Annotated in this window: 36 protein-coding genes and 1 tRNA gene (1 of these 37 cut by a window edge); 29 read left to right on the forward strand and 8 right to left on the reverse strand. The window is 70.4% G+C overall.

Translation table 11 applies throughout. The features are described from left to right. From mtrB to secA, 5 genes are all read left to right on the forward strand, one after another. Positions 1-394, forward strand: the 3' end of a protein-coding gene (gene mtrB / locus J7E22_RS11265) for an MtrAB system histidine kinase MtrB (protein WP_251008989.1). It extends 1253 nt beyond the left edge of the window; the window shows 394 of its 1647 coding nt (coding positions 1254-1647); the start codon falls outside the window, past its left edge; it ends in the stop codon at positions 392-394. Then, positions 391-2100, forward strand: coding sequence for a GerMN domain-containing protein (locus J7E22_RS11270; protein WP_214981818.1), 1710 nt, complete (start codon positions 391-393; stop codon positions 2098-2100). Before mtrB ends, J7E22_RS11270 begins: the two co-directional genes overlap by 4 nt. A 106-nt stretch (positions 2101-2206) precedes the next feature. Beyond that, positions 2207-2989, forward strand: a complete 783-nt coding sequence (locus J7E22_RS11275) for a ComF family protein (protein WP_214981819.1) — start codon at positions 2207-2209, stop codon at positions 2987-2989. Positions 2990-3172: 183 nt separating this feature from the next. Then, positions 3173-3889, forward strand: coding sequence for a ribosome hibernation-promoting factor, HPF/YfiA family (gene hpf, locus J7E22_RS11280; protein WP_214981820.1), 717 nt, complete (start codon positions 3173-3175; stop codon positions 3887-3889). A gap of 171 nt (positions 3890-4060) precedes the next feature. Beyond that, complete coding sequence (gene secA / locus J7E22_RS11285) at positions 4061-6847, forward strand: preprotein translocase subunit SecA (RefSeq protein WP_214981821.1); 2787 nt, start codon at positions 4061-4063, stop codon at positions 6845-6847. A gap of 126 nt (positions 6848-6973) precedes the next feature. On the opposite strand, the gene J7E22_RS11290 is transcribed toward secA, so the two are convergent. Continuing rightward, the gene (locus J7E22_RS11290; RefSeq protein WP_214981822.1) at positions 6974-7516 is read right to left on the reverse strand and encodes an Rv3235 family protein; all 543 of its coding nucleotides are present in this window, start codon (positions 7514-7516) and stop codon (positions 6974-6976) included. 118 nt (positions 7517-7634) lie between these two features. On the opposite strand from J7E22_RS11290, the gene J7E22_RS11295 reads away from it, so the two are divergent. Beyond that, the gene (locus J7E22_RS11295; protein WP_214981823.1) at positions 7635-9134 is read left to right on the forward strand and encodes a sensor histidine kinase; all 1500 of its coding nucleotides are present in this window, start codon (positions 7635-7637) and stop codon (positions 9132-9134) included. Positions 9135-9501: 367 nt separating this feature from the next. Here J7E22_RS11295 and J7E22_RS11300 read toward each other — a convergent pair whose 3' ends face one another. Next, entirely contained in the window at positions 9502-9750 is a 249-nt protein-coding gene (locus tag J7E22_RS11300; RefSeq protein WP_017888820.1) for a WhiB family transcriptional regulator, read from the reverse strand. Positions 9751-10005: 255 nt separating this feature from the next. On the opposite strand from J7E22_RS11300, the gene J7E22_RS11305 reads away from it, so the two are divergent. Then, positions 10006-10431, forward strand: a complete 426-nt coding sequence (locus tag J7E22_RS11305) for a hypothetical protein (protein WP_214981824.1) — start codon at positions 10006-10008, stop codon at positions 10429-10431. Between the two features lie 66 nt (positions 10432-10497). Here the strand turns inward: J7E22_RS11305 and bcp are convergent, their stop codons facing one another. Continuing rightward, positions 10498-10977, reverse strand: coding sequence for a thioredoxin-dependent thiol peroxidase (bcp, locus tag J7E22_RS11310; protein ID WP_214981825.1), 480 nt, complete (start codon positions 10975-10977; stop codon positions 10498-10500). Positions 10978-11080: 103 nt separating this feature from the next. Here bcp and J7E22_RS11315 point away from each other — a divergent pair. The 8 genes from J7E22_RS11315 to J7E22_RS11350 all read left to right on the forward strand — a co-directional run bounded on the left by J7E22_RS11315 (position 11081) and on the right by J7E22_RS11350 (position 17828). Beyond that, positions 11081-11156: transfer RNA gene (locus tag J7E22_RS11315), tRNA-Lys, on the forward strand. A 272-nt stretch (positions 11157-11428) separates the two neighbouring features. Continuing rightward, positions 11429-11698 (forward strand): hypothetical protein, encoded by a 270-nt coding sequence (locus J7E22_RS11320; protein WP_214981826.1) that lies wholly within the window; start codon positions 11429-11431, stop codon positions 11696-11698. Then, the gene (locus J7E22_RS11325; RefSeq protein ID WP_214981827.1) at positions 11695-13560 is read left to right on the forward strand and encodes an alpha/beta hydrolase; all 1866 of its coding nucleotides are present in this window, start codon (positions 11695-11697) and stop codon (positions 13558-13560) included. The genes J7E22_RS11320 and J7E22_RS11325 overlap by 4 nt, the downstream gene beginning before the upstream one ends. 92 nt (positions 13561-13652) lie before the next feature. After that, a complete protein-coding gene (locus J7E22_RS11330; RefSeq protein WP_214981828.1) occupies positions 13653-14120 on the forward strand; it encodes a hypothetical protein in 468 nt (155 codons plus the stop codon). Positions 14121-15546: 1426 nt separating this feature from the next. Further along, positions 15547-15987 carry a hypothetical protein gene (locus J7E22_RS11335; protein WP_214981829.1) on the forward strand — a complete coding sequence of 147 codons (441 nt, stop codon included), beginning with the start codon at positions 15547-15549 and terminating at the stop codon, positions 15985-15987. After that, entirely contained in the window at positions 15984-16445 is a 462-nt protein-coding gene (locus J7E22_RS11340; protein WP_214981830.1) for an ImmA/IrrE family metallo-endopeptidase, read from the forward strand. The genes J7E22_RS11335 and J7E22_RS11340 overlap by 4 nt, the downstream gene beginning before the upstream one ends. Beyond that, positions 16442-17368: a hypothetical protein gene (locus J7E22_RS11345; RefSeq protein ID WP_214981831.1), complete on the forward strand. Its 927-nt coding sequence runs from the start codon at positions 16442-16444 to the stop codon at positions 17366-17368. The genes J7E22_RS11340 and J7E22_RS11345 overlap by 4 nt, the downstream gene beginning before the upstream one ends. A 247-nt stretch (positions 17369-17615) precedes the next feature. Further along, a complete protein-coding gene (locus tag J7E22_RS11350; protein WP_214981832.1) occupies positions 17616-17828 on the forward strand; it encodes an SCO4848 family membrane protein in 213 nt (70 codons plus the stop codon). Positions 17829-18037: 209 nt separating this feature from the next. Here the strand turns inward: J7E22_RS11350 and J7E22_RS11355 are convergent, their stop codons facing one another. The 3 genes from J7E22_RS11355 to J7E22_RS11365 all read right to left on the reverse strand — a co-directional run bounded on the left by J7E22_RS11355 (position 18038) and on the right by J7E22_RS11365 (position 20408). After that, entirely contained in the window at positions 18038-18343 is a 306-nt protein-coding gene (locus J7E22_RS11355) for a hypothetical protein (protein WP_214981833.1), read from the reverse strand. Between the two features lie 99 nt (positions 18344-18442). Continuing rightward, positions 18443-19990 carry an amino acid permease gene (locus J7E22_RS11360; protein WP_214981834.1) on the reverse strand — a complete coding sequence of 516 codons (1548 nt, stop codon included), beginning with the start codon at positions 19988-19990 and terminating at the stop codon, positions 18443-18445. A 226-nt stretch (positions 19991-20216) separates the two neighbouring features. Then, the gene (locus J7E22_RS11365) at positions 20217-20408 is read right to left on the reverse strand and encodes a hypothetical protein (protein ID WP_214981835.1); all 192 of its coding nucleotides are present in this window, start codon (positions 20406-20408) and stop codon (positions 20217-20219) included. Positions 20409-20500: 92 nt separating this feature from the next. Here J7E22_RS11365 and J7E22_RS11370 point away from each other — a divergent pair, with 92 nt between their 5' ends. Further along, positions 20501-21652, forward strand: coding sequence for an SLC13 family permease (locus tag J7E22_RS11370; protein ID WP_214981836.1), 1152 nt, complete (start codon positions 20501-20503; stop codon positions 21650-21652). Between the two features lie 36 nt (positions 21653-21688). Here the strand turns inward: J7E22_RS11370 and J7E22_RS11375 are convergent, their stop codons facing one another. Then, entirely contained in the window at positions 21689-22660 is a 972-nt protein-coding gene (locus J7E22_RS11375) for a magnesium transporter CorA family protein (RefSeq protein WP_214981837.1), read from the reverse strand. A gap of 99 nt (positions 22661-22759) precedes the next feature. After that, positions 22760-25522 carry a hypothetical protein gene (locus tag J7E22_RS11380; RefSeq protein ID WP_214981838.1) on the reverse strand — a complete coding sequence of 921 codons (2763 nt, stop codon included), beginning with the start codon at positions 25520-25522 and terminating at the stop codon, positions 22760-22762. Between the two features lie 184 nt (positions 25523-25706). On the opposite strand from J7E22_RS11380, the gene otsA reads away from it, so the two are divergent. The 13 genes from otsA to J7E22_RS11445 all read left to right on the forward strand — a co-directional run bounded on the left by otsA (position 25707) and on the right by J7E22_RS11445 (position 40456). Further along, entirely contained in the window at positions 25707-27296 is a 1590-nt protein-coding gene (otsA, locus tag J7E22_RS11385; protein ID WP_214981839.1) for an alpha,alpha-trehalose-phosphate synthase (UDP-forming), read from the forward strand. Continuing rightward, positions 27289-28074 carry a trehalose-phosphatase gene (otsB, locus tag J7E22_RS11390; RefSeq protein WP_214981840.1) on the forward strand — a complete coding sequence of 262 codons (786 nt, stop codon included), beginning with the start codon at positions 27289-27291 and terminating at the stop codon, positions 28072-28074. Before otsA ends, otsB begins: the two co-directional genes overlap by 8 nt. Before the next feature lie 59 nt (positions 28075-28133). Beyond that, the gene (gene ilvD, locus J7E22_RS11395; RefSeq protein ID WP_214981841.1) at positions 28134-29828 is read left to right on the forward strand and encodes a dihydroxy-acid dehydratase; all 1695 of its coding nucleotides are present in this window, start codon (positions 28134-28136) and stop codon (positions 29826-29828) included. Between the two features lie 45 nt (positions 29829-29873). Beyond that, positions 29874-31697: an acetolactate synthase large subunit gene (locus J7E22_RS11400; RefSeq protein ID WP_214981842.1), complete on the forward strand. Its 1824-nt coding sequence runs from the start codon at positions 29874-29876 to the stop codon at positions 31695-31697. Next, complete coding sequence (gene ilvN / locus J7E22_RS11405) at positions 31694-32194, forward strand: acetolactate synthase small subunit (RefSeq protein WP_214981843.1); 501 nt, start codon at positions 31694-31696, stop codon at positions 32192-32194. Before J7E22_RS11400 ends, ilvN begins: the two co-directional genes overlap by 4 nt. 114 nt (positions 32195-32308) lie before the next feature. After that, positions 32309-33334: a ketol-acid reductoisomerase gene (gene ilvC, locus J7E22_RS11410; RefSeq protein ID WP_214981844.1), complete on the forward strand. Its 1026-nt coding sequence runs from the start codon at positions 32309-32311 to the stop codon at positions 33332-33334. 210 nt (positions 33335-33544) lie between these two features. Next, positions 33545-34735 (forward strand): mannitol-1-phosphate 5-dehydrogenase, encoded by a 1191-nt coding sequence (locus J7E22_RS11415; protein WP_214981845.1) that lies wholly within the window; start codon positions 33545-33547, stop codon positions 34733-34735. Between the two features lie 71 nt (positions 34736-34806). After that, positions 34807-35250 (forward strand): hypothetical protein, encoded by a 444-nt coding sequence (locus tag J7E22_RS11420; RefSeq protein WP_214981846.1) that lies wholly within the window; start codon positions 34807-34809, stop codon positions 35248-35250. Further along, entirely contained in the window at positions 35247-35636 is a 390-nt protein-coding gene (locus J7E22_RS11425) for a hypothetical protein (protein ID WP_214981847.1), read from the forward strand. The genes J7E22_RS11420 and J7E22_RS11425 overlap by 4 nt, the downstream gene beginning before the upstream one ends. A 219-nt stretch (positions 35637-35855) precedes the next feature. After that, positions 35856-37445, forward strand: a complete 1590-nt coding sequence (serA, locus tag J7E22_RS11430; RefSeq protein WP_214981848.1) for a phosphoglycerate dehydrogenase — start codon at positions 35856-35858, stop codon at positions 37443-37445. Between the two features lie 12 nt (positions 37446-37457). Continuing rightward, on the forward strand, positions 37458-38531 hold the full coding sequence (locus tag J7E22_RS11435) for a 3-isopropylmalate dehydrogenase (RefSeq protein ID WP_214981849.1): 1074 nt from the start codon (positions 37458-37460) through the stop codon (positions 38529-38531). Between the two features lie 14 nt (positions 38532-38545). Next, complete coding sequence (locus J7E22_RS11440) at positions 38546-39655, forward strand: branched-chain amino acid aminotransferase (RefSeq protein ID WP_214981850.1); 1110 nt, start codon at positions 38546-38548, stop codon at positions 39653-39655. 30 nt (positions 39656-39685) lie between these two features. Further along, complete coding sequence (locus J7E22_RS11445; protein WP_214981851.1) at positions 39686-40456, forward strand: fumarylacetoacetate hydrolase family protein; 771 nt, start codon at positions 39686-39688, stop codon at positions 40454-40456. The last annotated feature ends 179 nt before the right edge of the window (positions 40457-40635 follow it).

The following is a 40635-nucleotide window of genomic DNA, read 5'->3' on the forward strand; positions in this document are numbered from 1 at the left end:
GCGGAACCTCGTCGGCAACGCGATCGAGCACGGCGAGGCGAAGCCCGTCCAGGTCATCGTCGACAGCGACGCGCGCTCGGTCGCCATCGCGGTGCGGGACCACGGGGTGGGCATGCCGCCGGAGGACGCGGCCCGGGTGTTCGACCGCTTCTGGCGTGCCGACCCGAGCCGCAAGCGGACGATCGGCGGGACCGGCCTCGGGCTCGCGATCAGCCTCGGTGACGCGAACCTGCACGGCGGCCGGATCGACGTCTGGTCCCGCCCCGGCGAGGGCTCGACGTTCGTGCTCACGCTGCCGAGGACCGAGGGCGCGATGCCGGTCACCTCGGCGATCCCGCTGCCCGACCTCGACGAACCGTACGACGGCCCGCGCGCCGTCCGGGAGGACGCATGACCCACCCCGCGACCCCGTCGGTGCGACGCGGACGGCTCCGCCGTCTCGCCGCCGTGACGCTCGCCGCCCTGACCCTCGTCGCCGTGTCGGCCTGCGCCGCCATCCCGACCGGCGGCGACGTCCGGACCGGCCAGACCATCAAGGACGAGTCCGTCTCGGGCGTCGACTTCCGCCCGGAGGGGCCGACGAGCGGGTCGGACCAGACCACGATCCTCCGGGGGTTCATCGCGGCCGCCACGGGCGCGCAGGACAACTACGCCATCGCCCGGCAGTTCCTGGCCTCGGGGTTCTCGCAGAAGTGGAACCCGCGGCAGAGCACCACGATCCGTCAGGGCAGCGGGGCGGTGGCACGCGCCGGCGACCGCGAGCTCACCTACACGATGACGGCGAGCGCCACGGTCGACAGCAACGGTGAGTACACCCAGGCGATCCGGCCCACCCCGTCGACCCTCACGTTCCAGTTCACCCGGCAGGGCGGCGAGTGGCGCATCGCCTACGCCCCCGACGGCATCATCCTGACCCCGGTCAGCTTCGAGTCCGTGTTCCAACAGCACGCGCTCTACTTCTTCGACCCGACGTTCCGCTACTTCGTCCCCGACGAGCGGTGGTTCCTCGCACGCTCGTCGACGAGCACCCGCATCGTCAGCGCGCTGCTCGCCGGTCCGGCCGAGTGGTTGAAGGGCGCCGTGGTGTCGTCCTTCCCGGAGGGCACGCAGCTCTCGCTCAACGCGGTGACGATCGACAGCGGCACGGCCCAGGTCGACCTGTCGAGCGACGCGCTCCGGGCGAGCACCCAGGACAAGCTGCGGATGCGGGAGCAGCTCAGCAAGTCCCTCGCCTCGGTCGCGACGGTCTCGTCGGTCACGATGACCATCGAGGGGGCGAACTTCTCGGTGCCCGAGTCCACCGGCACCACCGCGCAGCTCGATCCGGACGTCGACCCTCGTCCGCTCGTGGAACAGCACGGTGTCGTGGGGCTGGCCGCGCCCGGGACCGGTGTCGTGCAGAAGCTCGGCAGCGGGTTGGGGGACACGATCGCGGCGCTGCGACCGACGTCGATCGCGCTGTCGGCGTCCGGCACGACGGCGGCGGTCGGCAACCGTGACGGCGCCATCGTCGTCCGCGGCCGCACGTCCCTGCGGGTGGACACGAACCGCGACCTGGTCCCACCGTCCATCGACGACCTCGGGTTCGTGTGGACCGCGAGGTCGTCGGACAGCCGACACGTCACCGCCTACGGGCTCGGCGGGGACCCGCACGTGGTCCTGACGACGCTCCCGCGGGGCAAGCTGGTGTCGTTCCAGGTCTCCCGCGACTCCACGCGGGCGCTGGCGCTGCTCGACACCGACGACGGGCCGAGCCTGTACGTGATGGCGATCAACCGTGGCTCCGACCGGACACCGGTGGCGCTCGGCCCGCCCGTGCACGTGCAGGCCGCAACGGGTGACGCCATCGGCGCCGCCTGGGTCAGCGACGTCGACATCGCCTCGGTCGCACAGGACGCGACCGGACCGAGCGTGGTCCAGACGACCGTCGGTGGGCAGACGAGCACGCTGCCCCGTCCGGAGGGTCGCGCGACCGCGATCGCCGGCGGCAGCGGGGGTGCGCTGCTGCTGCGGATGGCGGACGGGTCGGTCGTCCAGTCGACGGGCGGGGGCTGGGACGCCACCGGCGTCTCGGCGGTGGTCCTCGGCATCCTGCGGTAGCGCGCGCCGGGCCCCCGCTCCTCCACAGCGGCGTCGGACTGGAGGCCCGTCCACCGTTCCCGGGGACGGCCACCGTCCGCCGTCGGGTCGCCACGAGCATGGGGGGATGGACGAACCGACCTCCGCACCGGCGGCGATGGCCGCCGGTGCCACCCCGTCACCGTGGGCAGACGCGTTCCGTGCCGTCCTCGGCCTGTTCCTGCCCGTGCGCTGCCTCGGGTGCGAGCGCCCCGACCATGCGCTCTGCCCGGCGTGCCGGGCCGACCTCGACCGACGGCCGCGACGCGTCCGGCTCGTCGCCGGCGTCCGCCTGGACGCCGCGTGGGAGTACGAGGGCCTGGTGCGGACCCTGCTGCTCGAACTGAAGCTCCGGGGCCGCGTCGACGTCGCCCGGCCGCTCGGGGCGCGGTACGGGGCACTGGTGCGGGCGGCGCTCGCCGAGGCACCGCCCGGTACCGTGCTGCTGCGCGTCCCGCCGTCACGGCAGGGTGCTCGTCGGCGCGGGTTCGACCCGGTCGTGTTGCTGTTGGCGCGCGGGGGAGTCCGGGCCCGCGGCGGGCGGTGGTCGTCCCGGAGCCGGCGGTCCGGGCTGTCCGGGGCGGGACGGGAGCGTGTCGTCGCCCGGTTGCGACGGCGCCCGTCGGGCTGGCGGGGCCGGCGTGCCCTTGGTCGATCGGACCGTGGTGCCGGGCAGAAGGAGCGCACGGCGGTCGAACGCGTGGACGCCACCGTCGGGTCCCTGCTCGCCAGCGGGGTCGCCGGACGCGACGTCGTGGTGGTCGACGACGTCGTGACGACGGGGGTGACGATGGCCGAAGCGGTCCGCGCCGTCCGGCAGGCAGGCGGACGCGTCGTGCGCTGCGTCGCGGTCGCCAGCGTCGAGCGGTGACGCGTCGGTGACGCGCTGCTGGCCACCCCGTGAACGCCCGGTGTCCGCTGAGTGTCCGGTGGGCGTCCCGTCCGACTCGCGGGGACAGGGTGACGGCGGTGCCGCAGCGGGTCTAGCCTCGCGGCAAGGCGTTCGGGATCGCCGGACGGAGGCGACGCGCCGAAGCTGGATGGGAGCCGCCACATGGACGTGACGATCACAGGACGGAACGTCGGGGTCACCGACCGATTCCGGACCTACGTCGAGCAGAAGTCCGAGAAGATCGACGCGCTCGCCGACCGTGCCCTCGCATTCGAGGTGCGCGTGAGCCGCCACCACGAGAAGTCGGGCAGCAGTCAGGGCGAGGACCGCATCGAGCTGACGTTGATCGGCCCTGGCCCCCTCGTCCGCGCCGAGTCTGCGGCGTCGGACAAGTACGCCGCGTTCGACCTCGCGTTCGCGCGGCTGATGGAGCGGCTGCGGCGGGCCCGCGACCGCCGCAAGGTGCACCGCGGGCGGCACCGCCCCACCTCCGTCGCCGAGGCAGCGGGCACCGGCTTCGAGCAGCTCGGCGTGGTGCCGGCCGACGGCAAGCTCATCGAGGACGTCGCCACCGGCACGATCCCGGTGGCCGTCGCGTCGGAGGACGAGGACGACACCGAGGTGTACAGCCCGGTCGTCATCCGCCAGAAGGTGTTCGAGGCCTCCCCGATGACCGTGGACGACGCGCTGTACTACATGGAGCTCGTCGGACACGACTTCTACCTGTTCGTCGACGCCGAGTCGCACCGGCCGAGCGTCGTCTACCGCCGCAAGGGCTGGGACTACGGGGTGATCGGTCTCGACGGCGAGGCCGGAGCAGCCGTGGCGTCCGTCCACCAGGAGCAGGAACAGCAGGAACCGGCCTCCGCGATCGCCTGAGGCGATCGTCCGGTCCGGCCGGAACCGGTGTGCGCGGTCCGTTCGCGGGCCGCGCACTCCGCTGTGTCCACCAGTCGCGCTGCTCACAGCCCAGGGATCGAACGGGTTGCTAGCATTGCTGGCTGATCGCATCGCGCAGGTCGCGCGGCACGACCTCGTTAAGGAGCTCACGTGGCAAACGTGCTGGAGAAGGTCCTCCGCATCGGTGAAGGACGCACCCTCCGACGCTTGAAGGCGTACGCCTCGGCGATCAACGACCTCGAAGACGACTTCGCGAGCCTCACGGACGCCGAACTCCAGAACGAGACGACGGAACTCCGTGAGCGCTACGCGAACGGCGAGACCCTCGACGACCTCCTGCCCGAGGCCTTCGCGGCCGTGCGGGAAGCCGCGAAGCGCACGCTCGGCATGCGGCACTTCGACGTGCAGCTCATGGGCGGCGCGGCCCTCCACCTGGGCAACATCGCCGAGATGAAGACCGGTGAGGGCAAGACCCTCGTCGCGACGACGGCCGCGTACCTCAACGCGATCCCCTCCCGCGGTGTGCACGTGATCACCGTGAACGACTTCCTCGCGTCGTACCAGTCCGAGATCATGGGCCGCGTCTTCCGTGCCCTGGGCATGACGACCGGCTGCATCATCGCGAACCAGTCCCCGGCCGAGCGCCGTGAGCAGTACGCGGCCGACATCACGTACGGCACGAACAACGAGTTCGGGTTCGACTACCTGCGCGACAACATGGCGTGGCAGACCGCCGACATGGTGCAGCGGGGCCACTACTTCGCCATCGTGGACGAGGTCGACTCGATCCTCATCGACGAAGCCCGCACCCCGCTCATCATCTCCGGCCCCTCCTCGGGCGAAGCGAACCGGTGGTTCACCGAGTTCGCCTCGATCGCGAAGCGCCTCACCCCGGGTGAGGACTACGAGGTCGACGAGAAGAAGCGCACCGTCGGTGTCCTCGAGCCCGGCATCGAGAAGGTCGAGGACTACCTCGGCATCGACAACCTCTACGAGTCCGCGAACACCCCGCTGATCTCGTTCCTGAACAACTCCATCAAGGCCGTCTCGCTGTTCAAGAAGGACAAGGACTACGTCGTGATGAACGGCGAGGTCCTCATCGTCGACGAGCACACGGGCCGCATCCTGATGGGCCGCCGCTACAACGAGGGCATCCACCAGGCGATCGAGGCGAAGGAGGGTGTCGAGGTCAAGGCCGAGAACCAGACGCTCGCCACCGTGACGCTGCAGAACTACTTCCGCCTGTACCAGAAGCTCTCCGGCATGACCGGTACCGCCGAGACCGAAGCGGCCGAGTTCATGTCGACGTACAAGCTCGGCGTCGTCCCGATCCCGACGAACAAGCCGATGGTGCGCCTCGACCAGACCGACCTCGTCTACAAGAACGAGAAGTCGAAGTTCGAGCAGGTGGCCGAGGACATCGCCGCACGGCACGAGAAGGGCCAGCCGGTCCTGGTCGGCACCACGAGCGTCGAGAAGTCCGAGTACCTCTCCAAGCTCCTCGCGAAGAAGGGCGTCAAGCACGAGGTCCTCAATGCGAAGAACCACGCGCGTGAAGCCGCCATCGTCGCCCAGGCCGGTCGTCTCGGGGCCGTGACGGTCGCGACGAACATGGCCGGTCGAGGGACCGACATCATGCTCGGCGGCAACTCGGAGTTCCTCGCGGTGCAGGAGATGCACGCGAAGGGCCTCTCCCCGACGGAGACGCCGGACGAGTACGAGGCCGCATGGGACGAGGTCTTCACGCGTGTCAAGGCCGAGATCAAGGAAGAAGCCGACAAGGTCCGTGAAGCCGGCGGCCTCTACGTCCTCGGCACCGAGCGGCACGAGTCCCGCCGCATCGACAACCAGCTCCGCGGTCGTTCCGGCCGTCAGGGCGACCCGGGCGAGAGCCGGTTCTACCTGTCGCTGACCGACGACCTCATGCGACTGTTCAACTCCGGTGCTGCCGAGAGCCTCATGGGCCGCTCGAACGTGCCGGACGACCTGGCGATCGAGAACAAGCTCGTCGGGCGCGCGATCCGTTCCGCCCAGGCCCAGGTCGAAGGCCGCAACGCCGAGATCCGGAAGAACGTCCTCAAGTACGACGACGTCCTCAACCGCCAGCGCGAAGCGATCTACAGCGACCGCCGGCACATCCTCGAGGGCGATGACATCCACGAGCGCGCGCAGACGTTCCTGAAGAGCGTCATCGACGACGTGATCGACACGCACACCGGCGAAGGGTCCCCGGACGACTGGGACCTCGACGCCATGTGGACGGAGCTCGGGACGCTCTACCCGATCTCGATCTCCATCGACGAGGTCATCACCGAGGCCGGGTCCAAGGGCAAGGCCTCGCGCGACTTCCTGGCGCGGGAGATCCTGTCCGACGCGAAGCTCGCCTACGAGCAGCGTGAGGGGCTCCTGGGCGACGAAGCGATGCGCGAGCTCGAGCGCCGCGTGGTGCTCTCGGTGATCGACCGCCGCTGGCGCGACCACCTGTACGAGATGGACTACCTCAAGGACGGCATCGGCCTCCGCGCGATGGCGCAGCGTGACCCGCTCGTCGAGTACCAGCGCGAGGGCTACGCACTGTTCCAGAGCATGATGGGGCAGATCCGCGAAGAGTCCGTCGGCTACCTGTTCAACCTCGAGGTCCAGGTGCAGTCCGACGGGGAGAACGCCGTCATCGAGGCCAAGGGCCTCGACGAGGACGAGGTCTCCGGGCTCGAGTACTCGGCGCCGTCGATCGACGGCGAGGTCGAGGTCCGCGACGAACGCGGGCGCCTCGAGCAGGCCGCGACGGCTCGTGCGCAGCGCGCTCAGGCCGAGGCCGAGGCAGAGGCCGCTGCTGTTCCAGAGCAGGGGTCCTCGTTCGGCAACGCGGCCACGGCCACGGGCCAGGCGTCGGCGAACAACCGCGCGGAGCGTCGTCAGGCCGCCAAGAAGGGCTGACCGCACCCCTCCTGATCGACGGGACGGCCCCCACCGTCCGTTCCGAGCCGCACGTTGCTGCGTCGCTCCGGGTCGGACGATGGGGGCCGAGTGCCAGCTGGCACCGTCCCTCCCGTCCGTCCGTCGTCACAGCATGACGACCGCCGTCGCGCGCCATCGCCCGTTCCGCTCCTCGAGCCGCAGCGCCACCGCCCGCGCGTGACTGCGGGTGTGCACGACCACCGCTGCCTCGGCCACGCCCGGAGCCGGTCGAGAGACGACCACGCTGCCGACCGACAGCACCGGTCGGGCGCGGGACCGCTGCCCGATGGATCGTGCCCGGGCGGCGAACGCTGCCCGCTGCAGGAGGTGCCGGTGCACCTCGTCGGTGATCCACCGCGAGATGCTGTCGACCTCGCGGGCTCCCGTCAGGACCTCGGCCACGCACAGTCCGAGTGCTCGGGCGGTCTCGGCCGGGTCTGGTGGACCCGTGAGCGCCTCGAGCGCCGTCGGGACGGGCTCGGTCGACGGCGTGCCGACCGCCAGCGTCCCTTCCACGAGCGGCGTCCCGCCCGCCGGCGTCCCGCCCGCCGCCCGCGTCCCGTCGGCGGCCGGTGTCCCCGTCGCCGCCGGTGTCCCCGCTGCGGTCCGCGTCGCCACCTCGTCGTGTCGCCGTGCCTCATCTGCCACCCGTGCCCCTTTCATCGGTGGGACTGAGCGTATGGCGTATGCAACATGCGAAATACCGATGGATCCGCGGTGTGGAAAGTGCGAGTTGTCCACAGTGGGGCGCACCTAGACTGACTCCGTGTCGACCCTCAGTGACCTCGTCCTCGCCCAAGGCCGATCCTCGGAAGCCGACGTGGAGTGGCTCCACCTGCTGGTCGGGGACTTCCAGCTCCTCGCCGACCTGTCCTTCGCGGACATGGTGCTCTGGGTCCCGACGGCCGAGGACGGCTCGTTCGTCGCGGTCGCGCACGCTCGGCCGAGCTCCGCGGCGACGCTCTTCTACCGCGACATCGTCGGGCAGGAGATCCGCGAGGAGTGGCGTGAGCAGATCACCGAGTGCTTCGCGACTGCCCGGGTCGTCGACTCCGCCGAGCCCGACTGGTACGAGGACACCCCGACCCGCGTGCGCGCGATCCCGGTCCTCCGCCGCCTGACCGCGAACAGCGCCGAGACGACCGACCGCCCGATCGCCGTGGTCAGCCGCCACGGCAACCAGGACGAGATGCGGACCCCGAGCCGGCAGGAGCTCAACTTCACCGCGGGTGCCAACGACCTGTTCGGCATGATCGCGACCGGTGACTTCCCGGACCTCGGCGCTCCCGCCGGCCCGCGTCGCGGTGCACCCCGGGCCAGCGACGGCCTGCTGCGGCTGGACACCAACGGCACGGTCACGTTCGCGAGCCCGAACGGCCTGAGCGCCTTCAACCGGATGGGTTTCGACGGGGAACTCGAGCGGAAGTCCCTCGCCGAGGTGACGACGGAACTCATCGGCTCGCAGCTCGACGTCGACGAGTCCCTGCCCCTCGTCGTCACCGGGCGTGCGCCGTGGCGCGCGGACATCGAGGCGAAGGGCGTCACGGTCTCCCTCCGGTCGATCCCACTCCGTGACCACGGCGAACGGATCGGCGCGATCGTGCTGTGTCGCGACGTCAGCGAGCTGCGGCACCAGGAGCGCGAGCTCATCACCAAGGACGCGACGATCCGTGAGATCCACCACCGGGTGAAGAACAACCTGCAGACGGTGGCGTCACTCCTCCGGATCCAGGCCCGCCGCACCCACTCCGAGGAAGCCCGCACCTCCCTGCAGAACGCGATGCGCCGTGTCGCCGCGATCGCCGTGGTGCACGACACGCTCTCGAGCGGGTTGAGCCAGACCGTCGACTTCGACGAGGTGTTCGACTCGGTGCTGAAACTCGTGACGGAGGTCGCCGCCTCGCACAACACCACCGTGCGCCCGAAGAAGACGGGCGAGTTCGGCGTGCTCCCGTCCGAGGCCGCGACGCCGCTCGCCCTCGGGCTCACCGAGCTGGTGACGAACGCCGTGGAGCACGGACTCGACGGCCGCGACGGCGAGGTCGAGATCGTCGCGAACCGGTTCGACGACCACCTGGACATCGAGGTCCGCGACAACGGCGTCGGCCTCCCGGAGGGCAAGGTCGGCTCGGGTCTCGGGACGCAGATCGTCCGGACGCTCATCCAGGGCGAGCTCGGCGGCACCATCGACTGGCACACGCTGACCGGCAGCGGCACCGAGGTCACCATCACGATCCCGTTCCGCTGGCTCACCGCCGCGGCGTAGGAACGCTCGTCGCTCGGGCGGCAGGCGCATGGAGCGTCGCGCCCGCCTGCGGGCGCTGGGCCCCGACGCTGTGGGGCGCGACGCGCAGGTGCGGGCGCGACCCACGTGTCGTGGACGCAACCGCCTGGAGGCGCGGCCTGCGTCCGGCGGACCGGCCACACGCCTCCACGCCGTCATCTTCGGGCCGTCACCTGCAGGCAGTCGCGCCCGCCGGCGGATGTCGCGCCCCGACGCCGCGGGGCGCACTCCCCGCACGGGGGCGCGATCGGAGTGCCCCGCCGGCACCGAGTGCCCCGCGCGCCCCGTACACGACGACGCCCGCCGTCCCCGGAGGGACGACGGGCGTCAGTGCGTCAGCGGACGCGGGTCAGGAGGCGCGGCGAGCGCGAGCAGCGCGGCGCTTCAGCGCACGACGCTCGTCCTCGCTGAGACCGCCCCAGACACCGGAGTCCTGGTTGTTCTCGAGTGCGTACTGCAGGCACATCTCGGTCACGGTGCACCGAGCGCAGACGGACTTCGCCTTCTCGATCTGGTCGACGGCCGGGCCGGTGTTGCCGACGGGGAAGAAGAGCTCGGGGTCCGCGGTGAGGCAGGCTGCCTTGTCACGCCAGTCCATGTGTGGTGCTCCTTGAAATCGATGCTCGAACGGCAGGCCGGGGCCGCAGTTCGGGGGATCGGAACGCTGGCATGCTGAGCATGAGGGGACACCCGTGGGGGAGGAGTCCGCTGGAAGCGAGTCTGACGCCCGTGAACGCTCGGGGGAGGAGCGTCGAACCACGGGAGACGCGCACCACATCGTGCCGTCCAAACGACCTCCAATATCGTTCCATACTGGTAAGGCCAAATCAAGGGTTCCGACTGGAGGATCGCTGTGCACGACACCACCCCCACCGGGTCCGAGCCCGCCGGCCGACGCGCACCGGCCCTCGTCGCGCTCCTCGTGGTCGTCGGCGCGGAGTTCCTGGCGCTCGTCGTCTTGACCGTCGTCCTCGTCGTCGAACTCATCGTCGCGCCGGTCGCCAGTGTCGCCTCCGGGATCGCCTTGATCGTGCTCACGGCGATCGCTGCGCTGTGGCTCGGATCGCTGGTCGTCGGCCTCCGGAACGGCCGGCCGTGGGTCCGCTCCGGGATCATCGTCTGGCAGGTCCTGCAGGGGGCCCTGGCGATCGGTGCCTTCCAGGGCGTCTTCCGGGTGCCGGCAGTGGGGTGGTTCCTCCTCATCCCGGCGCTGCTCGGCATCACGCTGGTGCTGTCCCGTCCGGTGACCGCGGCGCTCGCGCGCGCCGATGGTGCGTAGCGGACACCGCTGACGGACGGGAGGCCCGGTGCCAGCTGGCGCCTGGCCCCCCGTTCATCGCCGCCCTCAGACCAGGCCGAGCTTCTTCCGCAGGCTCGCCACGTGTCCGGTTGCCTTGACGTTGTAGAGCGGCAGCTGCACGGCGCCGTCCTCGTCGACGACGATCGTCGACCGGATGGTCCCCGTCACGACCTTGCCGTAGTTGTTCTTCTCGCCCCAGGCCCCGTAGGCCCCGTAGGCCCGGTGGACGGCGAGGTCGGGGTCGCTCAGCAGCGGGAACGTCAGCGCCTGCTCGTGCTGGAAGGTCTTGAGCTTCGACTGCTCGTCCTTCGAGACCCCGAGCACCTCGTACCCGGCAGCCTGGAGCGAGGACATGTTGTCGCGGAAGTCGCACGCCTCGGTCGTGCAGCCCGGAGTCGAGGCGGCCGGGTAGAAGTACACGATGACCTTGCGGCCACGGAGCGCGGCGAGCGAGTGCCCGACACCGTCCTGGTCGGGCAGGGTGAAGTCGGGGGCGGTGTCGCCGGCGACGAGACGATCGGTCATGGTGCTCCTGTTCGGTTCGGTGCCCCGGTGGTCAGGAGCACGCGAAACCCATGCTATTGTTGTTTCCCGTTGCAGCACGGTCGTGAGAACGTCCGGACAGCACGCACCTCTAGCTCAATTGGCAGAGCAACTGACTCTTAATCAGTGGGTTCTCGGTTCAAGTCCGAGGGGGTGCACCACCATCACGAAGGCCCCGCCGGTTCCGGCGGGGCCTTCGTCGTTCCCCGGATATGGTGCGGCGCGCCACGCCCGAGGTGCTCGTGGTGCCGAAGCCTGCCGCGTTCTCGGGGTCTGGCTCAGTACCGCCGTCGGTCATGGGCGAACGGTGGCGGAGGAGAAGTCGCTTTGCTGGTGTCGCTCGCGGCCCGCTGCGTTGTGCGGCTGGGCGTGCTCCTGCGTTCGGGTGGCGCTATGGTGTCGGTGGGTCACGAGGGGGGCTGTGTTGGGGGATTTGACGATCGACCTGGGGTCGATGCACGGGGTGGCGTCGCAGGCGAAGCAGGCTGAAGCGAAGTTCGTGTCTGAACGGGCATTGTCCGGCGCTGACGGGGCCGCTTTCGGGTCGGATGAGGTGGCTGCGGCGTTCGCGGCGTCGGCTGCCGCACATGATGCCGCGGTTCAGTCGCTGAGTGCCGATGCGAGGACGCTCACTTCGTACGTTGAGGATGCCGCGTCGACGATGATCGCGGCGGACAGTGCGTTGGCGAGTAAGGCACGATGACCGCCGATCCGACCGCGGGTGACCCGTCGGGTATCCGCCGGATTGCTCGACTGCACACGCAGCATTCGGACGCGGTCCGGGCAGGCAGTCGTCACATCGTCAGCGCGGCCGAGGCGGCGTCGACGGGGTGGGCCGGGAAGGCGCAGCAGCAGTTCGTCGCCAAGGCAGCGACGGTCCCGGCGAGTGCGCAGCGGATCGCTGCTCGGCTCGATGCGGCGGCAACAGCGCTGGATGCCTACGCACGCGAGGTGGAGCAGATCCAGGACGAAGCGCAGCGCCTGAGGACCGCGCAGAAGAACGCCGCGGATGATGCCGCCGAGAACGCCCGTGCGATCCACGATGCGACGCTGACGGTGCAGAGTTCCGATGCGGTGGAGTCCGACACAGTTCGGTTGCAGCAGCTGGAGAACGGAGCGGCCGGCCTGGCGGGACTGGCGGGGCGGCTCTCAGCGCAGTGGGACGAGTTGGTGACACGACGGGCTGCGGCCGACCGGCGAGCAGCGTCCGCATTGGAGAACCCGTCCGTCGTCGGCAAGCTCGTGTCAGCGCGCACCGTCGCCGCCATGAGCGACGGGCAGTTCTTGACGTGGCTCGGAACGCTCGAGAAGGAGAGCATCGCCGCGCTGAAGAACGATCCCAGGATCGCCAATCGGCTGGCCGGAATGGACGCGAAGGACGTGGCGTCATGGTGGAGAGGGTTGAGCGGCGAAGCGAAGGATGCTCTGATCGCTGCGCTGCCGGCGGTGATCGGGAACCTCAATGGCGTCTCCTATGCGGATCGCGGAAAAGCGAACAGCAATATGGTTGCTCACGAACTGCATGCCAACGAGCAGCGCTACGCAAAGCTGGTCGGCATTGTGAGCCGTGGCGGGCAGCTGACCGTCGCGCAACAAGCTGAGCTGAGCAGTCTGACCGAGCGCATGAGCGCGCTGAAGGCGATCCGCACCACGATGGGCGATTCGACTGCGGAGCAGCCGTACACGATCATCTCGCTCACCCTGGGGCATCCCCCGCTGGCCGCGATCGCGGTGGGCGACATGGACTCCGCAACCCGGGTAACGACGACGGTCCCGGGGATGGGGACGACGGTCGCGGGGGGTATCCGAAGCTGGACGGGAGCGGCTGCGAATCTGCAAGCGGCTGAGAGGGCCGCTGCGCATCTGGTCGATATCGATTCGAATGTCGCGACGGTCGCGTGGGTGGGGTATGACACGCCGGACATGCCGCCGAGCCTGGAGGTGATGTCGTCTGCGAAGGCGAAAGCGGGTGCTGCGCGACTCGATGCGTTCATGGACGGCGTCTCTGCCACCCGCGGGTGGCAGCCGGGCGATCACCTGTCGCTGGTGGGGCACTCCTACGGGACAACGACCGCGACGTTGGCGGCGGCGAAGACGCCGGTGGAGAATCTCACGCTGCTGGCATCGGCGGGCGTCGACACCTCAGTGCCGAACGTCTCCGCGGTGCACGTGCCAGCAGGACACACGTGGGCGAGCCAAGCGAAAGACGACTACATCGCGAACATCGGCCGGGGAGTGGCGGAGTTGCCCGGGCCACTCGACGGTGGTTCGCAACCGGGCCTTCTGTCGGGGAACCGGTCGTACGGGATCGCGCTCCCGAGCGAGCACCCGCTCAACCCGGGAGGTTCGATCTGGGGTGCTCGCACGTTTTCGTCGAACGATCAGACGGTCGATGGCGTGCCGTATCACGGGTCGGACGGACACGGGGCGACACCCGCTACCGAGGCGATCGAGAAGGGTCAGCCGGTCGGCGATTACGGGTACCTCGATCGTGAGACCTCATCGCTGCGGAGCACTGCGTACACGAGCCTCGGGTACACGCCGGATGGGAAGCTGATCCCATGAGGAGTCATTGGATTCGGTCGGTCGGCGTATTGAGCGTTGCTGTGCTCATGCTCACCGGCTGCGCTTCGAACGGACACGGACAGGAGCAGGGCATGACGACCGCACAGGCAGGAGGGTCGGCGAAGGACGAGTGGGACCGACTGAGTGAGCACGTCGCGCAGACGCAGGCGATTGTGGGCGGGTCGTGGGAGCCAGTGGATTCCAGTGCGCGGGCGTGTGGTGACGGCGGCGCGCAGTGGGCAATCACTCGTCTCGGCCGGGGCACGTCACTCACGGAGCGGCCGGCGCTCGTGGAGCAGATCGAGCGCGAGTGGAAGAAGTACGGGTGGGAGCTCAATCGGACTGCGATCGGCGGCGACGCGCCGGGCGTGCGACTCCGGTTCCCCGCCGGCGGGTCCGACGAGCGTCGGTTCTTCATCGATATCGGCTTCACCGTGCACGGGACGACCATCGAGGCGCAGACTCCTTGCGCTCCCGGCAACGTGGATCAGCTCAACGCCGAGCAGTACGCGTACAAGCACTCACCGGGCATCGACACCACGCCGACACCAACCAACTGAGCCACTTCGCCGGGCGGGTCCGGTCAGATGCTGTTCCAAGCGGTGACCTCACGCTGGTCGATGACGACGCGGTGGGTGCTGGCGCCGTAGACCTTGTGGTGCTGCTGCTGACCCCCGGCAGCGCCGGCAGGGCGCCCCGCTCGCCCGCGAGGACGGTCCAGAAGATGTCTACGCCGGAAGGATCATCTACGGCCGATGCGTGCCCGGGGACGCGCCGAAGCTCGGGACTCCGCTCAATCCGAGGCCGACGGACGTTCCATGAGCGACGCAGATCGCATCTAGGGGAACTCCGTATCCAAGTCTCCTCACGCTGGTTGCCGACGAGTGACCCGTGGCCGCGCGCGATTCACGCGGCCACGGTCGGCGCCGGCGGTAGCGCGACTGCTGATGCCGCTGGGTGGCAGCCGCGGTGCTGAGGGGGACGTGGACGCAGTCGCGTCACGCGACTTGCTGGAGGACCACGTGCCGATCGCACTCACCGGCGCTGCTGACCCGGACCGAGCGGACGACGAGGACCGTTCGCAGGCGCTTGCGCCGTTGACGAGTCAGGACGCTGTAGCGACTCGGGATCAGGCGCGGACCGCGCGGGCGGCGTTGACGCGCGCGACGACGGAACTTGTGCGTCAGCAGGAGCGGGCTCGTGCCGAGTTGGAGCGGCGACGTGCGGAGATGGAGGCGGAGTTCGCCCGTCGCCGTTCGGAGTTGGAAGCGATGGCGGCGCCGCTGCGGGAGCAGCTGGCGAAGCTGACGGAGGTGCTGTGGGCCGTTGACCTGCACCTCGGCCGCGACGAGACGCTTCGGCTCGTGCGTGAGGGCACGCCGGCGCCGCGGGAGACCCCGATCACGGTGCGGCAGCGGGTGTTGGTGATGGCGGAGGAGTCGCTGATCCTGATGGGTCGGACGGCGACGAGGATGACCTCGGAGAACGTGCCGAACTGCGGATCGGGACGCGGCTGCTGCCGAGGCGGAACGAGTTCACGGACGTGTTTGACCAGCGGCTGTTCGGGTTCGGACGCCGTGACAGGGAGCCGGTGGCGCCGGGCAGCGAGGAGTGGTTGGGGATGGAGCGCATCGCGGATGTGCGACGACGCCACTTCATGCGGGCGCTTCTGGTGCTCCAGGGCATCATCGACCGCACCCCGGCGCTCCACCCACTGCCGGAGGGCGGGCGAGACGGTGGCTGGCGCTCGAGACGGTGCCGGATCTGGCGGCGTCTCGTGCGCCGGGGCCCGGTTCGCGAAGACGGTCCCGTCTCGCGCCCGGCCCCGTCTCGCGCCGACGCCGGCGTCCCGCGACGGACCGGCGGCCCGCCCGTCGCAGCCGCGCCCGACCGCCCCTGCCCGAGGTCGGCCCCCCCCGCGCTAGCATGTGCTGCACGCGGACGGCTCTGTCGGACGCGCGGCGGCTGGGGAGGAGGCCGATCACCATGACGACACACGATCCGAAGGGCGGCGTCCTCGATGCCGCCGAGCTGGCCCGTCGGCTGAACCTGCTGCTCGACTTCGAGGAAGCGCAGCGCGGGTCCCCGGTGCCGTTCGCCGCGATCGAGGAGTTCGTCGCTGCCGGGGGTGGCTCGTTGTCCCGCGCGAAGTGGACCTACATGCTCTCGGGCGACGGCCGCCGCAACCGCGACTCCGAGCTCCTGCGGCTGCTCGCGGGCTTCTTCGAGGTGGACGACCGCTTCCTGCTCGAGGACAGCGACGTCCCCGAACGGATCGGCGCGCAGCTCGCCCTCGTCCGCTCCCTCCGGTCGGCGCGGGTCAGCGGGTTCGCCGCTCGCACGTTCCCCGGCGAGCTCTCGCCGGAGGCGCTCCGCCGCATCGCGGAGGTGCTCGAGGAAGAGTCGCAGCGGGGGAGCGTCGCATGACCGACGACCTCGTCGAGACGTTCTGGCTGCGCGGTGCGGCCGAGGGTTGGTCGGACGTCGACGATGCGGTCGCCGCGGCGTCGAGTGTCGTCGGCAAGCCGATCGTCGTGCGAGAGGAAGCCTTCCTGGCCGACGAGCCCGTCTGCGGCTTCGTGGCCACGCTCGAGCACCACCACCTGATCATGATCTCCCCGACGCCGTCGCGGGTCTTCCGGTCGTTCGTCATCGGCCACGAACTCGGTCACGTCCTGCACCGACACCAGGAGCACGCGGCACAATCGGCCTACATCCGTGACGTCATCCCCGACCTGCCGGAGTACAAGGTGGAGCGCGCGATGGCACGGGGGCTGTTCGCGAACGCCTTCGAACGCGAAGCCGAGCTGTTCGCCGACCGGCTCGCGGCCGTGATCCGCGGGCACCGTGACCGCCCGAGTGCGTTCCGCGGGGTCTTCGGGTGATCCTGGCCGTCGCACAGGCGGTGCTGCTGGTCGGCGGAACCGTCACGCTGTTCGTGCTGCAACGCGGGCAGGACCGCACGCTCGCGGTCACGTTCCTGCTCTTCGCCGCGACGATCGTGACGAACGTCGATCCGCTCTACCGGTGGCTCGACCCGCTGCTCGGCGGGTTCAACCTGGTGACCGTCATCAGCGACGCGCTCATGGTGGCCGGCACGAGCACCCTGCTCTGGGGCGTCGCGAAGGCGGTCGGCGCGGCCAGTCGATGGCTCCGCACCGCGATCGTCGTGTCCTGCGCCGTCGTCGGCGTCGTGATCATCAGCGCCTTCACCGTCCTCGACAAACCGCCGACCACCACGACGTTCATGCTCGCGGCAGGATCGCACCCGGCAGCGACGGTGTACTCGGTCGCACAGACGGTCTACCTCGGGCTCGCGCTCGGTGCGACGGGGGTGATCTGCATGCTGCGCCTCCGGGAGGCCCGGACGACGGCGGACCGGATCGGTCTCTGGGCGCTCGTGGTCGGCGGCGTCCTGGGTGTCGTCCGCATGGTGGTCGTCGCCGTCATGGACCTGGCACACCTCGCGGGGCACCTCGACGTCACCCACGTGCTCGCGCTGCCGTACGACGTGACGACGCCCGGCGCAGTGATCTGCGTCGCCTCCGGAATGCTGCTGCTCGTGATCGGGCACCGTACCTGGCGGGCACGACGTGATCGCCGGGTGCAGGAGGCGCTCCGTCGGCTCGCTCCGTTGCACGAGCGGATCGGCATCGACAACGAGTACCCCCGCTCGCCGGACCCGGCAACGCGACTCAGCCGGGTGATCGTCGAGATCAACGACGGCGCCCGGGTCTCCCGTTCGACCCTGACCGCCACCGAGCGGGACGTCCTGGCCGAGGCGGAAGCGGTCCTCGAGACGGTCTGACCCGGCGCGACGGCACGTGGCGCGCGTCAGCGTGACGGCCGACACGGAAAGTCGATCGATACTCGACGGCAATCACCCGGACCCTGTAAGGTCTGTAGCAAGTGCTACAGACCGATCGGCCTGCTGGTGGGACTCGGCCGCGTTGGGGGCGGCCGAGCACCACCAGCAGTGCACTCCCGGTGGAGCGCCATCGGTCAGCTGCTCGTCCGTGCGGAGCCGTCACACCGGCCGCACCTAGGATCGGTGCGTGCTCGTCTTCGCCGCCCTGGTCCTGTTCATCGGTGCCGTCTTCAACGTCGTCGCCTGGCCGCGCTTCTTCAAGCGCGTCGCGACGGACACCCGCGCACGGGACGCCGCCGGTCGGCCGACCGCCTTCTACCGCGTGCACCTCGTGCTGGTCGTCATCGCGATCGTCATCGCGGTCGCCTCCGTGGTCGCGGGCATCCTGCTGCTCGTCTGACCCGTTGCACCGGCCACGGCCGGACGGGAGGCCCGTGGCGGCGCCGCCACGGGCCTCCCGTCCGACAGGCCGTCAGGCCGACACGCCGTCGGGTTGGCCATGCCGACAGACGGAGCGGCCGACCGACGCACAGCGGCAGGCGGTCCTGCCTGCACTGGTGTGACCACCCCGACCGCTGCCGGTGGCAGGCAACCCGCCCCGGAACGCCCTCAGGACTCGGACGGCAGCGGCGCGCCGAGCACCCGCCGCAGTGCGAGTCCGGCGACGGTCTCGTCCGAGGTGTCGAGCAGCACCCGGTACGTGTCCGCAGCCGTGACGAACTCCACGCAGATCGCGTCGAAGTCACACGACTCGATCCGCCATCCCGTGACGTCGTCCATCGGGACGTGCGTCAGCGCATCCCGCTCGAAGTCCGTCTCGGCCGTGACGCGGTCCGGGAAGACCCGCACGCGGCCGAAGCTCCGACGCCAGGCGAGCTGGAGGTCGAGCGTGGGGGAGACAGTGGGATCGGGCACACGCTGATCGTACCGACGTGCGCCGCCCGCGGAACGCCGAACGCCAGCGCACCCCGCTGGACGGGGACGTGCGCTGGCGTTCGGTGGACGGTCCTGGCCTCAGCCGCGGTCGCCCGGGCCCTCGGCGTCGCCGCGACGGACCTGGTTCGCCGGGTCCCGACCGGTGATCGGGTACGGACCCGTGACGCCTTCGCGGAGGGACGCGATGCGCAGGATCCGGTCACGCTGCAGGAACCACCCGACGACGAGCAGCGGGATGATGATGACCAGCGACGCGATCGTGTACGTACCGACGGGGTAGTCGATCGCCATGAGCACGACGACCGAGGCGAGGAACGCCAGGGTCAGCCAGCTCGTCACGGGTGCGCCGGGCAGCTTGAAGGACGGCTCCTTCGCGAGCCCCTGCTTCGCCCACTTCCGCAGCCGCATCTGGCAGAGCATGATCGTGCCCCACGCGGTGATGATGCCGAGGCTCGCGATGTTCAGCGCGATCTCGAACGCCTGGCTCGGCACGAAGTAGTTGAGCGCGACCCCGGCGACCGTGAAGGCCGCGGTGAGCAGGATGCCCGCGTACGGCACACCGCCCTTCGACATCTTCGTCGTCCACTTCGGCGCGGACCCGTTCATGCCCATCGAGTGCAGCGCCCGGCCGGTCGAGTACAGGCCGGCGTTGAGGGACGACAGCGCGGCGGTCAGCACCACGAAGTTCATGATGGAGCCGACGATGGCCCCCACGTGCGGGTTGCCGAGCGACGAGAAGAACGTCACGAACGGGCTCTGGCCCTCCTTGTACGCCGTGTAGGGCAGCAGCAGGGAGAGCAGCACGATCGAGCCGACGTAGAACACCGCGATGCGGAAGACGACGGAGTTGATGGCGCGCGGGATGACCTTCTCGGTGTCCTGCGTCTCACCGGAGGCCGTGCCGACGAGCTCGATCGCGGCGTACGCGAACACGACGCCCTGGATCACGAGCACGGCGGGCAGCAGGCCGTTCGGGAACACGCCACCGTGGTTCCCGAGGATCGAGAAGCCGGTGTGGACCGTCTGGCCGCCGGCCTCGACGGGGAACGCGAAGACGAGCCAGATGATCGCGATGACGAGGAACGCCACCAGAGCGACGACCTTGATGATCGCGAACCAGAACTCGAGCTCGCCGAAGACCTTGACCGCGACCATGTTGGCGGCCAGCACGACGACCAGGGCGATGAGCGCCAGGAGCCACTGCGGTGCCGCGGTGAACGCCTTCCAGTACTGCAGGTAGATGGCGACCGCCGTGGTGTCCACGATCGAGGTCATCGCCCAGTTCAGGAAGTACAACCAGCCAGCCGCGTACGCGAACTTCTCGCCGTAGAACTCGCGGGCGTACGAGATGAACGACCCCGACGACGGGCGGTGCAGCACGAGTTCGCCGAGGGCACGCAGGATGAAGAACGCGAAGACACCGGCCACCAGGTAGGTGATCGCGAGTGCCGGCCCGGCCGTGTGCAGCCGACCTCCTGCCCCGAGGAAGAGGCCCGTCCCGATGGCGCCGCCGATGGCGATCATCTGCAGTTGCCGGGGCTTCAGCCCGTGCTGGTAGCCCTCCTGCTCGTGCGAGAAGTCGTTCGCGGGCGCCCGGCTCACACCGGTGTCGTTCTGCGCTGTCATGCGCGCCACGCTACAGGTGGCGCCGAGGACAGCGCACACCAAGCTCGGAAAGCCCTGAACAGTGCGCGGTCCTGTGGACCGCACGACGACGGACGGGAGGCGCGGTGCCAGCAGGCACCTGGGCCCACGCCGCCGGTTCCGGACCGACGCGCCAGCGGCGGTCCGGCCGTGCCGGTGGGGAGCCTCCCGTCCGGTCGGTGGTCACGTCGTGACCGGAGACCGCCGCCTACGGCTGGCGCGCCCGCACGGCGCGGTCGTCCTCCACCACCGTGCCGACGGCGACGATCGTCGTCGCGATCCACGCGACCCAGGTCAGCGCGAGCCGCCAGTCGCGCGGTCCCTGCCGGGTGGTCTGCAGCACGCTGTAGCCGCTGATCAGCGAACTCCACACGGCACCGTTGAACATGAACTTGCGCACAGAGGCCTCCTTCGAATGTCCTAGCCACGCTACCGACAACTACATTGGAGCGCCGCCGGTGACCCTGCCGGCACCGTCACAGAGGAGCAAGTGTGCGTCAGGCCGTCATCGGGGGAGTCCTGCTCGTGATCGGGGCGGTGTGCGTGGTGCTCGGCATCCTGCCGCTCGCGGACCTCGGGGCACTCGCGGACCGGGTGCTGCCCGTGCTCGGCTTCGTCCTCGGACTGACGATCGTCGCCGAACTCGCTGCGGACGCCGGGGTCTTCGACCGTCTGGCGGACCTCGCTGCCCGGGTCGGCGGGGGCCGGACGATCGGCCTGTGGGCGGCGGTCGTCGTCCTCGCGGTGGTGTGCACGGTGTTCCTGTCGATCGACACCACGGCCGTCCTCCTCACGCCCATCGTCATCACGCTCGCGCGTCGTGTCGGTCTGCCGCCGATGCCGTTCGCGCTCACCACGGTGTGGCTGGCGAACACGGCGTCGCTGCTCCTGCCCGTGTCGAACCTGACGAACCTGCTCGCCGTGGACCGGATCGGCCTCGACGGGCCGATCCCCTTCGCCGGACTCATGGAGTGGGCGGCGCTGGCCGGCGTCGTCGTGCCGTGCGCCGTCCTGCTCGTCGTGTTCCGCGGCCGCCTGTTCGGTCGCTACACGCCCGTCATGGTGCGGCCGCCCGCGGACCCGGTGTTCTTCTGGGCCGCGTCCGGCGTGCTCGTGGCCCTGGTCGTCGCGCTGACGGCCGGGGTCACGGTGTGGATCGCGGCCGTCGTCGCGGCTGCGCTGCTCGTCGCCGTCGCGGCCTTCCGCGCCCCGGCCGAACTCCGGCCGTCGCGGGTGCCGTGGTCGACGCTCGTGTTCGCGGCCGGACTGTTCGTCGTCGTCGAGGCCTTGCACACGGCCGGGCTCACGGACGGACTCGTCCGCGCGCTCTCCGGCGGCACGGGCACGGGCTCGCTCCTGCTGCTCGGGGGTGCCGGGGCGGTGGCCGCCAACGCGATCGACAACCTCCCCGCGTACCTGGTGCTCGAGCCCGCGGCGGGCGGCGAGGCCCTGCGCTACGCGGCGCTCCTCATCGGCGTGAACGCCGGGTGTCTCATCACGCCGTGGGCATCGCTCGCGACGCTCCTCTGGCACGCTCGGCTGTCGGCCGAGGGGGTCCACCTGTCGTGGGGCCGGTACATGGCGCTCGGGTGCATCGTCGCGCCGCTGACGGTCGTGGCGGGGATCCTCGCGCTCAGACTCTGAGTCGCGCGGTGGTCTGCGGCGTCGGGCTGCCGGCGGTCAGAGCCAGTCGCGCCGCTTGAACGACCGGTAGAGCAGCAGCGACGAGCCCACCGCGAGTCCCAGCGCCGCGTACAGGCCACTCCAGTGGGCTTCGCCGGGGAACGTCACGTTCATGCCGAACGCACCCGTGATCGCAGTGGGGACGGCGATGATCGCTGCCCAGCTCGTCACCTTCTTCATGACGACGTTCTGGCGGTTCGAGGACAGGTTGAGGTTCGTGTCGAGCACGCTCGACACGGCGTCCCGCAGCTGTTCGACCGAGTCGGCGATGGAGACCAGGTGGTCCTCGACGTCGCGGAAGTAGGGGCGGATCCCGTTCGAGATCGTCTCCGCGTCACCGTGCAGCAGCGACCCGACGCTGTCCCGTGTCGGCACCACCTGGCGGCGGATCACGCCGAGGGCCTTGCGCAGTCGGAACGACCGGCGCTGGATCTGCTGTTCGCGGGGATCGCCGTGCTCGAACAGGTCGTCCTCGAGCACGTCGATGCGCCGTTCGATGTCCTCGATCGCGTTCGTCGCGTGGTCCACCACGGCGTCGAGCAGGCCCCAGACCAGCCAGGGCACGCCGTGGTCGGCGGTGTCCGCGTTCGCGTCGAGCCGTCGTTGCATCGCGGCGGTGTCGACGTCCGCACCGTGCACCGTGACGAGCGCGCGGTCGGTGATGAACGCCTTCACCTCGTGCGCCACCAGTTCGCCCGCTTCGTCGAGCGGCCGCACGTCGTAGACGACCAGGAACAGGCTGTCCCGGTACCGGTCGAGCTTCGGGCGCTGGCCGTGTTCGATCGCGTCCTCGACCGCGAGTGCGTGGAAGCCGAGTTCCGCCTCGACCTGCTCCAGGTCGGCCGTCTGCGGGTCGGTGTAGTCCACCCAGACGAAGGCCCCGTCGTCGGCGATGAGGTCCGAGATCCGCTCGACGGGGAAGTCCTGCTCCGTCGCCGTCCCGTTCCGCCACGCCCGTGTCACGACCATGCGTCGAGCCTAGTGAGACGGCCGACCCGGGCATGCCAGGGTCGGCCGTCGCACAGCGCGCGGTGGACGGTCCGCCGCTGCACCGCTCCTCCGGAGGACTCAGAACCCGGAGACGAGCTTGCCGTCCTGCACCCGGAGGTACTCGTCGACGTCGAACGTGTCCTCGGAGTGGCCGGCGTCCCCGAGGAACGACGTGTAGTCGTACCCGATGACCCCGTCCGCGGTGCTCTCCACCGTCACCGAACCCGAGCCGGAGGCCTCGACCTTGAGCTTCGGCATCGTCTTGACGGTGTACTTCACCGGCCCCTCCGCGTCGTAGGGCCCGTACCACGGGCACCCCGTCATCGAGTCGACGTCCGTCTTCTTCGCGCACGACGTGATGAGGTCGGTGACGTACTGCTCGGCGTCCTGCTGGAGCCGGTCGGTCGCCTTCGGTTCGAAGTCGACGTAGCCGGACGACGACGACCCGACGGACACCGACTTCGTGCCGCCGGTGAAGTACTTCGTCCCACCGACCGCGACCCGGTAGGTCCCCGGGTAGGCGAGCGACTCGAACGTGCCGTCGCTGATGGAGCCGACCTTCTTGCCGGCCACGGTCACCGCGGCGCCCTCCAGGGCTCCGGACGCGGTGATCGACACCGGCTGGGCGAGGGGCTGGGTGATCCGCCACTCGTCCTTCACCAGGAAGGAGGTGCCGGTGCGTCGGAGTGTGACCTGACCGGAGCGGTTCTTGCCGCCCTGCGTGTAGCTCACCGTCGCGACGGCGGTGTCGCCGCTCGTGGAGACGTGCCCCACGTGGACGGACCGGGGCCGGTCGGTCGCGCTCTTCAGGACGGTCGGGTCGAGCATCGTGGCGTGGTCGGGGACCTCGCTCATCCGTGCGGCCGCGGCGGCGTCACCCGATGCGATGGCGTCCACGTAGGCGCGGACCGTGGGCGCGGGGCCCCAGACGTTCGCCCGGAGCACCGAGACCGTGACGGCTCCGGCGATCACGACGACGACGACCGCCCCGGCGGCGATGAGCGACCGGACGAGGATCTTCTTCGCCCGCGGCGACATCGGGGCGGGTGCCGGGGCACCGGCGCCGAGGAACGGCTGGTCGCCGGTCGACTGCGGCCAGCCCCCGTCGGTCGGCCAGGCGGCGCTCGCACCGGGAGTCGTTGCCCACGCGCCGGCGGGCGACCCGGCGGGCGACCCGGCGGGGGACCCGGTGGGCACCCGCGCGGCGTCCGACGCGGGGTCCGCGGTCGCACCGGGGAACGCTGCGGCACCGGGGAACGCTGCGCCACCGGGGAACGGTCCGGCACCGGGGAACGCTGCGCCACCGGGGAACGGCGCCGCGGCGATCGGTCGCGGATCGGTGCCGATGACCCGTGCGGTGCGGAGCAGCACCGTGCCGCCGAGCCGGGGGAGGAGCACCGGTGCCACGAACCGCGCCACGACCTCGATCGCGGCGCCCCACAGGGCGAACACGACCGGCGTCCACGGCGTGATCCCGACCGACCCGGCACCGCCGACGACGCTCGGCCCACTCGCCTGGTACGACACGACGACCGTGCCGAGCACCAGCAGGAGCAGCCCGGCCGCGAACCAGACGACCGGCGTGACGACCCAGTCGAGTGCGGTGCGCACCCGGTCGTTCCGACGGACGGCGAGTGCCAACCCGGCGACGAACGAGGTCACGAGGACCAGCAGCACGACGAGCCACACCCACCCGGTGACGCCACCGAAGGCGGAGGCGGTCTGCCCCGGGGATCCGAAGCCGGAAGCGCCGACGCCGCCGAGGAACCCGAGCGCCGTGAACGCCACCGCGAGGTTGCCGACCAGGAGCGGCACGGCCGAACCCCACGCGGGCTGGGCGACGAGGGCGACCACGATCATCACGACGGTGAGCAGCACGAGCACCACGCCGAGCTGGGTGGCCGCGACCCGCAGGACACCGAGCGCCCGGCAGAGGAACACACCGCCCCGCGTGACGGCGGACGGGCGGGCGAGGAACACCGTGAGCGTCCCGATGACGAAGGACCCGAGGACGCTCCCCACACCGACGGCGTGGACCGGCTCGATGGAGACACCGGTGATCGCGGGGAACCGGATCGCGAGCACGAGACCGGTGAGGGTCGTGATCGCGGTCAGCACGAGTCCGGAGAGCACCGAGGTGACCAGGAGCTGGAGCAGCCCGAGCGACCGGGTGCGGATGCGACGGGTGAGCACCACGGCGATCACCACCTGGGCGGCGAGCACGAGCGCGGGCACCACGCCGAGCACGGCGGAGCCGGAGACTCCGAGGATCCCGGCCGACCCGGCCAGGTGCAGGCGCCCGAGGTCCGCCATCGCGACGAGCTGCGCCGGAGCCCCGAGCAGGACGCTGACGCCGGACAACAGGTCCTGCACGCTCGGGGCGGCGGCGCCGAGACCCGGGACCGAGCCCGAGCCGGACCCGGAACCGGGCGTGGAGCCCGAGTCCTGGGCGCTCGCCGCAGCGACGGCGACGGTGAGCAGGAGCGACAGCGCCGCGATGACGTAGGCGGCGACCCAGCCGCCGACGGCGGCGAGCACGGCAGCCAGCCAGTCGCGACCAGGGATCGCGGCGAGGAGCCGACCGAACGGGTCGTTGGCCCGACCCGCGGTCGAGGCGGGCTGCCCGGCCCACGGTCCCGCGCCTCCCGGCCCGCCGAGCGGCTGCCTACCGGGCTGTCCGCCGGGCTGTCCGCCGGGCTGTCCGCCGGGCTGCCCACCGGCCTGTCCGCCGGTCTGTCCACCGGACTGCTGCCCGGCAGTCCACTGCCCCGCGCCCTGCGGCTGGTCCGGTCCCCGTGGCGGCTGCGGCGGAACGGGCGGAACGGGTGGTTGGTCGCTCACGGTGGAGGAGTCCTCTCTCGCCGAGAGGGCGGTGCCAGCCCCGTGCGGCACCTCGTGTCCCCCCGACACGGCATGCAGCATATCGAAATCCGCGGACACGCCGTGGATCGGCTGTCGGCGCGCTGGTAACTTCGGCTCCGGACCCGGCGACCCGAGCCGGTCGGAACGGAGACCTCACCACCCCATGGCAGCACCTCGCACGGACCGCGCCCGCTACTCCCTCGTCGTCGCCTCGAACCGACTGCCCGTCGACCGCGTCGTCGACGAGGACGGCAACGAGGGCTGGCGGCACTCGCCGGGCGGCCTCGTCACCGCGCTCGAACCCGTCATGCGGGCGAACGACGGCGCCTGGGTCGGTTGGGTCGGGCAGCCCGAGGTCGAGGTCGAGCCCTTCGACAACGACGGCATCCACATCGTCCCGGTCCCGCTCAGCGACGCCGACGTCGAGGAGTACTACGAGGGCTTCAGCAACGACACGCTCTGGCCGCTGTACCACGACGTCATCGAGCACCCGAGCTACCACCGCGACTGGTGGAACGCCTACAAGCGCGTGAACGAGCGCTTCGCGGAGCAGATCGCCGAGATCGTCGAGCAGGACGGCATCGTCTGGGTGCAGGACTACCAGCTCCAGCTCGTCCCAGCGCTGCTGCGTGCGAAGCGCCCCGACCTCACGATCGGCTTCTTCAACCACATCCCGTTCCCGCCGGTCGGCATCTACGCCCAGCTGCCGTGGCGTGCGCAGATCCTCGACGGGTTGCTCGGCGCGGACGTGATCGGCTTCCAGCGGCACGACGACGCGAGCGACTTCCTGCGGGCGGTCCGGCACATCAAGGGCTACACGACCAAGGGCTCCACGATCGACGTCCCGGTCGACGACCCCGCAGCGCCGCGGAGCCGCAAGGGCATCACCGTGCGACACGTCGAGGCCCGGCACTTCCCGATCTCGATCGACGCGGAGGCCTTCGAGGAACTCGCCCACCGGCCCGAGGTGCAGGAACGCGCCCGCGAGATCCGCGAGAGCCTCGGCAACCCGAAGACGGTGCTGCTCGGCGTCGACCGGCTCGACTACACCAAGGGCATCCGGCACCGGATCAAGGCGTTCGGCGAACTCGTCGAGGACGGCCGCATCGCGGTGGAGGACGCCACCCTCGTCCAGGTCGCCAGTCCGAGCCGCGAGCGGGTCGACTCGTACGCCACCCTGCGCGACGAGATCGAGCTGAGCGTCGGCCGGATCAACGGCGACCTCGGCGTCATCGGGCACCAGCCGATCGCGTACCTGCACCACGGCTACCCGCGTGAGGAGATGGTGGCGCTCTACCTGGCGGCCGACATCATGCTCGTGACCGCGCTGCGGGACGGCATGAACCTCGTCGCGAAGGAGTACGTCGCCACGCGCTTCGACAACGACGGCGTCCTCATCCTGTCCGAGTTCGCCGGGGCGGCCGACGAGCTGAAGCAGGCCGTCATCGTGAACCCCCACGACATCGGCGCGATCAAGGACTCGATCCAGCGCGCGATCGAGATGCCGCGTCGTGAGCGCTCGACGCGGATGCGTGCGCTCCGGAAGCGCGTGCGCGAGAACGACGTGGCGCGGTGGTCGCGCTCCTTCCTGGAGGCGCTCGACCACCACGCACCCCGGAACGCACGGATCGACCCGTCCGGGAAGGCCGCGGACCGGAGCCACGAGGCACCGACGGACGGCATGTCGATCTTCGACCAGGACGCGCAGAAGGCGCGTGCCGCCGAGGACACCCGGGAGGACCGTGATGCGTGAGACCACCGACGACCCGTCCGTCGTCACCTCGGCCCTCGAGACGCTCGCGGCTGCGCCGCGACTCCTCGTCGCGCTCGACTTCGACGGCACGCTGGCGCCCTTCGCCGACGACCCGGCGACGGTCGGAGCGCTGCCCGGATCGTGGGCCGCGGTCCTCACCCTGCAGCGCGCGACGGACACCGAGGTCGTGCTCGTGTCCGGACGACCGCTCGACAGTCTGGCCCGGGTCTCGCACGCCCCGGACGAGATGGCGCTCGTCGGGTCGCACGGCGTCGAGTGGCGCGTCGACGGCCACGACGAAGCCGCGCTGACCGACGACGAGCGGGAGCGGGTAGCCCGCGTCGGCACCGCGCTCGACGAGGTCGGTGCGCGGTTCCCCGGCGTCGTGATCGAGCACAAGCCCGCCGGGCACGGGGTGCACACCCGCAGGGTGAGCGCCGAGGTGGCGGCCGAGGCGGACGCCGCGGCAAGCCGGGCCGCCCACGAGGCCGACCCCGACGTGCTCGAACGCGGCGGGAAGGACATCCTCGAGTTCGCGGTGCGGCACGTCACGAAGGGCGATGCGATCGACCGTCTGCGCGACCTCCGCGGGGCGGCCGCCGTCTTCTTCGCCGGGGACGACGTCACCGACGAGGACGCCTTCCGGGTGCTCCGCGACGGTGACGTCGGCGTGAAGGTGGGGGAGGGCGACACCGCTGCGGGCTACCGCGTCGCCGATCCGGCCGCGCTCACCGACGTCCTGAAGCAGCTCGCGAGACTCCGCGCTACCCGGGCCTGACCGTATGCAGATGCATGTTGTTGTCCGGGTGGTATCCCAAAGCGTCCTAGACTCGGCCCATGCCTGATATCGACGTCAAGCCGCGCAGCCGGGTCGTCACCGACGGGATCGAAGCCACCACCTCGCGTGGCATGCTCCGAGCCGTCGGCATGGGGGACGAGGACTGGGAGAAGCCGCAGATCGGCATCGCCTCGTCCTGGAACGAGATCACCCCGTGCAACCTGTCCCTCGACCGGCTCGCCCAGGGCGCCAAGGAAGGCGTCCACGGCGGCGGTGGGTACCCGCTCCAGTTCGGCACCATCTCGGTTTCGGACGGCATCTCCATGGGCCACGAGGGCATGCACTTCTCCCTCGTCTCGCGTGAGGTCATCGCCGACAGCGTCGAGACCGTCGTGAACGCCGAGCGCCTGGACGGCACCGTCCTGCTCGCCGGCTGCGACAAGTCCCTGCCCGGCATGCTGATGGCCGCCGCGCGTCTCGACCTGGCGAGCGTGTTCCTGTACGCCGGGTCGGTCATGCCGGGCTACGTCAAGCAGGCCGACGGCACGATGAAGGAAGTCACGATCATCGACTCCTTCGAGGGCGTCGGTGCGTGCAAGGCCGGCACCATGACCGAGGAAGAGCTCAAGAAGATCGAGTGCGCGATCGTCCCGGGCGAAGGCGCCTGTGGCGGCATGTACACGGCGAACACCATGGCGAGCCTCGCCGAGGCGCTCGGCATGTCGCTCCCGGGGTCCGCCGCGCCGCCGAGCGCCGACCGTCGCCGTGACTACTACGCCCACCGCTCCGGTGAGGCCGTGGTGAACATGCTGCGCCTCGGGATCACCGCCCGCGACGTCCTGACGCGCGAGGCCTTCGAGAACGCCATCACGGTGCTGATGGCCCTCGGTGGCTCGACGAACGCGGTGCTGCACCTGCTCGCCATCGCGTACGAGGCCGAGGTCGAGCTCAGCCTCGACGACTTCAACCGCATCGGCGCGAAGGTCCCGCACCTGGCCGACATGAAGCCGTTCGGCCGGTTCGTCATGAAGGACATCGACCAGCAGGGCGGCATCCCGGTCGTCATGAAGGCCCTGCTCGACGCCGGTCTGCTGCACGGCGAGTGCATGACCGTCACGGGCAAGACCCTGGCCGAGAACCTCGCCGAGATCGACCCGCCGGAGCTCGACGGCGAGGTCTTCCGGAAGCTCGACAACCCCATCCACGCCACCGGCGGTCTGACGATCCTGCAGGGCTCCTTCGCTCCCGAGGGTGCCGTGGTGAAGACGGCCGGCTTCGACGCGGACGTGTTCGAGGGACCGGCGCGGGTGTTCGACCGCGAGCGCGCCGCGATGGACGCCCTCACCGAGGGGACGATCCAGAAGGGCGACGTCGTCGTCATCCGCTACGAGGGCCCCAAGGGCGGTCCCGGCATGCGCGAGATGCTCGCCATCACCGCCGCCATCAAGGGAGCCGGCCTCGGCAAGGATGTACTACTGTTGACGGACGGACGATTCTCAGGCGGCACAACCGGCCTGTGCATCGGCCACATCGCACCGGAAGCAGTGGACGCAGGTCCAGTCGCCTTCGTGCGCGATGGCGACCGCATCCGTGTCGACATCCCCGCTCGCTCGCTCGACCTACTGGTCGACCCGGCCGAACTGGAAGCCCGCCGTGACGGCTGGGCCCCGTTGCCTCCGCGCTACACCCGCGGAGTCCTCGCGAAGTACGCCAAGCTCGTGCAGTCCGCCGCCAAGGGCGCGGTCACGGCCTAGCGTCGACACACGCTCATCGCCACCTCTCCAGGCAAGGAACACCTCATGCCCACGGAAGCCACTCCGCTGTCCGCGGCCGCCGGTGCACGCCGGACGCCGGAGATCCTGACCGGCTCGGGAGCCGTCCTCCGGACGCTCGAGCACCTCGGGATCACCGACGTCTTCGGCCTGCCGGGCGGCGCGATCATCCCGTTCTACGACGAGCTCATGGCGTCGAAGACGATCCGCCACATCCTCGTCCGTCACGAGCAGGGCGCCGGCCACGCCGCCGAGGGGTACGCCTCGGCCTCCGGCAAGGTCGGTGTCGCGATCGCGACGTCCGGCCCCGGCGCGACGAACCTCGTCACGGCGATCGCCGACGCCTACATGGACTCGGTGCCGTTCATCGCCATCACCGGGCAGGTGTTCTCGACCCTGATGGGGACGGACGCCTTCCAGGAAGCCGACATCGTCGGCATCACGATGCCGATCACGAAGCACTCCTTCCTCGTGACCGACCCGGCCGACGTGCCCGCCACGCTCGCCGCCGCGTACCAGATCGCCACGACCGGGCGCCCCGGTCCGGTGCTCGTCGACATCACGAAGGACGCCCAGCAGAAGTCGGCGCCGTACCTGTGGCCGCCGAAGATCGACCTGCCCGGCTACCGCCCGGTGACGAAGGCGCACGGCAAGCAGATCGCCGCGGCGGCGCAGCTGCTCGCCGCGTCCGAGCGTCCGGTGCTGTACGTCGGGGGCGGCGTCATCCGCTCCCGGGCGACCGCGGAGCTCCGCCGGTTCGCCGAGGCCACGGGGGCCCCGGTGGTCACGACGCTGATGGCCAGGGGGGCGTTCCCGGACTCGCACGAGCAGCACCTCGGGATGCCCGGCATGCACGGCACCGTGCCCGCCGTGCTCGGTCTGCAGGACAGCGACCTCATCATCGCCCTCGGTGCGCGCTTCGACGACCGCGTGACCGGCAAGGCCGACGAGTTCGCGCCGGATGCCAAGGTCGTGCACGTCGACATCGACCCCGCCGAGATCTCGAAGATCCGGTTCGCCGACGTCCCGATCGTGGGGGATGCGCGCGAGGTCCTGGCCGACCTGCTCGAGGCCTGGGACGGCATCCCCGCCGACCAGCGTGCCTCCACCGAGGCCTGGTGGGAGAAGCTCCGGCAGCTCAAGAGCGACTTCCCGCTCGGCTACGCGGAACCGACCGACGGGCTGCTCGCCCCGCAGGCGATCATCCGCCGCATCGGCGAACTGAGCGGACCCGAAGCCGTCTACGCCTCCGGTGTCGGACAGCACCAGATGTGGTCCGCGCAGTTCATCAAGTACGAGCGGCCGAACGCCTGGCTCAACTCGGGTGGCGCCGGCACGATGGGCTACTCGGTCCCGGCCGCGATGGGTGCCAAGGTCGCCCAGCCCGACCGTGTGGTCTGGGCCATCGACGGCGACGGCTGCTTCCAGATGACGAACCAGGAACTCGCGACCTGCGTCATCAACGACATCCCGATCAAGGTCGCGATCATCAACAACTCGTCGCTCGGCATGGTCCGGCAGTGGCAGACGCTGTTCTACGACGGTCGGCACTCGTTCACCGACCTGCAGACCGGCCACGGGACCCGTCGCGTGCCGGACTTCGTCAAGCTCGCCGACGCCTACGGTGCCCTCGGCATCCGCGTCGAGAAGCCGGAAGAGGTCGACGCGGCGATCCAGCTCGCGCTCGAGACGAACGACCGCCCGGTCGTGATCGACTTCGTCGTGAGCCGTGACTCCATGGTGTGGCCGATGGTCCCGCAGGGGGTCAGCAACTCGTCCATCGAGTACGCCCAGGCCCTCGCCCCCACGTGGGACGACGAGGACGCCGACATGACGGGGGAAACCGCATGAGCCACGTCCTGTCCCTCCTCGTCGAGGACAAGCCGGGTCTGCTGACGCGCGTCGCCGGCCTGTTCGCCCGCCGCGGCTTCAACATCGAGTCGCTCGCCGTGGGCAACACCGAGGTCGCCGGCCTCAGCCGGATCACGGTCGTCGTCGACGTCGAGGACCTCCCGCTCGAGCAGGTGACGAAGCAGCTCAACAAGCTGGTGAACGTCATCAAGATCGTCGAGCTGGACTTCGCACAGTCGGTCCAGCGCGAGCACATGCTCGTCAAGGTCCGCGTCGACAACCAGTCGCGGTCGGCGGTCCTCGAGGCCGTCAGCCTGTTCCGCGCGCAGGTCGTCGACGTCGCGAACGACTCGCTCATCGTCGAGGTCACCGGTGACCCCGGCAAGATCCAGGCGATCCTCCGCGTGCTCGAGCCGTACGGCATCAAGGAGCTCGCCCGTGCGGGCCTGCTCGGCATGGGCCGCGGGCCGAAGAGCATCACCGACCGGGTGCGCTGACCGCGCCCCACCGACGGACGGGAGGCGCGGGTCGCCATCCGCACCGCGCCTCCCGTCCGTCCCACCCAGACTCCGCAAGCACCCCACCGAACCGACCACAGGAGAACCACCACCGTGACTGACATCGTGTACGACGCCGACGCCGACCTGACGCTCATCCAGGGCAAGAAGGTCGCCGTCATCGGCTACGGCTCGCAGGGCCACGCCCACGCCCTCAACCTCCGTGACTCGGGCGTCGAGGTCAAGGTCGGCCTGCAGGAGGGCTCGAAGAGCCGCCGGAAGGCCGAAGAGGCCGGGTTCGAGGTCCTCACGCCCGGGGACGCCACCGCCTGGGCGGACGTCGTCGTCATCCTCGCGCCGGACCAGGTGCAGCGCATCGTCTACGCCGAGGACATCAAGCCGAACCTGAAGGACGGCGCCACGCTCGTCTTCGGCCACGGGTTCAACATCCGCTTCGGCTACATCGAGGCGCCCGAGGGCGTCGACGTGTCGCTCGTCGCCCCGAAGGGCCCGGGCCACACCGTCCGTCGCGAGTACGAGGCCGGCCGTGGCGTGCCCGTCATCGTCGCCGTCGAGGTCGACGCGTCCGGTTCCGCGTGGGACCTCGCGTGGTCGTACGCCAAGGCGATCGGTGGCCTCCGCTCCGGTGGCATCAAGACGACCTTCACCGAGGAGACCGAGACAGACCTGTTCGGCGAGCAGGCCGTCCTCTGCGGTGGCACCTCGCAGCTCATCCAGTACGGGTTCGAGACCCTGGTCGAGGCCGGCTACCAGCCGCAGATCGCCTACTTCGAGGTGCTGCACGAGCTGAAGCTCATCGTCGACCTCATCTGGGAGGGCGGCCTCACCAAGCAGCGTTGGTCGGTCTCCGACACCGCTGAGTTCGGTGACTACGTCTCCGGCCCGCGCGTGATCACGCCGGACGTCAAGGAGAACATGAAGGCGGTGCTCGCGGACATCCAGAACGGTGCCTTCGCGAAGCGCTTCATCGAGGACCAGGACGCCGGCGCCCCCGAGTTCAAGGCGCTCCGTGCCAAGGGCGAGGGCCACCCGATCGAGGCCACGGGCCGCGAGCTCCGCGCGCTGTTCGCGTGGAAGTCCAACGACTCCGACTACGTGGACGGCTCGGCGGCGCGGTAGTCTTCCGCGACACCACTCGATGGCGAGGCGGCGGTGCACCAGCACCGCCGCCTCTCGATGTGACCCGAACGATATGCAGCTGCTCCTCATCGCCCCCGACGCCGCGGATCGCCGTGTCCGCGGGGACCGCACCCGCGTTGCGCGACGCTCGTCGTCCGCCTCCGGCACCGACGGTCACGACCGCACCGTCGGGCATGGGAGGATCGTCGGATGGCGGTGACGAGACGAGCGGTCCACATCGGCGCCGGCAAGATCGGGCGCGGCTTCGTGGGCCAGTTCCTCGTGGCGAGCGGCTACGAGCTCACGTTCGTCGACGTCGACGAACGCGTCGTCTCCGCACTGAACGAAGCCGGACGGTTTGTGGTGCACGAGGTCGGCGAGCTGCCGGTCGAGCACCTCGTCTACGGGTTCCGCGCGCTGAGCAGCAAGACCGACCGTGACCAGGTCATCCGCGCCATCGCCGAAGCCGACGTGGTCACCACCGCGGTCGGCGCACGCACGCTCCCGCTCGTCGCGCCGATCATCGCGGAGGGACTGGCCGCACGATCGGCCGACCTCGGCGACGTGACGATCGTCGCGTGCGAGAACGCGTTCAACGCCACCGACTCGCTGCACGCCAGCGTCCGCCGCGCCCCCATCCTCGAGGACCGTGACGTCCACGCCGTCTTCGCCAACTGCGCGATCGACCGCATCGTCCCGGACCAGTCCGGCGTCCTCGGGCAGTCCGGCGGTCTCGACGTCGTGCTCGAACCCTTCTACGAGTGGATCATCGAGCGCACGCCGTTCGACGCGTCCGATGCCGAGCCGCCGGCGATCGACGGCGTGACCTGGGTGGACGACCTGCAGCCGTTCGTCGAGCGGAAGCTCTACACGGTGAACACCGCCCACGCGACGGCGGCGTACCACGGCTTCGTCCGCGGGATCGGCCTGATCCGCGAAGCCCTCGAGGACCACGACGTCCGGGCCGAGGTCGACGGCGTCCTCGCGGAGACCACGGCGCTCCTCGTCGCCAAGCACGGGTTCGACCCGGAGGAGCACGCGCGCTACGTCGCCGCGAACCTCTCCCGCATCGCGAACCCGCACCTGCCGGACAGCACGGCGCGCGTCGGACGGAACCCGCTCCGGAAGCTCGGACGACGCGAGCGGTTCGTCGGGCCGGCGTCCCAGCTCGCCGAACGCGGACTGCCCGTCGACCACCTGCTCGGCGCCGTGCGCGTCGCGCTGGCGTTCGACGACGAGAACGACCCCGAGTCGATCGAGCTGCACGCGCTGCTGCGCTCCGGTGCCACGGCCCACGCGCTCACGGAGATCCTGACCGGCCTCATGGAGAGCCACCCGCTCTTCCCGGCCGTGCGCGACGTCGTCGCCGAGGTCCTGCAGGCGCAGCCCGCCGACGTCTGACCGGTGCTGCACGGCGGCCTGCGGGGTTCCGCGTGGTCCCGCGCGTCGCCCGTCCCTCGTAGGATCGACGCATGACCACGGCAGCCTCACCACCGGACGGGTCCGTCGACCACGACGACGACGAAGCCCTGCACTGGGGTGACGCAGCGGACGCCACGCACGTCGACGCGGCGCACAACCCGGTGGTGGTCCACGACCGCGGGGAGCGCGATCCCGAGGCCCCCGAGACCTCCGGCGCACTCGTCGGGTTCGGGGTCTTCGGCGGCGTGTACCTGCTCTACACGGTCGCGTGGCTGCTGACCGCCTCCACCGCCTACGTGGCGAACGTGGACACCGTGCTCAGCGTCTTCGTCGACGTCCTGCGGTTCCTGTCGATCCTCGCGCCGGCGATGTGGTTCGCGGTCGTGCTCTGGGCGGCCCGCGGGCGACGCACCCGCACGCGTCTGCTCTGGATGCTGCTCGGCGCCGTCGCGCTCTTCCCGTGGCCGTTCCTCATGACACGGAGCTTCGGGTGACCGCCGTCGGGCGGGTGGCCGAGCACCCCCGGAACACGCGCATCGGTCGCGTGGTCGTGTGGCTCGTGTTCGCGGCGCTGTTCGCGTACATGACCGTCCAGAGCGTCGGCAACGCGGTGAGCGTGTCCGCCTCCGTGCGCGAGTTCAACGCCTTCCTCGGCACCGGCCCCGACGTCGCGTCCCTCCGGAGCAGCACCCCGTGGGTCTGGCTGGTCCTCGACATCGCGATCGCACCCCTCGCCTTCGCGGTCGCGCTGTGGGTCACCCGCCGCTCACGGCTCGCCGTGACGGTCGCGGTCTTCGTGGTCGCCTTCGCCGCGGCGGGCTCGGTCTGGCTGGACCTGCAGCTCTACGTGCCGAGTCTCCTCGACCTCTCGCGTCACTGACGCCGCCTGGGCACGCGTGTCCCCGTCACCGCGACCGGTCGCGTCGTCCGGTTGCATCGGCGGACGGCGCCGCCGCCGGACGGGAGGCGCGAGACGGGGCCGTCCCGCGCCTCCCGTCCGGCAGGCGGTTCCGGACCGGACCCGACGCGCGGTCGTAACCGTCTGCCCGCGTCGATACGATGGTGGGATACCGCCCGTCTCTCGTGAGGAACTCCAGTCGTGTCGAAGCCGGTCGTCCTGATCGCTGAAGAACTCTCGCCCGCCACAGTCGACGCCCTCGGGCCCGACTTCGAGATCCGGAACGTGGACGGTACCGACCGGCCGGCGCTCCTGTCCGCGCTGTCCGAGGCGCACGCCATCCTGGTGCGCTCCGCCACCAAGGTCGACGCCGAGGCGATCGCCGCCGCGCCGAACCTCAAGGTCGTCGCACGGGCCGGTGTCGGTCTCGACAACGTCGACATCAAGGCCGCGACCGCCGCCGGCGTCATGGTGGTCAACGCGCCGACGTCGAACATCATCTCGGCTGCCGAGCTGACGGTCGGCCACATCCTCTCGCTCGCCCGGCACATCCCGGCCGCGCACGCCTCCCTCGCCGCCGGCGCGTGGAAGCGCTCCGCGTACACCGGCGTCGAGCTCTACGAGAAGACCGTGGGGATCATCGGTCTCGGTCGGATCGGCGCACTGATCACGCAGCGCCTGCAGGCCTTCGGCGTCTCGGTGATCGCGTACGACCCGTACGTCACGACGGCGCGCGCGCAGCAGCTCGGGGTCGAGCTCGTCTCGCTCGACGACCTGCTGCGACGGTCGGACTTCGTCACGATCCACATGCCGAAGACGCCGGAGACGGTGGGCATGCTGTCGGACGACCAGTTCGCCCTGATGAAGCCGACCGCCTTCGTCGTGAACGTCGCGCGCGGCGGGCTCATCGACGAGGACGCCCTCCACCGTGCACTGACCGCCAAGACGATCGCCGGCGCCGGCCTCGACGTCTTCGTGTCGGAGCCGCCGACGGACTCCCCGCTCGTGGCGTTGCCGAACGTGGTCGTCACCCCGCACCTCGGGGCCTCCACCGACGAAGCGCAGGAGAAGGCGGGCGTGTCGGTCGCGAAGTCGGTGCGGCTCGCGCTCGGCGGCGAACTGGTGCCGGACGCGGTCAACGTCGCCGGGGGCGTCATCGACCCCTACGTGCGCCCCGGCATCCCGCTCGTAGAGAAGCTCGGACAGGTCTTCACCGCCCTCGCCACGTCGCCCGTCACGAGCATCGACGTCGAAGTGCACGGCGAACTCGCCTCGTACGACGTCAGCGTGCTCAAGCTCGCGGCCCTCAAGGGCGTCTTCACGGACGTCGTGAGCGACCAGGTGTCCTACGTCAACGCGCCGCTCATCGCCGACCAGCGGGGCGTCACGGTCCGGCTCATCACCGACCCCGACAGCCCCGAGTACCGGAACGTGCTGACGATCCGCGGCGCCCAGTCCGACGGTCCGGCGATCAGCGTCTCGGGGACCCTCACCGGCCCGAAGCAGGTCGAGAAGCTCGTCGAGATCAACGGCCACGACGTCGAGGTGGCGCTCGACAAGCACCACGTGGTGATGGAGTACACCGACCGCCCCGGCATCGTCGCGGTCTACGGCAAGGAGTTCGGCGAGGCCGGCATCAACATCGCCGCCATGCAGATCTCCCGTGAAGCTGCCGGCGGTCAGGCGCTCAGCGTCCTCACCGTCGACTCGCCGGTCCCGGCCGACATCCTCGAGCACGTGCGGTCGACCATCGACGCCGCGTCGCTGCGCGAGATCGACATCACCCTCTAGGGAGCGGCGGACATGACGGAGCCCCAGCAGCTCAGCCTCGCGGTCATCCGCGGCGACGGCATCGGACCCGAGGTCGTCGACGAGGCGCTGAAGGTCCTGCACGCGGTCGTCCCGGACGACCTCGTGGTCCACGAGACGCCGTACTCGCTCGGTGCCGCACGGTTCCTCGAGACCGGCGACATCCTCACCGACGCCGACCTGGCGGCGATCGCGGGCCACGATGCGATCCTGCTCGGCGCGGTCGGCGGGGACCCTCGCGATCCCCGGCTCGCCGGCGGCATCATCGAACGTGGGCTGCTGCTGAAGCTCCGCTTCGCGTTCGACCACTACGTGAACCTCCGTCCCACGAAGGTCTACGACGCCGTGTCGACCCCGCTCGCAGCGCCGGGCGCCGTGGACTTCGTCGTGGTGCGTGAGGGCACCGAGGGCCCGTACGTCGGCAACGGCGGCGCGATCCGTACCGGGACCCCGCACGAGATCGCGACGGAGGTCTCGCTCAACACGGCCTTCGGCGTGGAGCGCGTGGTGCGCTACGCGTTCGAGCTCGCGCAGCGACGCGACCGCAGGCACCTGACCCTCGTGCACAAGAGCAACGTCCTGGTGCACGCGGGGGCGCTCTGGCAACGGACCGTGGCCGCGGTGGGGCAGGAGTACCCGGACGTCACGGTGGACTACCAGCACGTCGATGCGGTGACCATCCACATGGTGCAGGACCCTGCTAGGTTCGACGTCATCGTCACGGACAACCTCTTCGGCGACATCATCACCGACCTGGCCGGCGCGATCAGCGGGGGCATCGGTCTGGCGGCCTCGGGCAACATCAACCCGGACGGCACCTTCCCCAGCATGTTCGAGCCGGTCCACGGCTCCGCCCCGGACATCGCGGGCCAGCAGAAGGCCGATCCCACGGCCGCCATCCTCTCCGTCGCACTGCTCCTCGACCACATCGGTCGCAGCGACCTCGGGTCGGCGGTCACCCGGGCGGTCGAGGCCGACCTCGCCGACCGGGGCACCACGCCGCGGACCACGGCGCAGATCGGCGACGCGATCGCCGCTGCAGCCACAGCTCGCACCACCAGCGCCTGACAAGGAGTCACCCGATGAGCACCGACACGGCCTTCGGACTCGCGTTCGCCACCACCCCCTCCGCCGAACGGCGTGCTGCCGCCGAGCGCGAGGAGATCCTGGCCGACCCGGGCTTCGGCAAGCACTTCACCGACCACATGGCGACGGTGCGGTGGACGCTCGACGGCGGATGGCACGACGCGGCGATCCACCCGTACGGTCCGCTGTCCCTCGACCCGAGCGCGAGCGTGCTGCACTACGCGCAGGAGATCTTCGAGGGGCTGAAGGCCTACCGGCACGCTGACGGGTCCGTCTGGTCGTTCCGGCCGGACGCGAACGCGCGTCGCTTCCAGCGCTCGGCACGCCGTCTGGCGCTCCCGGAACTGCCGGTGGAGACGTTCGTCGAGTCCATCCGGCAGCTCGTGCAGACCGACGTCGACTGGGTGCCGGACGCGCCGGAGACGAGCCTGTACCTGCGGCCGTTCATGATCGCGACCGAGTCCTTCCTGGGGGTCCGTGCTGCGCACGAGGTCGCGTACCACTGCATCGCCAGCCCCGCGGGTGCGTACTTCACCTCGGGACCGAAGCCGGTGTCGATCTGGCTGTCCACGCAGTACGCCCGCGCCGGCAAGGGCGGGACGGGGGCCGCGAAGACCGGCGGCAACTACGCGTCGTCGCTGCTGCCGCAACAAGAGGCGTACGAGCACGGGTGCCAGCAGGTGATGTTCCTCGACTCCGAGGAAGGCAAGTACCTCGAAGAGCTCGGTGGCATGAACGTGGTGCTCGTCAAGTCCGACGGCACGCTCGTGACCCCGGATTCGGACTCGATCCTCGAGGGGATCACCCGTGACTCGATCCTGCAGCTCGCCGAGGACCGCGGGCTCCGTGTCGAGCGACGGCGTGTGACGCTCGACGAGTGGCGGGACGGCGTCGCGGACGGCACCATCACCGAGGCCTTCGCCTGCGGGACCGCTGCCGTCGTGACACCGATCGCCGAGCTCCGTGGGGAAGGCTTCACCATCGGCGCGCCGACCGAGGGTGCGGGCGAACTCACGATGTCCCTCCGTGACGAACTCACGGACATCCAGTACGGCCGCCGTCCCGACCCGCACGGGTGGATGACGCGCCTGACCGATCCCTCCTGACGGCCACCGGCGTATCGGTAGGGTCGACGCGTGAAGATCGCACGGTTCAGCAGCAAGGGGGAGGACCCCCGGTACGGCATCCTCGACGAGCGGCACCTGGTGGTGCTCGCCGGAGACCCGATGTACCAGGGGTTCGAGACGACGGGGGAGCGCGTGCCCCTCGCGGACGTCAAGCTCCTCGCCCCCGTCATCCCGCGTTCGAAGGTCGTCGGCGTCGGGCTCAACTACTCGGACCACGCGTCCGAGATGGACGAGCGCGCCGGGGACGACCCGGTGGTGTTCCTCAAGCCGAACACGGCGGTCGTCGGTCCCGGTGAGCCCATCCAGCTGCCGGCGGGTGTCGGACGCGTCGACCACGAGGGCGAACTGGCCATCGTGATCGGCTCCCTGGCGAAGAACGTCCGCCGCGAGGACTTCGCGAGCGTCATCCTCGGGTACACGATCGCGAACGACGTGACCGCGCGCGACCTGCAGGCCCGCGACGGCCAGTGGACCCGCGCCAAGGGCTTCGACACGTTCTGCCCGCTCGGTCCGGTCATCGAGACCGAGATCGACCCGTCCGACGTCCGGCTCGAGACCCGCGTGGACGGCGACCTCCGCCAGGTGGCGTCCACGAGCGAGATGGTGCACGACATCCCGACGCTCATCGAGTTCGTGTCGTCGATCTGGACGCTGCTGCCCGGTGACGTGATCCTGACCGGGACCCCTGCCGGCGTGGGCGAGATCCGCGACGGCGAGATCGTCGAGGTCACCATCGAGGGCATCGGCTCCCTCCGCAACCCGGTCGTCGCCAAGCACTGACCGCTCGTCTCGAACGGCCCGCTCCCCACCGTGGGAGCGGGCCGTTCCGCGTTCCAGCTCGGTGCGGCGTCTGTCGCCCGGTGCGGCGTTGGTTGGTCGGTGCGCGTTCGTGTCTTCGCACGGGGCGGTCAACCTCGCACGGGGTGCCTGCTTCGTTGTGTTTGCGGGGGTGTGGGGGT

Origin of the sequence: Curtobacterium sp. ISL-83 (genome assembly GCF_018613895.1) — a bacterium.
Taxonomy (GTDB): domain Bacteria; phylum Actinomycetota; class Actinomycetes; order Actinomycetales; family Microbacteriaceae; genus Curtobacterium.

Bases quoted from the DNA above. Each gene is read 5' to 3' on its own strand.
- otsA (WP_214981839.1), top strand. From the start codon at position 25,707: ATGGCAGCACCTCGCACGGACCGCGCCCGCTACTCCCTCGTCGTCGCC.
- J7E22_RS11325 (WP_214981827.1), top strand. From the start codon at position 11,695: ATGACCGCCGATCCGACCGCGGGTGACCCGTCGGGTATCCGCCGGATT.
- hpf (WP_214981820.1), top strand. From the start codon at position 3,173: ATGGACGTGACGATCACAGGACGGAACGTCGGGGTCACCGACCGATTC.
- ilvN (WP_214981843.1), top strand. From the start codon at position 31,694: ATGAGCCACGTCCTGTCCCTCCTCGTCGAGGACAAGCCGGGTCTGCTG.
- J7E22_RS11415 (WP_214981845.1), top strand. From the start codon at position 33,545: ATGGCGGTGACGAGACGAGCGGTCCACATCGGCGCCGGCAAGATCGGG.
- J7E22_RS11340 (WP_214981830.1), top strand. From the start codon at position 15,984: ATGACCGACGACCTCGTCGAGACGTTCTGGCTGCGCGGTGCGGCCGAG.
- J7E22_RS11435 (WP_214981849.1), top strand. From the start codon at position 37,458: ATGACGGAGCCCCAGCAGCTCAGCCTCGCGGTCATCCGCGGCGACGGC.
- bcp (WP_214981825.1), bottom strand. From the start codon at position 10,977: ATGACCGATCGTCTCGTCGCCGGCGACACCGCCCCCGACTTCACCCTG.
- J7E22_RS11360 (WP_214981834.1), bottom strand. From the start codon at position 19,990: ATGACAGCGCAGAACGACACCGGTGTGAGCCGGGCGCCCGCGAACGAC.
- ilvD (WP_214981841.1), top strand. From the start codon at position 28,134: ATGCCTGATATCGACGTCAAGCCGCGCAGCCGGGTCGTCACCGACGGG.
- J7E22_RS11400 (WP_214981842.1), top strand. From the start codon at position 29,874: ATGCCCACGGAAGCCACTCCGCTGTCCGCGGCCGCCGGTGCACGCCGG.
- otsB (WP_214981840.1), top strand. From the start codon at position 27,289: ATGCGTGAGACCACCGACGACCCGTCCGTCGTCACCTCGGCCCTCGAG.
- J7E22_RS11335 (WP_214981829.1), top strand. From the start codon at position 15,547: ATGACGACACACGATCCGAAGGGCGGCGTCCTCGATGCCGCCGAGCTG.
- J7E22_RS11440 (WP_214981850.1), top strand. From the start codon at position 38,546: ATGAGCACCGACACGGCCTTCGGACTCGCGTTCGCCACCACCCCCTCC.
- J7E22_RS11330 (WP_214981828.1), top strand. From the start codon at position 13,653: ATGACGACCGCACAGGCAGGAGGGTCGGCGAAGGACGAGTGGGACCGA.
- J7E22_RS11420 (WP_214981846.1), top strand. From the start codon at position 34,807: ATGACCACGGCAGCCTCACCACCGGACGGGTCCGTCGACCACGACGAC.
- J7E22_RS11270 (WP_214981818.1), top strand. From the start codon at position 391: ATGACCCACCCCGCGACCCCGTCGGTGCGACGCGGACGGCTCCGCCGT.
- J7E22_RS11275 (WP_214981819.1), top strand. From the start codon at position 2,207: ATGGACGAACCGACCTCCGCACCGGCGGCGATGGCCGCCGGTGCCACC.
- J7E22_RS11300 (WP_017888820.1), bottom strand. From the start codon at position 9,750: ATGGACTGGCGTGACAAGGCAGCCTGCCTCACCGCGGACCCCGAGCTC.
- J7E22_RS11375 (WP_214981837.1), bottom strand. From the start codon at position 22,660: ATGGTCGTGACACGGGCGTGGCGGAACGGGACGGCGACGGAGCAGGAC.